General features: G+C 36.2%; 55 protein-coding genes, 4 pseudogenes and 1 riboswitch (2 of these 60 cut by a window edge). Of the genes and pseudogenes, 41 read left to right on the forward strand and 18 right to left on the reverse strand.

Features of this window, described 5'->3' with window-relative positions; all coding sequences use genetic code 11:
• From IGJ11_RS00575 to IGJ11_RS00605, 7 genes are all read left to right on the forward strand, one after another.
• A protein-coding gene (locus tag IGJ11_RS00575) for a Cof-type HAD-IIB family hydrolase (RefSeq protein WP_063626406.1) crosses the window boundary here: on the forward strand, nt 1-208 show its end. 602 nt of this gene lie to the left of the window's left edge; 208 of the gene's 810 nt are visible here — the last part of the coding sequence; its start codon lies off the left edge, out of view; its stop codon occupies nt 206-208.
• A 10-nt stretch (nt 209-218) separates the two neighbouring features.
• Entirely contained in the window at nt 219-1,220 is a 1,002-nt protein-coding gene (gene ftsY, locus IGJ11_RS00580) for a signal recognition particle-docking protein FtsY (protein ID WP_010720411.1), read from the forward strand.
• A gap of 261 nt (nt 1,221-1,481) precedes the next feature.
• Entirely contained in the window at nt 1,482-3,761 is a 2,280-nt protein-coding gene (gshAB, locus tag IGJ11_RS00585) for a bifunctional glutamate--cysteine ligase GshA/glutathione synthetase GshB (protein WP_251849580.1), read from the forward strand.
• A gap of 313 nt (nt 3,762-4,074) precedes the next feature.
• Nucleotides 4,075-4,788, forward strand: coding sequence for a hypothetical protein (locus tag IGJ11_RS00590; RefSeq protein WP_181914749.1), 714 nt, complete (start codon nt 4,075-4,077; stop codon nt 4,786-4,788).
• Nucleotides 4,789-4,897: 109 nt separating this feature from the next.
• Nucleotides 4,898-5,911: a DUF3324 domain-containing protein gene (locus tag IGJ11_RS00595; RefSeq protein ID WP_207431800.1), complete on the forward strand. Its 1,014-nt coding sequence runs from the start codon at nt 4,898-4,900 to the stop codon at nt 5,909-5,911.
• 148 nt (nt 5,912-6,059) lie between these two features.
• Nucleotides 6,060-6,269: a hypothetical protein gene (locus IGJ11_RS00600; RefSeq protein ID WP_232011861.1), complete on the forward strand. Its 210-nt coding sequence runs from the start codon at nt 6,060-6,062 to the stop codon at nt 6,267-6,269.
• Nucleotides 6,270-6,289: 20 nt separating this feature from the next.
• On the forward strand, nt 6,290-8,707 hold the full coding sequence (locus IGJ11_RS00605) for a BspA family leucine-rich repeat surface protein (RefSeq protein ID WP_063626409.1): 2,418 nt from the start codon (nt 6,290-6,292) through the stop codon (nt 8,705-8,707).
• 219 nt (nt 8,708-8,926) lie between these two features.
• On the opposite strand, the gene IGJ11_RS00610 is transcribed toward IGJ11_RS00605, so the two are convergent.
• Nucleotides 8,927-9,373 carry a YueI family protein gene (locus IGJ11_RS00610; protein ID WP_010720405.1) on the reverse strand — a complete coding sequence of 149 codons (447 nt, stop codon included), beginning with the start codon at nt 9,371-9,373 and terminating at the stop codon, nt 8,927-8,929.
• Nucleotides 9,374-9,518: 145 nt separating this feature from the next.
• On the opposite strand from IGJ11_RS00610, the gene IGJ11_RS00615 reads away from it, so the two are divergent.
• From IGJ11_RS00615 to IGJ11_RS00635, 5 genes are all read left to right on the forward strand, one after another.
• Complete coding sequence (locus tag IGJ11_RS00615) at nt 9,519-10,469, forward strand: ABC transporter permease (protein WP_010736816.1); 951 nt, start codon at nt 9,519-9,521, stop codon at nt 10,467-10,469.
• Nucleotides 10,462-11,418, forward strand: coding sequence for an iron chelate uptake ABC transporter family permease subunit (locus IGJ11_RS00620; RefSeq protein ID WP_178286973.1), 957 nt, complete (start codon nt 10,462-10,464; stop codon nt 11,416-11,418). Before IGJ11_RS00615 ends, IGJ11_RS00620 begins: the two co-directional genes overlap by 8 nt.
• Nucleotides 11,415-12,170, forward strand: coding sequence for an iron ABC transporter ATP-binding protein (locus tag IGJ11_RS00625; RefSeq protein ID WP_096709751.1), 756 nt, complete (start codon nt 11,415-11,417; stop codon nt 12,168-12,170). Before IGJ11_RS00620 ends, IGJ11_RS00625 begins: the two co-directional genes overlap by 4 nt.
• A 21-nt stretch (nt 12,171-12,191) precedes the next feature.
• Nucleotides 12,192-13,145 (forward strand): siderophore ABC transporter substrate-binding protein, encoded by a 954-nt coding sequence (locus IGJ11_RS00630; protein ID WP_178286969.1) that lies wholly within the window; start codon nt 12,192-12,194, stop codon nt 13,143-13,145.
• 276 nt (nt 13,146-13,421) lie between these two features.
• Complete coding sequence (locus tag IGJ11_RS00635; protein ID WP_207431802.1) at nt 13,422-14,627, forward strand: hypothetical protein; 1,206 nt, start codon at nt 13,422-13,424, stop codon at nt 14,625-14,627.
• 327 nt (nt 14,628-14,954) lie between these two features.
• Here the strand turns inward: IGJ11_RS00635 and IGJ11_RS00640 are convergent, their stop codons facing one another.
• A complete protein-coding gene (locus IGJ11_RS00640) occupies nt 14,955-15,251 on the reverse strand; it encodes a hypothetical protein (protein ID WP_010736821.1) in 297 nt (98 codons plus the stop codon).
• A 237-nt stretch (nt 15,252-15,488) separates the two neighbouring features.
• Between IGJ11_RS00640 and IGJ11_RS00645 the strand changes: the two genes are divergently transcribed.
• The 3 genes from IGJ11_RS00645 to IGJ11_RS00655 all read left to right on the forward strand — a co-directional run bounded on the left by IGJ11_RS00645 (nt 15,489) and on the right by IGJ11_RS00655 (nt 17,412).
• Nucleotides 15,489-16,058, forward strand: coding sequence for a GNAT family N-acetyltransferase (locus tag IGJ11_RS00645; RefSeq protein WP_010720398.1), 570 nt, complete (start codon nt 15,489-15,491; stop codon nt 16,056-16,058).
• 72 nt (nt 16,059-16,130) lie between these two features.
• On the forward strand, nt 16,131-16,487 hold the full coding sequence (locus IGJ11_RS00650; protein WP_010736822.1) for an iron-sulfur cluster biosynthesis family protein: 357 nt from the start codon (nt 16,131-16,133) through the stop codon (nt 16,485-16,487).
• A 25-nt stretch (nt 16,488-16,512) separates the two neighbouring features.
• Entirely contained in the window at nt 16,513-17,412 is a 900-nt protein-coding gene (locus IGJ11_RS00655; protein ID WP_207431803.1) for a metallophosphoesterase, read from the forward strand.
• Between the two features lie 334 nt (nt 17,413-17,746).
• Here the strand turns inward: IGJ11_RS00655 and IGJ11_RS00660 are convergent, their stop codons facing one another.
• The 3 genes from IGJ11_RS00660 to IGJ11_RS00670 form a co-directional block, all read right to left on the reverse strand.
• Nucleotides 17,747-18,892, reverse strand: coding sequence for a hypothetical protein (locus IGJ11_RS00660; protein ID WP_010720395.1), 1,146 nt, complete (start codon nt 18,890-18,892; stop codon nt 17,747-17,749).
• Nucleotides 18,893-19,034: 142 nt separating this feature from the next.
• On the reverse strand, nt 19,035-20,147 hold the full coding sequence (locus IGJ11_RS00665) for a hypothetical protein (protein WP_207431804.1): 1,113 nt from the start codon (nt 20,145-20,147) through the stop codon (nt 19,035-19,037).
• 134 nt (nt 20,148-20,281) lie between these two features.
• Complete coding sequence (locus tag IGJ11_RS00670; RefSeq protein WP_010720393.1) at nt 20,282-21,016, reverse strand: MIP/aquaporin family protein; 735 nt, start codon at nt 21,014-21,016, stop codon at nt 20,282-20,284.
• Nucleotides 21,017-21,330: 314 nt separating this feature from the next.
• Here IGJ11_RS00670 and IGJ11_RS00675 point away from each other — a divergent pair, with 314 nt between their 5' ends.
• The 6 genes from IGJ11_RS00675 to IGJ11_RS00700 all read left to right on the forward strand — a co-directional run bounded on the left by IGJ11_RS00675 (nt 21,331) and on the right by IGJ11_RS00700 (nt 25,711).
• Nucleotides 21,331-21,747, forward strand: coding sequence for a CidA/LrgA family protein (locus tag IGJ11_RS00675; RefSeq protein WP_010720392.1), 417 nt, complete (start codon nt 21,331-21,333; stop codon nt 21,745-21,747).
• Nucleotides 21,740-22,441, forward strand: coding sequence for an LrgB family protein (locus tag IGJ11_RS00680; RefSeq protein WP_010720391.1), 702 nt, complete (start codon nt 21,740-21,742; stop codon nt 22,439-22,441). Before IGJ11_RS00675 ends, IGJ11_RS00680 begins: the two co-directional genes overlap by 8 nt.
• A gap of 63 nt (nt 22,442-22,504) precedes the next feature.
• Complete coding sequence (locus tag IGJ11_RS00685) at nt 22,505-24,040, forward strand: helix-turn-helix domain-containing protein (RefSeq protein ID WP_207431805.1); 1,536 nt, start codon at nt 22,505-22,507, stop codon at nt 24,038-24,040.
• Nucleotides 24,030-24,251: a DUF2829 domain-containing protein gene (locus IGJ11_RS00690; protein WP_010720389.1), complete on the forward strand. Its 222-nt coding sequence runs from the start codon at nt 24,030-24,032 to the stop codon at nt 24,249-24,251. Before IGJ11_RS00685 ends, IGJ11_RS00690 begins: the two co-directional genes overlap by 11 nt.
• Nucleotides 24,248-25,009 carry a 3-oxoacyl-ACP reductase gene (locus tag IGJ11_RS00695; RefSeq protein ID WP_010736826.1) on the forward strand — a complete coding sequence of 254 codons (762 nt, stop codon included), beginning with the start codon at nt 24,248-24,250 and terminating at the stop codon, nt 25,007-25,009. Before IGJ11_RS00690 ends, IGJ11_RS00695 begins: the two co-directional genes overlap by 4 nt.
• Nucleotides 25,010-25,201: 192 nt before the next feature.
• Nucleotides 25,202-25,711: a QueT transporter family protein gene (locus IGJ11_RS00700; protein ID WP_126344832.1), complete on the forward strand. Its 510-nt coding sequence runs from the start codon at nt 25,202-25,204 to the stop codon at nt 25,709-25,711.
• A 237-nt stretch (nt 25,712-25,948) separates the two neighbouring features.
• Here the strand turns inward: IGJ11_RS00700 and IGJ11_RS00705 are convergent.
• The 3 genes and pseudogenes from IGJ11_RS00705 to rpsD all read right to left on the reverse strand — a co-directional run.
• Nucleotides 25,949-26,237: pseudogene (locus IGJ11_RS00705) on the reverse strand (transposase); the annotation flags it as partial.
• A gap of 201 nt (nt 26,238-26,438) precedes the next feature.
• On the reverse strand, nt 26,439-26,987 hold the full coding sequence (locus tag IGJ11_RS00710; protein WP_207431806.1) for a biotin transporter BioY: 549 nt from the start codon (nt 26,985-26,987) through the stop codon (nt 26,439-26,441).
• Nucleotides 26,988-27,311: 324 nt separating this feature from the next.
• On the reverse strand, nt 27,312-27,923 hold the full coding sequence (rpsD, locus tag IGJ11_RS00715) for a 30S ribosomal protein S4 (RefSeq protein WP_010720384.1): 612 nt from the start codon (nt 27,921-27,923) through the stop codon (nt 27,312-27,314).
• 447 nt (nt 27,924-28,370) lie between these two features.
• Between rpsD and IGJ11_RS00720 the strand changes: the two are divergent.
• The 7 genes and pseudogenes from IGJ11_RS00720 to IGJ11_RS00750 all read left to right on the forward strand — a co-directional run bounded on the left by IGJ11_RS00720 (nt 28,371) and on the right by IGJ11_RS00750 (nt 36,500).
• A pseudogene (locus IGJ11_RS00720) lies at nt 28,371-29,005 on the forward strand (DNA alkylation repair protein).
• 21 nt (nt 29,006-29,026) lie between these two features.
• Nucleotides 29,027-29,800, forward strand: a complete 774-nt coding sequence (locus IGJ11_RS00725) for a Cof-type HAD-IIB family hydrolase (RefSeq protein WP_010720382.1) — start codon at nt 29,027-29,029, stop codon at nt 29,798-29,800.
• Between the two features lie 167 nt (nt 29,801-29,967).
• Nucleotides 29,968-30,765, forward strand: coding sequence for a TIGR00282 family metallophosphoesterase (locus tag IGJ11_RS00730; protein ID WP_010720381.1), 798 nt, complete (start codon nt 29,968-29,970; stop codon nt 30,763-30,765).
• A 15-nt stretch (nt 30,766-30,780) separates the two neighbouring features.
• Nucleotides 30,781-31,155: a YlbF family regulator gene (locus IGJ11_RS00735; protein ID WP_010736830.1), complete on the forward strand. Its 375-nt coding sequence runs from the start codon at nt 30,781-30,783 to the stop codon at nt 31,153-31,155.
• A complete protein-coding gene (gene mutS, locus IGJ11_RS00740; RefSeq protein ID WP_063626423.1) occupies nt 31,139-33,751 on the forward strand; it encodes a DNA mismatch repair protein MutS in 2,613 nt (870 codons plus the stop codon). Before IGJ11_RS00735 ends, mutS begins: the two co-directional genes overlap by 17 nt.
• Before the next feature lie 63 nt (nt 33,752-33,814).
• Nucleotides 33,815-35,914 carry a DNA mismatch repair endonuclease MutL gene (mutL, locus tag IGJ11_RS00745; RefSeq protein ID WP_081128402.1) on the forward strand — a complete coding sequence of 700 codons (2,100 nt, stop codon included), beginning with the start codon at nt 33,815-33,817 and terminating at the stop codon, nt 35,912-35,914.
• A 28-nt stretch (nt 35,915-35,942) separates the two neighbouring features.
• Nucleotides 35,943-36,500, forward strand: a complete 558-nt coding sequence (locus IGJ11_RS00750) for a Maf family protein (RefSeq protein WP_010736833.1) — start codon at nt 35,943-35,945, stop codon at nt 36,498-36,500.
• Between the two features lie 224 nt (nt 36,501-36,724).
• Here the strand turns inward: IGJ11_RS00750 and IGJ11_RS00755 are convergent.
• The 5 genes and pseudogenes from IGJ11_RS00755 to treP form a co-directional block, all read right to left on the reverse strand.
• A pseudogene (locus IGJ11_RS00755) lies at nt 36,725-36,866 on the reverse strand (putative holin-like toxin).
• Between the two features lie 294 nt (nt 36,867-37,160).
• A complete protein-coding gene (locus tag IGJ11_RS00760; RefSeq protein ID WP_374220257.1) occupies nt 37,161-37,283 on the reverse strand; it encodes a putative holin-like toxin in 123 nt (40 codons plus the stop codon).
• Nucleotides 37,284-37,603: 320 nt separating this feature from the next.
• A pseudogene (gene pepG1 / locus IGJ11_RS00765) lies at nt 37,604-37,748 on the reverse strand (type I toxin-antitoxin system toxin PepG1).
• Nucleotides 37,749-38,039: 291 nt separating this feature from the next.
• On the reverse strand, nt 38,040-38,126 hold the full coding sequence (locus IGJ11_RS00770) for a putative holin-like toxin (RefSeq protein WP_081128401.1): 87 nt from the start codon (nt 38,124-38,126) through the stop codon (nt 38,040-38,042).
• A gap of 58 nt (nt 38,127-38,184) precedes the next feature.
• A complete protein-coding gene (gene treP, locus IGJ11_RS00775; protein WP_207431812.1) occupies nt 38,185-40,170 on the reverse strand; it encodes a PTS system trehalose-specific EIIBC component in 1,986 nt (661 codons plus the stop codon).
• 233 nt (nt 40,171-40,403) lie between these two features.
• Here treP and treR point away from each other — a divergent pair, with 233 nt between their 5' ends.
• From treR to IGJ11_RS00815, 8 genes are all read left to right on the forward strand, one after another.
• A complete protein-coding gene (gene treR / locus IGJ11_RS00780) occupies nt 40,404-41,117 on the forward strand; it encodes a trehalose operon repressor (RefSeq protein WP_010720375.1) in 714 nt (237 codons plus the stop codon).
• A 77-nt stretch (nt 41,118-41,194) separates the two neighbouring features.
• A complete protein-coding gene (gene msrB, locus IGJ11_RS00785) occupies nt 41,195-41,638 on the forward strand; it encodes a peptide-methionine (R)-S-oxide reductase MsrB (RefSeq protein ID WP_034698687.1) in 444 nt (147 codons plus the stop codon).
• A gap of 307 nt (nt 41,639-41,945) precedes the next feature.
• A complete protein-coding gene (gene ruvA, locus IGJ11_RS00790; RefSeq protein WP_010720373.1) occupies nt 41,946-42,548 on the forward strand; it encodes a Holliday junction branch migration protein RuvA in 603 nt (200 codons plus the stop codon).
• Between the two features lie 12 nt (nt 42,549-42,560).
• A complete protein-coding gene (gene ruvB, locus IGJ11_RS00795) occupies nt 42,561-43,562 on the forward strand; it encodes a Holliday junction branch migration DNA helicase RuvB (protein WP_010720372.1) in 1,002 nt (333 codons plus the stop codon).
• Between the two features lie 92 nt (nt 43,563-43,654).
• Nucleotides 43,655-44,236, forward strand: coding sequence for a TetR/AcrR family transcriptional regulator (locus IGJ11_RS00800; RefSeq protein WP_207431815.1), 582 nt, complete (start codon nt 43,655-43,657; stop codon nt 44,234-44,236).
• A 13-nt stretch (nt 44,237-44,249) separates the two neighbouring features.
• Nucleotides 44,250-44,714 (forward strand): low molecular weight protein-tyrosine-phosphatase, encoded by a 465-nt coding sequence (locus IGJ11_RS00805; RefSeq protein WP_207431816.1) that lies wholly within the window; start codon nt 44,250-44,252, stop codon nt 44,712-44,714.
• A gap of 136 nt (nt 44,715-44,850) precedes the next feature.
• Nucleotides 44,851-45,225 (forward strand): hypothetical protein, encoded by a 375-nt coding sequence (locus IGJ11_RS00810; protein ID WP_010720369.1) that lies wholly within the window; start codon nt 44,851-44,853, stop codon nt 45,223-45,225.
• A gap of 160 nt (nt 45,226-45,385) precedes the next feature.
• Nucleotides 45,386-45,721: a hypothetical protein gene (locus IGJ11_RS00815; protein WP_207431818.1), complete on the forward strand. Its 336-nt coding sequence runs from the start codon at nt 45,386-45,388 to the stop codon at nt 45,719-45,721.
• A 607-nt stretch (nt 45,722-46,328) separates the two neighbouring features.
• On the opposite strand, the gene brnQ is transcribed toward IGJ11_RS00815, so the two are convergent.
• From brnQ to IGJ11_RS00840, 5 genes are all read right to left on the reverse strand, one after another.
• A complete protein-coding gene (gene brnQ / locus IGJ11_RS00820) occupies nt 46,329-47,684 on the reverse strand; it encodes a branched-chain amino acid transport system II carrier protein (protein ID WP_010736841.1) in 1,356 nt (451 codons plus the stop codon).
• Between the two features lie 406 nt (nt 47,685-48,090).
• Nucleotides 48,091-49,446, reverse strand: a complete 1,356-nt coding sequence (locus IGJ11_RS00825; protein WP_034698690.1) for an amino acid permease — start codon at nt 49,444-49,446, stop codon at nt 48,091-48,093.
• A 271-nt stretch (nt 49,447-49,717) separates the two neighbouring features.
• Complete coding sequence (locus tag IGJ11_RS00830) at nt 49,718-50,458, reverse strand: amino acid ABC transporter ATP-binding protein (protein WP_010720365.1); 741 nt, start codon at nt 50,456-50,458, stop codon at nt 49,718-49,720.
• Nucleotides 50,459-50,470: 12 nt separating this feature from the next.
• Nucleotides 50,471-52,066 (reverse strand): ABC transporter permease subunit, encoded by a 1,596-nt coding sequence (locus IGJ11_RS00835; RefSeq protein WP_081128330.1) that lies wholly within the window; start codon nt 52,064-52,066, stop codon nt 50,471-50,473.
• A 249-nt stretch (nt 52,067-52,315) separates the two neighbouring features.
• A riboswitch (Lysine riboswitch) is annotated at nt 52,316-52,490 on the reverse strand.
• A 325-nt stretch (nt 52,491-52,815) separates the two neighbouring features.
• A complete protein-coding gene (locus IGJ11_RS00840; protein ID WP_010736843.1) occupies nt 52,816-53,118 on the reverse strand; it encodes a hypothetical protein in 303 nt (100 codons plus the stop codon).
• Nucleotides 53,119-53,339: 221 nt separating this feature from the next.
• On the opposite strand from IGJ11_RS00840, the gene IGJ11_RS00845 reads away from it, so the two are divergent.
• The 5 genes from IGJ11_RS00845 to IGJ11_RS00865 all read left to right on the forward strand — a co-directional run.
• Nucleotides 53,340-54,065, forward strand: coding sequence for an NAD-dependent protein deacylase (locus IGJ11_RS00845; protein ID WP_010736844.1), 726 nt, complete (start codon nt 53,340-53,342; stop codon nt 54,063-54,065).
• Nucleotides 54,055-54,906: a chorismate mutase gene (locus IGJ11_RS00850; protein WP_207431819.1), complete on the forward strand. Its 852-nt coding sequence runs from the start codon at nt 54,055-54,057 to the stop codon at nt 54,904-54,906. The genes IGJ11_RS00845 and IGJ11_RS00850 overlap by 11 nt, the downstream gene beginning before the upstream one ends.
• Nucleotides 54,899-55,420 (forward strand): transcription repressor NadR, encoded by a 522-nt coding sequence (locus IGJ11_RS00855; RefSeq protein ID WP_207430490.1) that lies wholly within the window; start codon nt 54,899-54,901, stop codon nt 55,418-55,420. The genes IGJ11_RS00850 and IGJ11_RS00855 overlap by 8 nt, the downstream gene beginning before the upstream one ends.
• A gap of 257 nt (nt 55,421-55,677) precedes the next feature.
• Nucleotides 55,678-56,886 carry a hypothetical protein gene (locus tag IGJ11_RS00860; RefSeq protein ID WP_207431820.1) on the forward strand — a complete coding sequence of 403 codons (1,209 nt, stop codon included), beginning with the start codon at nt 55,678-55,680 and terminating at the stop codon, nt 56,884-56,886.
• Nucleotides 56,887-56,966: 80 nt separating this feature from the next.
• Nucleotides 56,967-57,671, forward strand: the 5' portion of a protein-coding gene (locus IGJ11_RS00865) for a hypothetical protein (RefSeq protein WP_094940928.1). It continues 246 nt past the right edge of the window; only the first 705 of its 951 coding nucleotides appear in the window; its start codon is at nt 56,967-56,969; its stop codon lies beyond the right edge, outside the window.

A 57,671-nucleotide genomic window follows, 5' to 3' on the forward strand; every position in this document is an offset into this window, starting at 1 on the left:
TTTACTAGCAAAAGATTTAGGTTTAGAACCAGCTGAGATCATGGCAATTGGGGATGAAGAAAACGATTTGCCGATGATTGAATACGCTGGAATGGGTGTTGCCATGGCAAATGCCGTCCCATTTGTTAAAGAAGCAGCGAATTATGTTACGTCAAGTAACTTAGAACATGGTGTAGCCAAAGTTATCGAAAAATTTGTTTTAGATTAGGGGGGATCGTATGGGCTTTTTTGATAAAATCAAGCGTGCTTTTACTGGTGAACAACAAGAACCAGAAGAAGTCGAAGTACAAGAGAAATATGATAAAGGGTTAGAAAAAACCAGAAAAACATTTGGCGAACGAATGAATGAATTGTTTGCTAATTTTCGGACAGTAGACGAAGACTTTTTTGAAGAATTAGAAGAAACACTGATTGGTGCGGATGTTGGGTTTGATACGGCTATTCAGATTTCTGAAGCGTTGCGTCAAGAAGTAAAACTGAGAAACGCAAAGAAACCAGCTGAGATCCAAAATGCAATCATTGAAAAATTAGTGGATTTATATGAACAAGAAGGAATCAACGAAGTTAATGAATTAAATCTACAAGAAGAAGGATTAACAGTTATTTTGTTTGTCGGGGTAAACGGTGTTGGAAAGACAACCAGTATCGGAAAACTAGCCCACCAATACAAAAATGAAGGAAAAAAAGTGCTGCTGGCAGCAGCCGATACTTTCCGAGCAGGTGCGATTGACCAATTAGTGGTTTGGGGCGAACGTGCTGGTGTCGAAGTGGTTCGGGGAAATGCTGGTGGCGACCCAGCAGCAGTTGTGTATGATGCGATGGAACGTGCTAAAAGTGAACAGGCAGATGTGTTGTTAGTAGATACAGCTGGACGTTTACAAAACAAAGTCAACTTGATGAATGAGTTGGAAAAAATCAAACGTGTCATTCAACGAGAATTACCAGATGCACCTCACGAAACATTACTTGTACTAGATGCGACTACTGGTCAAAATGCAATGGTACAAGCAAAACAATTTAAAGAAACAACTGATGTCACTGGGCTCGTTTTAACCAAACTAGATGGTACAGCCAAAGGTGGGATCGTGTTAGCCATCCGTAATGAACTTCACTTACCAGTGAAATTGGTAGGGCTTGGCGAAGGAATCGATGATCTTGAACCATTTGAACCTAATGATTTTGTTATTGGTTTATTTAAAGGATTGTTGAAAGAAGAGTAAGCAATTATTCTTTTTATCAGCAAGAAGAGCATTTAGCTAAAAAATTGAATCTTTTTAGCTAGATGCTTTTTCTTATAGAAAGGTAACGGTAATTCTACATATAATGATGGTATTAGTAAGGTATGGGAGTGAACCAACCCAACCGACGAAGTAAGCGTACATAAAATTGGACAGGCTTTTTTTATATTTTGAAACAATTTCATTCTTTTTCTGGCTATTTTTTACTATAATTAGAGGCATACGAACTGGAGGATAATCAACATGAATTTTAAACAATTACTAAAACATCCTAGTTCACGTCCATTTATCGATCAAGCACGTTTTGGTGTGGAACGAGAAGGACAGCGAGTGAACCTTACAGGAGATCTAACACGTACTGATCATCCAAGTGTTTTTGGCGATCGTACGTTTCATCCATATATACAGACAGACTTTAGTGAAACACAAATTGAATTAATTACACCAGTCACCGATTCGATCCATGAGCTTTTCCAATATATGTCAGCCATTTATGATGTTGCTGCTCGCTCAATTCCTGAAAATGAAATGATCTGGCCTTTAAGTATGCCACCAGCATTGCCAACAAAAGATGAAGACATCATGATTGCAAAATTAGCAAATTTTGAAGATGTGTTATATCGCCGCTATTTAGCTAAAGAATATGGGAAAAGAAAGCAAATGGTTAGTGGTATCCATTTTAATTTTGAATTTGGAGATGATTTGCTTCGATCGTTGTTTGTGCAACAAACAGAGTTTTCGGAGTTTGCTGCTTTTAAAACAGAGCTATATTTGAAAACTGCGCGCAATTTTCTGCGCTATCGGTGGTTGATTACCTATTTTTATGGGGCATCACCATTAAGTGAAGCAAACTATTTCATTGATAAACCAGCTCCTAATGAGCCAGTTCGAAGTATTCGGAATAGTTCGTATGGTTATACGAATCATCCAAATGTCAAAGTTTCGTATGCTTCAATGGAGCAATATTTGTTCGACATTGAAAAGATGGTTGAAGAAGGAAAACTATCAGAAGAAAAAGAATTTTATACGCCACTTCGTTTTCGTGGTGGTAAACGGGTAGCAGATTTAGCTAAAACGGGTGTGCGTTATATCGAATTAAGAAATATCGATTTAAATCCCAATGCACGTTTAGGAATTGATCAAGAACAAGTTCGTTTCTTACAGTTATTTTTAACTTATATGTTATGGACGGAAGAAAAAGAAGCAGCTGATCAATGGGTAGAAGAAGGAACTAGAAAAAATGAAATCGTCTCTCTTGAACATCCTCTAAATCAAACCGAGTTTATCGAGGAAGGCCGTTATCTTTTAACTGATATGAAGAAAATGGCGCTCGAACTTGAGCAACTAGAGGCACTACCACTGATTGAAAAAATGTTAGAAGAACTGGAACGTCCAAGTGAAACACTAGCAGGAACAATCTATCAAGCAGCAAAAGAAAGTAGTCAACATCAGTTTGCTACCTCTTTGGGTCTTTCTTACTATCAAAAAGCGCATGAACATCCGTATCAACTCGCAGGATTTAGAGAGATGGAGTTGTCTACGCAAATCTTGTTATTTGATGCGATCCAAAAAGGTATTGAAGTGAAAGTGATTGACGAATCTGATCAATTTTTGCGGTTACAGCATCACGATCATATTGAGTACGTGAAAAATGCAAATATGACAAGTAAAGATAGCTATATCGTTCCCTTGATCATGGAAAATAAAACGGTCACTAAAAAAGTCTTGAGAGAAGCCGGCTATCGTGTGCCAAACGGAGCCGAGTTTACGACAATGGAGGAAGCAGTCAAAGCCTATCCAAGATTCGCAAACAAAGCATTTGTCATTAAACCTAAATCAACGAACTATGGACTAGGCATCACGATTTTTAAAGATGGTGCTGATTTAGAGGACTATCAAGCAGGACTTGCGATTGCCTTTAGCGAAGATCGTTCGATTTTAGTAGAAGAATTTATGCCAGGCACGGAATATCGCTTCTTTGTGATTGATGGTAGAGTCAAAGCAATCATGCTTCGTAAACCTGCTAATGTCGTTGGAGATGGACAACGTACAGTTGCTGAATTGGTCGCTGAAAAGAATCTTGATCCTTTAAGAGGCACAAATCATCGAGCACCTTTAGAGCTAATTCAATTAGGAGAATTAGAGCAACTGATGTTAAAAGAACAAGGGCTTACCGTTTCTTCTGTTCCCCAGAAAGATCAGGTTGTTTATCTACGAGAAAATTCTAATATTAGTACAGGTGGCGATTCGATTGATGTCACAGACGAATTTTCTGAAAGTTATAAGCAGATAGCTGTTTCTGCAGTTGAAGCTTTAGGCGCAAAAATTAGTGGAATCGATTTGATTATTCCGGACAAAGAGGTAGCACCGGAAAACAGCGCTACTGCTTATGGGATTATCGAAGCTAACTTTAATCCAGCGATGCATATGCACGTGTACCCATTTGCAGGTAAAGGGAGAAGATTGACTTTAGATGTATTGAATTTATTGTATCCTGAACTTAATATCCTGACTCAAAATTAATCACATTATGGCAAAACTCACTAGCTAAAAAATAACCTATAGAATCCAGAAAATAAGGGTGTTATTTTCGGATTTTATGGGTTTTTTTTTATGCATCGGGTTGCTAAGTACACGATTTATTTTTAAAAGTCATATGTAAAAAGTTAGTGTCATCTGTTTTTCTTAGTGATTTGTTTTTTAATTTTTTTAAGAATAAGTGTGAAATCAAAAAAAAACAAAAAAAACTGAATCTAGTTTAATGATACGCTTTTTTTGTTCAATCAGGACAGTATAAAAATACCCAATGTGTGAAAAAAGAAAGTGAGTGAAATAAATGAAAAAAAGTACTTTTTTAATCAGCACTGGCTTGTTGGCTTCTTTTTTATTAATTAATAATCCAAGGGTATACGCAGCAAGCACAACTACGACTCCGAGTCCAGCAACAGCTGAAACACCGATCAGTGCGCCACTTGAATTACCAACGAATGGTGGGAGTAATCCAACGCCACCAAGTAATACGAAAGATCCTGCCAGCTCATCTGATCCAGGGAATAAATCAAATAATCCTACGGTTGCTTTTGGGATTGCTTATGAACCAGGTACTTTTACAATCCCGTCAACAAAATTATTGGAAACTGGCTCTCAGACGATCCCTGTGACCATGCCACAAAATTCTGGCACATTTGATGTCGGGGTCAAAGACAAAACTCGGGAAACTATGGGATGGTCTTTAAAAGCACAAGTTGTTTGGGATAATGGAGAAAAAGGAATGTCGATTCAAACTGCCCATACTGGAACTAATGCGAAGGTCAATACTGGAAATGGTCAGTTAGTGGACGCTCCAGCTGGTTCAGTTACTGCTGTGCCAAATGTTGAGATTACATCAGATGCTCAAGTTTTATTGATGTCAGGAACACAGGGATTTGTGCATAATGACACCTATGATTATGGATTAGGACAAGTGTCTCTTAAAATAGCAAATACAAAAACTACGCCAGCAGGGACACATACAGGACATGTCGAATGGAATCTATCGGTTGCTCCATAATTACCTTAAGAAGGGAAAGGACTTACTCTTTTCCTTTTTTTGATTATTGGCAGACCAAGCTTTTGATCAAAGAGCTGCTGATAATCAAAAAAAGGAAGGAAGAACGGTATTGTTAAAAAAAGTGCAATCAATCATCTTATTTCTTATGTTTATGTTTATTGGTACGTTGGATGTTCAAGCAGAAGAAATAATGGGAGGCTATACGATCGAACGTATTCCCAATATACATCAAATTGATACTAATTTAGGCTATTTTTATCTATGTGAGCAACCAGGTACACAAGATCAATTGGGTGTTAAATTGATCAATAGTTCAAATCAGGAGAAACTATTAACGATTAAAGTTACAAACGCAAATACCAATGTGAATGGTTTGTTAGATTATACAGGTACGATAAAAGACAACAAAGATTTGAAATTACCATTGACTTCGATCGTCAAAGCGACACAGTCAGAAGTCAAAGTACCAGCAAAGAGTGAAGTAAAGACCTCTCTTACGGTTACATTACCCAAAGAAAAATTTCCCGGTGTGGTCGTCGGAGGAATCGTGGTTTCTGAGAAAGCTGAAAAAACACCAAAAGACCAGAAAAAAGAAGTATCAATCGAAAATACGTATAACTACACATTAGGAGTAGTTTTAACCAACAATGCAAAAACCAAAATGAATCAACCTATTTCTGTTACTTTAGAAAAAGTCGCTCCGATTTTATCAAATGGAAGAAAAATCATTCAAGCAGATATTTTAAATCCTAACCCTTATATATTTGATCAAGCAACTGTTGCAGGTAAAATTCTTGAAAAAAATACAGATAAAGTCATCAAAGAGCAACAAAAAACAAATATAAATATTGCACCTTATTCAGTCTATCCTTTTCAATTTGATTGGAAAAAGGATGAACTAAAAGCAGGGACATATGTTTTTACTGGTTCAGTTAAGGCAGGTGGCAAGGAATGGTTATTTAGCAAAGAATTTACGATCAATCCAACAACGGCTAATGATATCAATGAACAGTCGCTTTATCACGTTGTTGTTCCTCAATGGCTCCAAATTAGTTGGATCATTCTCTTTTTAGTCAATGTAGCTGGCATCAGTTATCTCATTATAAGATATAAGAAAAATTAATGAGTACTCATTCTATTTTTCGTTTATATCCATTTTTAGAAAAAATAGGAGTATGAATGATTTACTTTATGAACAGAAATAACATACTTTCAAAGGAGGAATCAAATAAGTATAAGTCTTATATTTATTTGATTGGAAGGAGTGAACAATGATGTATACGATACCGATTTTTATTATTTCAACGGGTATTCTCTTCATGGGCTTAGCCATTTACCTATTTTTAATGAATTATAAAAGAGTGATTATAGGAGAAGAAAATAAAACGATTCTTTATCTTAATACACTAATTCTTATTACTTCAATTTGTTTCATCTTATTAGGTATTGGTTACTTTTTCGTTGTGGCGAAACAATTATAAGTGAAGAGGAGCTGACTGATTTGAGAAAAATAAAATATGTTTCGATCATGATGATTTTGTTAGGAAATATGGTTTATTATGGACAATCAGGCTTTGCAGATAGCCAAACAGAGCAAACAGCGACTGCCGTTGAAAACAACGACTTGAAGCAAGTAGTAGAATCGCCTACGGGAGGAATTCATCAGGGAGTCTATCAACACATCAACTATCTATTGAATGATTCAGAACTAACGCTGTCAGGATTGTCAGACAATACCCAAGTCCCAGCCATCGTGATTAATTCTTCATTTTTAGATGCTATTCAACCAAATATAAAAAAACTAATCTTATCTCCACAATTTTTGAGAGATATCAACAAAAATGAAGTGCATTCTTTGACGGTATCTGCTGATCTTCCTTTCGCCCCTTGTATTGCTAGTGATCAGGGAAATAGTGTCAACTTGTCACAAGTATTTTTTAGAAATCAAACACTTAGAAATGTTGATTTTGGGCAGACTGATTTTAGTCAAGTGACTAATACAAGTGAAATGTTTAAAAACTGTGCGCAATTACAATCTGTAAAGATCAACAAACTTGATGCGACTAATCTATCAGGTATGTTTATGAATTGTCCGAATTTAACACAAGTGACAATCTTAGAAAATGAAATGCCAGAAGATTTGAGTGATATGTTTAATGATTGTCCACAGTTAACAAAAATTGAGGGAATCAACAATTGGAAGACAACCATGATTAAAAGTGTCAAAGGATTCGTCACTAATTGTCACGCATTAAAAAATTTAGATTTAAGTCATTGGCCAGTTTCATTGCAGAATCAATTGCAAGAACAACTAGCAAACAGTGTCATTTTAAAAGACCTAATGAATGAACATTCTATTGAGGGAAGTTATGTAGCGACATCGCCTGTAGATCAAATAACTTCCTCTGTTACAGCAGCAACCGGTACTGTATCGGAATGGCAATATCAGTTGACGCCACAAAAGGATCGTTATCTTTTAACGAAATACATTGGAAAGAGCCAAGAAATCGTTGTGCCTACAGTAATCAATGGAAAGCCGACTATTTTGAACAATATCAACACTGCAGTTTTCCCTAATTATAAATCGATTACCAGTTTTAAAATTGCTTCGGGGAATAAAGTACCAATTCAAACGACAGATTTAAGACATGCTTTTCAATTTTGGTCGAATTTAAAGGAAGTAGATTTGACGGGATTGGATGTTAGTACAGTGACAAACACAGGAGCGATGTTTGCTAATGATCCCCTTTTAACTAAAGCAAATCTGAGTGGTTGGGATACTTCCCATATTATAGATATGAATTATATGTTCAATGCAGATCGAAAATTACAAGAATTAGAACTAGCAAATTGGGATGTTCGTCAAGTAGTAAATATGGATCATATGTTTTCTTATTTATCTAGTGTAAAAAAATTAGATTTGAGCTCTTTTCAAACCGAAAAAGTAAAGATTATGAACAGCATGTTTCTTGGCATGAATGAGTTAAACTTATTAGATTTAAGACAATTTGATCTGACGAATGTCACTGATACTACTAATATCTTTACTACAGACAACAAGACTCCACTATTAGTTATTGCCAAAGATAATAAACTATTGAATTATAATTATCTTTCAAATAATCGGATAATCGCTGGTCCTACTTTTGATGCCAACGGGGGAACGTTTGAAGATAATAGTATAACAAAACACTATTTCCAATCTGTTGCGGTTTCTCCTACCGATCCTAAACTACAAATGGCAACACTTGATCAATTCAAAGCTACTCTAGTCGCTGAGAAACCAAATAGCATTTTTATCGGCTGGAACATAAAAGAAGGGGGCAGTGGAAATCAGGTGACAGACTTACTCAATACGACTTATCAAGCCATCTGGTCACCATTACCAGAAATGCCATCTCCTTCAGACAATATGAGACCGGGAACAACAAGTTCATTTGGACTTTCTTATATCCCTAAGAAATTTAGCTTTCTTGAAACACCATTAAAAGAATCAGGAGAGCAATATATTCCATTTATTAAACAAACTTCTTTTGATGTCGGTGTATGTGATGAGAGTCAAACTAATAATAGTTGGTCACTACAAGCGCAACTTGTTTGGGATAGCGCTCAGGAGATTCCAACAAGCTCGATCGTCCTAACTAACCAAGGTATCGTGAAGAAAAATATCAATGATGGAAATGCGCCATTTAATCCTAGTACGGACTTGGTTGATTGTGGTAGTGAAGTCCAAGGTACTATTTCACCAGAAATAAAAACGGATAGCCCAACCGTTATAATGAAAGCTACTCAAGCAATTCATACCTCTGTCTATAATTATGATTTAGGAAATGTCTCGCTCAAAATCACTGATGCAAAGGTAGCACAACCCGGAAATTATACGGGGCACGTTGAATGGAATTTAGTTAATGCCCCTTAAAATTGATTGAATAGTTATGAAGATCAAAAGAAATTAGCTATGGGATAACATAGGTGAAAGATTTTTTACTGAATGAGGTATGTTGTAGATTGAAAATAGTGTTCAACGCCAAAAAAAGAGAAGATACTTAAATTGCTTGTCAATTTTAGTATCTTCTCTTTTTTAGAGATTGTTTTGAGTATCATGCCTTTTATGGGGAATATGACAGTCAGCATAAGCTTAAAATAGTCGTTCCCAAAAGCTTTTTTTCTTCGGCTGTTCTTTTGGAGAAAGAGACTCTTGTTTGGGATATTTCTTTTCTACATCAATGACTGGCTCGTTGACCGCTTCTTTAGCAGCGACTAATAAACCAAAGCTATTGGGATCATCAGATACATAATCATTAACGATCGTAAAGCGTACATTTTGTTTGGTAGCAAGTTGGATATATTGATTCTGGATCGTTAAAGGTAGCGAGCCATTCAGAAGAACCGTAACATCGGGTTGTTTTTCGATTTCTTTGAGAAAGTTTTCTTTGTTTATAGGATCTTTCATCTCAGCTACAGTCATACTTAAATAGCAACGTTCACGGAATGTCCCCATATATTTATGTTGTTCCTCCGGATTAACTAATGGTGTACCATACATCCCCTTATCTAAGTGGCTTTGTACATCATCTTTTGACATCAAAATATCCTCCTTTTCATTGTATAGCTAATAAAAGTATAACATACAAACAATTGAAGTTTGAAAGGAAAAAAAGCGGTTGCTTTTGTTCATCTGTTCACTTAGAATAAGAATGAGAATCATTATCAATTACAGGAGGGGTTTGATGCGCTACGGTTGGCTCATAGGGTTGTTAGGTTTACTGACTATCAGCTCATTATTTATTGGTGTCTCAACGATTCAAGTAATTGATTTGCTTCAATTCAAAGGACAAAGCACGCAATTGTTTCTTGCCACTCGTCTGCCACGAACGGTTTGCCTGATCCTTGCAGGAGCAACTAGCAGTATTTGTGGCTTGATCATGCAACATTTGACGCAAAATAAATTTGTTTCGCCTACTACAGCTGGAACGATGGATAGTGCAAGATTGGGTATTTTAGTGGTGATGCTTTTTTTACCAAATGCACCGTTGCTTTTACGTTCATTTACCGCTTTTTTGTTTGCTTTTGGTGGGACACTTTTATTTCTTTTTTTGGCACAAACGTTACCTCAAAAGAATCAACTGATGTTACCATTGATCGGTGTCATGTTAGGTAATATCATCGGCTCCATTGCCACTTTTTTTGCCTATCAATTTCAATTGATCCAAAATATGTCTTCTTGGTTACAGGGGAATTTTGCCACGATTATACGTGGAAATTATGAATTGCTTTATGTAACCGTTCCATTATTAATCGTTATTTCTTTCTTTGCTTATCGATTTACGATTGTTGGATTGGGGGAGTCATTTGCGGTCAATTTAGGGATTGACTATAAAAAAATGCAGTTACTAGGGATCGGTCTCGTTTCTTTGGCTAGTGCGATTGTTTTGATCATGGTGGGAAGTATTCCATTTTTAGGGGTAATCATTCCAAATATCACAGCCCGTTTATATGGAGATCAAGTACATAAAACAATTGGTATTACTGCATTGTTGGGAAGTGTTTTCTTACTTTTTTGTGATATCGTTGCTCGCTTGGTGATCTATCCTTACGAAATCCCAGTAAGTGTGATCGTGGGAATCTTCGGGGCTATTATTTTTCTCTATTTGTTGGTTAGGAGGAAAAAATATGCTTAAAAAAAGGGGCGTATTCATTGGACTGTTGCTTCTTGTCCTCTTAGTGATTATGAGCTATTTAACGATCAACACTTATGGAAATTGGCAATTTGCTTGGGCCTTACGGAGTAAAAAAATCGTTGCTTTTTTACTGGTTGCGTTAGCCACCAGTAGTGCCACGATCAGTTTTCAGACAATTACCCAAAATCAGTTTTTGACACCCTCAGTATTAGGACTAGATTCTCTCTATGTCTTAGTTCAAACGGTCCTTTTCTTTATCGTTGGGGGTGTGACCATGCTTCAGCAAACAGGGACTGGCTTTTTTTTGACAAATATTGCGTTAATGGTAGGTCTGAGTCAATTACTCTTTTTCTTTTTACTGAAGAGAGGGCAAACGAACTTGTTTTTGCTTTTGATGACTGGTGTCATCTTAGGGACTTTGTTCAGTAGTGTGAGTACATTTCTACAAGTGGTGATGGACCCAAACGAATATGATTTATTACAAGGAAAATTATTTGCTAGTTTTGGGAACATCCCTAGTCATTATCTAGTACCAGCAACTATATTGATTAGTGGTACATGGCTCTTTTTGTTTTATAAAAGTCGTTATTTAGATGTTTTTCATCTAGGGCAAGAGCAGGCAATCAATTTAGGAATCGATACAGAGCGATTTCAATTTTTAATCCTGTGCGGTGTCAGTCTTTTAACAGGGACAGCAACGGCATTAGTAGGACCATTAACTTTTTTAGGTTTTATTGTAGCGAATGTTAGTTATCGATTATTTGCGACTTATCGGCATCGAGAGTTGTTTTTAGGTAGTTTTTTGGTTGCGTTACTGTTTTTGGTGGGGGGACAACTGCTGGTTGAACAAATTTTTAAATGGAATACCACTGTCAGTGTCATCGTAGAATTTTCAGGAGGACTGTACTTTATGATCAAACTGATTCGAGAAAGGAAGACAATTGGATGATCGATTTAAAAAAGGTCAATAAAAGTTACCATGACAAACGGGTAGTCAAAGACGTCGATGTATCAATCCATGAACAAAGATTAACGGCTTTTATTGGTCCCAATGGTGCTGGTAAATCAACGGTTTTATCCATGATTAGTCGTTTGATTGCGAAAGATACTGGGGAAATCTATCTTGATCATAACGAAGTGAAAGCCTGGCGATCAAAAGAATTAGCTCAAAAATTAGCCATTTTACGCCAATCAAATGGCATTAGTATGCAAATCACAGTGGAAGAACTGGTAGAATTTGGGCGCTTTCCTTATACGAAAGGCAAGTTGACTACAAAAGATCAACTAATCGTGGCGGAATCTTTGCAACACTTAGGTTTAACCTCCTTAAAAAACCAGATGATTCATACGCTTTCGGGAGGGCAATTACAACGAGCTTATATAGCGATGGTGTTAGCCCAAGATACTGATTATATCTTACTTGATGAACCGTTAAATAATTTGGATATGAATTTTGCTGTTCAGATCATGCAAATTTTACAACACTTAGTTCGAGATTTAGGGAAAACGATCATTATTGTGCTTCATGATATCAATTTTGCAGCAAGCTATGCGGATGAGATCATTGCCATGAAAAATGGGGAACTGTTTATTCAAGGAGCCACCAATGAAATTATCCAAAAGAACATCTTAGATGAATTATATGAAATGGACATTCGAGTTTGCGAGATTGAAGGACGCAGATTCTGTCTTTATTTTTAAAATAGCAGAAGGAGAATCGGAATGAAAAAATTAGTTGTCAGTTTTTTATTAGTAGCAACAGTAGCGTTAGCAGCATGTGGTAGCAATGCGGGAAGTACTACGACAAATACGAAAACCAGTGGCGGAGAAGTTCAATCTTCTTTGACCGTAAAAGACAGTAATGGTGAGAAAATTGAAGTTAAACAAAAACCTCAAAAAGTCGTCGTCTTTGATAATGGTTCTTTAGATACTTTGGATGCATTAGGAGTGGGGGATAAAGTCGTTGGTGCGGCCTCTAAGAATTTACCAGACTATTTGGCAAAATATAAAGAAGTGGATTCCGCAGGCGGACTTAAAGAACCTGATTTAGAAAAAATCAACCAAATGCAACCTGATTTGATCATTATCTCAGGGAGACAAAGCGATTATCAAGAGGAATTAAACAAAATTGCGCCTACTTTATATTTAGCTGTTGATTCAAGCAAGCCATGGGAATCGATACAACAAAATGTTCAAACCTTAGGAAAGATTTTTGATCGAGAAGATCAAGCCGAGGCAGGACTTACCGATTTAACTAAAAAAATCAATGAGATAAAAGAAAAAACAAGTAATCTTGATCAAACTGCGTTAGTGACGTTAGTCAATGAAGGACAATTATCCGCCTATGGTTCAGGATCACGCTTCGGACTTGTTCATGATGTCTTTGGTTTTAAACAAGCAGATGAACATATTGAAGCTTCTACTCATGGACAAAGCGTCTCTTATGAATATGTATTAGACAAAAATCCTGGTATTCTTTTTGTGGTAGATCGTACGAAAGCGATCGGTGGCGATGACAGTAAGGATAATGTCGCTGCGAATGAGTTGATTGCACAAACGGATGCAGGTAAACATCATAAAGTGATTTCGCTACAGCCAGACGTTTGGTATCTAAGTGGTGGAGGCTTAGAATCCATGAAATTAATGATTGAAGATGTTGCTCAAGCCTTGAAATAAAGTAAAAACGAGATGGGACGATTGTTATCGGTCTCATTTTCTTTATATATAAAAAAATATTAGATTCTATAGATGGTGGAGTAATCTTTTTTATAGTCATAACGGGATGTGCTCACATTTATGTAAGCTTAGAACAACTATTTCTTTCTTGAGGAAAAAATTAATGAATATTATATCTTCAACTATGCTATATTTGTTAGCAACTCCCACTAATGAATCGAATAAAGTTTTTTAAATTATTCATCTTAATCTCTACATAGAAAGGAATTGAATTATATGGATGATTATCAACGTCGTTATGAGCTTTTAGCCCTGACCTTAGGGTTAAAACCTAATACCAACTTATACTATAGAATGGAAGATGCTGTCACAGAGCACAAGAGAGACGGTGATACTGGCACAGAGGACGAAGTGATGCTACTTTCTACCTACAAAAAAATGATTGAACAGGATACTGATGGGTTCTTTATTGATGAAAATAGGAAAGAACACATTCTTTCGTCATTAACAAAAACACTAGATTTTTGTAATGCACCAAGTACTGCTGCATCGTTACAAATACTAGAAAGTCTTAAAACAAATGATCCTACGTCATTTTTGATTGTACCACTTGCCTATCCTCTTTATGCTGGTAAAGGACATTGTTCTGGATTAATAATATATAAACAGGGAAATTGTTATGACGTAGTAATGGTTGATAAAGCGAAACAGTTTAATCATCAATTTCCTGTTGGACTTGTAACCATCTCTGATGAAAGAATAGACCAGCTTAATCATGTACTTTATTTAAGTAATAAGTTTTCTCTACCAACGATACAACCTTTCGAAGAATTAAAGAAATTAGTTCACATATCAACAAAAAAGTGTGTTTCTAGGCTTAACGTTGATATGTCACCTCAAAATGTTGGAAACTGCATTGTTAGCGAGGTAGAATCTACACTTAAAGTAGCTCTTTTTAACTGTCAAAAAAGTATTCTGTCATATTCTAATTCTAAACCAACATTGAGACCGAAATGGAACACTTGCCCTAATTCAACTTTAGAGATGAGAAAACGATTTCTTAAGGCTTTGAAAAGTAATCAACATGAACAAAATAAGTCTTTTGACTATATTTTTAACAATTATTATCTGAAGCGAAAAAATCATCCAAAAAATGTAAAATTACAACAGAAGATGATGAAATTAGAAAAAATACGAAGTCAAAGAAAAAATAATATATATAAAAAAATAAAATACATAGTTTTAAAAAGAAGATATAACAATATTTATAAAAGAAATTGGAGGCTTTATAAACGGAATAAAATTGTTGAAGAATTTAAAAAAGATTCTCGTATTGTAGGAATCAACAATGAACAAATGCCACCTTCTATACCTCAATTAAAAAAAATGGGAGATATTCTTACCTTACCTAGACAACAAAGAACTAAGCCTTCGTTACAATCATATGTTGTAAAGCAAGAGAAATACCTTTCTAGAACATAAGCTTGTTTAATAAAAGTACATTTTTTTTTTAAGGAAGATTAATGGTTATGGATTTGTATATAGATATATATATTTAGAAGATTTAAATAGGAGAAAAAATGAGACTGTCAGAAAATAATCTGTCAGTCTCTCTTTTGGTTATAAAGCAAGCTATTAGTAGCATTTAGGGAAGTCTGTCTTCAACATAAATTCATTTTCGACTTCATAAGGATTAATTCTAGGTTGATGCTGGGTAAATAATCGTGTGAAAAATTTTTTTATCATCTCGTTCGCCTCCTATGGTGTTGATAAGGATACTAAACGAATCATAAATAAAACTTAACTTTTTCACATTTTCGTTTCAGCTAATGTTTGGTAATTCAGAATCTTCATTGTACGATAAAATTCAGCTGGTAAATGTGCCCACCGTTTTAACAATTGGGAAAAATAACTTTTTCCGGCTTTGATTTTATACTCACCTAGTACCAAGCCAAAAGAAGGCATTAGTTTTTTTGATAATTGTTTAAATGTCGTGAGGGCTTGTTCTTTATCCTCGTTGACAAATAAGGTTTTTACTTCAATATAAGATCCTTCAATATTTTGGGTTTCTTCAATAAAATAGATTTTTTTCGTATATTCTCTCATAGGAACTCCTCCGATATCCATTGTATTTATTGGTTATTTCAACGATAACGAAAAGATGTTAATAAAACGTGAACAAAAAATTATTCTTTTTCAAGCAATGATTAAGGATTTTTTATTTTGAACTTTCCAGTCCTTTATTTTAGGCAGGTTTAAGAATTCTTTCGACGGAAGTAGTTGAAAGTTATAACAAATTTCGCTACAGTTAAGAAAACGAAAAAGCAAAAGGTGAGGATAGCGATGGAACAATTGATCAATCGAAATTTGGTTTTTGCGCAACATCAACGTATTGAAACAGAGCGCTTGATTTTACGCCCCGTTACATTAAATGATGCAAAAGACATGTATGACTATGCTCATGATGAAGAAACGACACGGTTTGTATTTCCAACACATCAATCCGTTGAAGATACGAAAAACAGCATCGCTAATTATTTTATGTCAGCACCTTTAGGGAAGTACGGTATTGAATTAAAAGAAAATCAACAATTCATCGGGACAATTGATTTAAGAGTACAAGAAAATGAAGATAACGCAGAGATCGGATATGCACTGAATAAGAACTATTGGGGAAGAGGATTTGTTCCAGAAGCGAGTCAAGCATTGATAAAATTAGGATTTGAAGAGTTAAACTTGGTTCGGATCTTTGCTTATCACGATGCAGAAAACCCTAAGTCGGGGCGTGTAATGGAAAAACTTGGGATGAAAAAAGAAGGAATCATCCCTGATGCAAGGCGTTTCAAAGGAAAAATCGTTTCAGTTGTCTTGCGAGGATTGACACGACAAGAATGGCAAGCAGGTAGAAGTTGATAAAGGTGTAGCATAAACAAGTTAGTTGCATCTGAGTTGTAAAATCATTAAGCTAAGTTTGAGGTGATAAGAATGGAATTATTACTAACAGATGAAGCAAAAGAAAAATTATTAGCACAACAAAATGAAGATGAACAGTTATTACTTGATATTGAAGACGGAGATGGTCCTTTTGCCGACAGTCGAGTAACTTGTCAGATTGATACATCCTTTCGTTTGATTCTCGTAAAGAAAGAGACAACAAAAGATTTGAGTTTATACTCTGTCAAAGTAGAAACAGCTGTTGGACCAATCTACATCAAAAAAAGTGCATTGATGTATCTAGATGATCCGACGACAATTGCAGTTGAACCGACTTATAAGAGTTTACAGTTAAAAGGCCCCAGTGGATTACTAAAAGGTAATCTTCAAATCATACATCACGAGTAGAAAATAGGAGACAGAAGGTAAGCGTATGGGAAACTTGGCAATTATCAGCGATTTACATGTAGATATCAATCAGTTTAATGAACAAGAATGGCTGATTTTGTGGAAGGTTCTCACAGACAAAGGGATCACACGGCTTCACTTAGCAGGAGATGTGGCGAATAAAGTCGATCTTTGCCAAGCAGTTGTTGAATTTTTTGCCAAAAAAGGAATTCCTACAACGTTCAACTTTGGGAACCATGAATTGGCAGATGTTGAGGGAGAAGAAATGATGAATCATTTCCCGGATTCTCACTTTTTAAATGAACGATATCTGGCGTTGAATAAGCAGACAGTCCTACTTGGGATGAATGGTTGGTATGATTATCAATTCTCAGAGTTAAAAGAAAATAAACAAATTCTGCGTATGAAGAACCTTTACTGGTATGATCGTTTTATTAAACGAGAGGGAAGTGACATTGAAGTCAACGCTCGAGTTCTGATAGCAATGAAAAAGTTACTAGACCAGTTAGAAGCCAAAAAACTGGACGTCATTTTAGCGACGCATTTCGTTCCTAAAAAAGACTTTATTGTTTATCAGAACGCTCCATACGAACGCTGGAACAACTTAAATGCTTTTTTAGGTTCCGCTTCTTTTGGACAACTATTAGATCAATACGATAATATCAAACAGGTTGTTTTTGGACATACCCATCGTCGTTTTGAAGATAAAATCATTCATGGTACCCGCTATAGTTGCCGTCCTTTTGGCTATTATTATGAATGGCAATTGACGAGGGAGTTTGTACGAAAAAATCACTTGATCGATAGTTATCATCCCATGAAGTTACGCACGCTATTACGAAAACACGACCCCGGGTTTAATCGCTACCGCAATGAACATTTGTATGAAGAGTTTGCAAAAGCCATGACGATCATTTCTTATTAGAAGGGTCGTCGTGGCTTTTTACAGGCGTACGGAGCAGGTGAAAGAATCGCAACAACAATCAAGGCCTTTTTTTGCACGATCTCGTGAGCAACTTTCCGAATGATTAAATTTTGTCTACTAATCTGATCATTTTTTTGATAGAACCATTCACACAGCAGTTATCTAGGTTATGGTTATTTAATCACATTAGAGAAGATATGTTTTTTAATCGCTAAAATGAAAATGGGACTGAAGAATGTACCGAACTTCAGAAGTTAGACTTTTGGTCTAACTTTTGGGGAGACTACAGAATCAATTCTGTTTCATTAATTCCATAAATTATAGAACTTTTATTTTAACGGTCACGTGTCCAATAGTTATTTTGCAAAGAAGCTTCATTAGACATAGTTTTAGCTGGCTGGGTTGCCTTTATAGATTCTATCTTTTTTTTATTTAAATTAAGATAAGGGTCCTGCATGATTTCTTTCGTGATATGGGCATAAATTATCTCTTGTTTTTGTTGAATTTGCCATTTTCTAATATGATATTTTATTCTAAGAAAAGGATTTTTTGAAGTTTTCCATTTTTTATTTATTTTGGGAAGAGACATTTTAGCGTGTTTTCTTTCTTCATAATATGAGTAAATGATGTCTAAAACTTTATTTTCATTGATATCATTACCTTTTAGTACATTCAAGAAACGTTGATTAGTCTCATAGCTAGCTTCTATCTTTTCCATAGGTTTTATACTTATATTATTTTTACGATGATCAATATCTTTATAAACATCCGTATGGCAACAAAATAAGGCTGTTTTAAAGGCTAGATTAACACCAGCAAAGATACAATTACCAACCATTTGCTTTTTTACTTTAATTTTTAAATCAGATGCTTTTGGTGAGACATATGAAATATCATCATTATTTGAAAGTTCTACGATCGCGTTTAAAATGCCATAGTTTTGCATTTTATTATAACTACCTACGGTTTTATTGGTGCTTTTGTTATCCAAGAGTACCTGGCTAAGTAATTGTAGTTTTGATTTAGGAATCTTTACATAGCTTCCCTGTCGCTCATTATAGTAACCGCCTTTATCTAATATGGCTACTGTATAATAGTCTTTCTTTTTATGTATGAGTAATCCGACACTATGTTTAGTGCCCTCACCTTCAGTAAGAAAGTTAGCAGAGGTAATGATAAAAGAAGTGTAATTATCGGATTTTAATCTTTCTAACAAGTGAACAATTTCAGTTACCATTTGAGTTTCATAAAAATCAATAGTATGTTGTAAGGATTCAATTACAGAGGCTTTGTGTTCTTTAGCAACGAAGAAATTATCTGAATCTTTTAAGATCATCTTCTGATAATTAGAGAATAGTAATTGATAAAATTCTTTAGCATCGGGTCCACTAGAATGGAAGACATTGCTATCTTTTAGACCTAAGAATAAGGCCAGTAATTCTGCTTTTTTTTCAGTACTACTTAGATTTTTTTCAGACATTTTTAATACACCTCGTGCTTATAGTTTTAATTATGTAACAATGAAATTGATGCTTGCAGTTGTAAAAAGTCTACCTCCTTAGATAAGTGTAAGCTTTGAGACTGTTTGCGCACAAGCAGATTATTGATTTACAATGTTTCCTTTAGCGAATGAATACGTCTTTTGGCGCCATTTTTTCGGTTCTTGTTTCGTTAGCTCTCCTATTTTTTTCGCTAGTTATTTTTTCAAAATTATCGATCATATTTTTGGTATTACCATCTTTTGGATATGCTCCTGTCTCCTGATCTTCTATAATTGCTTTGTTTAGGTATGTCGGTCCCTCTATTTTTAAGATTTTTTGAATTTCGTTATGATCGGTAAACATTTTTTTGATTGCTTCATGTATTCTGTTTTTTTCTGCTGCTAAAGGTTCCTTGATCGCATTCGCTAGTTTTCTCAGTTTGTACAGTTCAAATAAATAATCAAGATGAGGAGATTCCCCATATTCTGCTTTGATCGCAGTTAAAAGACGTTGATGCATCTCAAAAGTATCACTCCATTTTATTTTTTTTCTACTTTGAGAAGCGAGAAGGTCATGGCGGCAATGTAAGAGCGCAGTTTTTGCAGTAGCTTCTATTTCTTTGACCACACAATTTCCTTCTTTTTGTTCATGCATCGTATAGTCTAGTGACGAAAAGCTGTTGGAAGAGGAATGGTCAATAATTCTGTACAGAATATCATAACAAGTTTCGAGTTTAGGATGATCTCTCTGTGCAAACAATTCTTTACAAAGGGGAGCCATTTTCTCCGAAGAAATTTTAACCATATTTACAGATGAATTTGACAGGTGCTTCCTTTTATCCACTAGAATAATTCTATAGTTTTTCGTTTCTTTGTAGATGAGTGCTCCGGAAACATGACCACTTTTTTTATTTTTCTTTATACTATAAGATAAGGGCAAAAGAATAAAATCTCGAGGATCATTTGAAACCATCCGCTTTAAAGTATGAAAAAGTTGTGTGTGACGAGTAAAAGAATAGAAATCCTTGCTTCGGTTGAGTGACTGAATCATTTTTAATTTGTCTTGCTTACGTACAAAAAATTCTTGTTCATCTTGTTGGATCATTTTAATATAAATAGAAAATAAAAGTGGGTAATTCACTTTATCATCTTCCGGAGACCATCTATTATTTTTCTTTAATGATAAAGAAAGAGCAAATATATCAAGATGTCGTTGAAGCTCTGTTTCGTAAGGCATAGGAGTTCCTCCATTCATAAAATAAATAGTAAAGTCTGCGATTTATTTTGCGTGCTTACTTAGTATGACATAGGTTAAAAGAGGACAGAAATCAATTTTTTCTCCAAATAAAAAAACTTGGAATCGAAGTGATTCCAAGTTTTTTTGATAAATTAAGCCATAAATAAGAATTTGTATAAGAAAACAGCAACGATACCAGCACAAATCGGTGCAACAACAGGTACCCATGCATAACCCCATTGTGATGAACCTTTATGTTTTAATGGTAACAATGCGTGGACTAAACGTGGTGCGAAGTCACGTGCTGGGTTCAAACCAGGTCCAGTAGGTCCGCCGAGAGAAGCAACTAACGTCCATACTAAGAAACCAAGAGCTAAGTGTGCTGTACCAAGATTGTCTTGGAAGAAAGGTGCTTTAGTAATTCCTAGTGCACCAAAGAATAAAACAAATGATCCAAAGAATTCATTAACAAAACCATTGAATTTAGAACCAACACTGTTGATTGTTGAGAAAGTACCTAATACATGGTTTACATCGTCTGTTTGATCATAATAAGGTTTGTAGCAAGCTACAACGATCAATTGCCCAATTGCGGCACCAATCAATTGAGCAGCAATATAAGGTAATACTTCAGCCCATGGGAATAAACCATTTGAGGCAAGAGCAATTGTGAACGCTGGGTTAATATGATTTCCACTGATACCACCAAAAATCATTGCTGGCATCATTACACCACAGCCATAACCTACAGCGATCAACATCCAGTCACTTCCATAACCTTTTGTTCCTTTTAAATCTACGTTTGCTACAGCACCATTCCCAAGAATGATTAATAAAGCTGTACCGATCATTTCCGCCACAAGACGGGTCATAAGTGAATAATCCATATATACCTCCAAAATTTATAAAAATGCAAAAAAAAAGAAACAACAACACAATAGGTGTAGTGCTTCGCATCCGACGTTTTTATTGGTCATAAATAAGTGCAGATAAAAAAATGATTTCTATGTATAAAAGAAATCTGACCAACTTCCAAAACAACGTACGGAACTTTCCCACAAAACACCAACCTTAATTATAAATATACCAAAAAAAAACGACTATATTTTTCAAATATTGTACTTTAGAAACAGCACAATTTGAAAATTTCAGAAAAATATTGTTAGTAAAATGAAAGCTAACAATAAGGAGTGTTTCATAGATGAAATTTTTTCAAGAATTTTTTATTATCCTCTTTTTCTCAGTTTTAGGTGAAGGAACTCGTGTATTGTTCCATTTACCAATTCCTGGAAGTATCCTAGGTATCTTATTTTTGTTCCTAGCTTTTGAGATGCGACTAGTAAAGCCTGAGCATTTAGGAGGAACAGGTGATTTTTTATTAAATAATTTAACGATTTTATTCGTCCCGGCAGGGGTAGGTTTACTTGACTATTTTGGTGATATTGCGACAATTTGGCCTATTTTATTAGGTGCGGTAGTGATCTGTTCGATCGTAACGATGGTCGTAGCAGGCAAAACGGCAGAAGTAGTAGAAAAAATGTTACAATCTGTTCAATTGAAACAAACAAGTAGCCAAAAGTTGCAGAAAATCAAAAGGAAGGAGCAACAAATTGACTGAATTTATTCGTAACCCATTATTTGGATTAAGCTTAACGTTAGGTGTCTACGTATTATCAGATAAATTTTTACGCAAGTATAAATTGCCAATTATCAATCCGTTGGTATTGTCTATTTTAGTGATCATTCTTTTTCTTCATTTTTCTGGAATCAGTTACCAGGATTATAATGTGGGTGGGAATTTTTTGACCATGATGATTACGCCAGCAACAGTTGCATTAGCTATTCCCTTATATAAAAATTTTCATTTGCTAAAAGAAAATTTTTTCCCAGTCATTGCGGCAATCTTAGCGGGGATCGTAGCTAATTGCTTAGTCAGTGTGGGTATTGGCTATTTATTTACATTAAAAAAAGCGATGGTCATTTCTCTGCTACCTAAATCAGTGACAACAGCGATATCTGTTGATCTTTCTCATACGATGGGAGGAATCAATGCGGTCACGCTTGCAATTGTTGTTTCTACTGGTATCTTTGGGTCGTTGATCGCTACTCATATCTTTCGTCTTTTTAAGATCAGCAGTCCGATTGCTAAGGGGGTTGCGTTAGGAAGTACCTCTCATGCGATTGGTACAGCAAAGGCAATCGAATTGGGTGAGATCGAAGGGATTATTTCAGGCTTAGCCATTGGCGTCAATGGCATGCTGACCGTCTTTTTATTACCATTATTATTTCAGTTTTTTACTAACCTGTTTTGATGTTGTTTCCCAGGATTTATGCTACAATGAAAAAAACGTTCTAGCATAAAGGAGTGGTAAAAGTTGTATTTGTCATCTGAATATTTAAAACGATTTGATAAAGACCTTTATTATAAAATTCTCCTGCTGGAAAGTTTCGAGGATCATCAGTGGCACACGATTGCTGAACTGGCACAAACAGTCCAATTAGATGCAAGAAGTGTCGCTAAGTACTTAAACGAATTAACAAAAAATTACCATCAGTTCAACGAGAGCTCTCAAACATTGTTTATGAAAACCCCTCGTTCTGGCTATTCCTTTTATGATACGCTTGATTCTATCGAACATGAGCGTTTTTTGATTTTTCTCGTGCAAAGTACGCTGAAATACCAGCTATTGCACGATATTTTTTTTGAAGAGTTTCATACGATCTATCAATTTGCTCAAAAACAATATATCAGCGAATCAACTGCGCGTCGAAAGATCAACGAGTGGAGAGAACAATTAAAAAATTACGGGATTTATTTACAACGTGGGACTTATGTGGTGCAAGGAGAAGAAGAAATCATCCGGCTTTACCTTCACATGACGTTTTGGCAGTTGTTTCGTGGGAAAATTTGGCCTTTTGTAACGATTTCACAATTAGATGTGAAAAAAATTGCTGAACAAATCATGGCTTTTTTCAATGTTCGCCTTAATGAGATCAAAAAAAGAAGACTAGAGTATATGTTAGGAGCTTTCTTCTTGCGTAAATCTCAGAAGCATTACGTATCGTTAAACGAACGAAAGCGACAACTGATTACTGATAATCCTATGTTTCAAAAATTTTGTCATTGGATGCAACCAGTGTTTCCTAACTATTTTCAAAATGAAGAAGAATTAGGTGCGTTATTTTTAGTTTTGATGACACGAGAAGAGTATTATACGGATGAAGACATCCGAGAAGAAATGTTTGCTTTCCATCGAAGGAGACAAACACCGCCCTACCATGCACTTTATGAAGCAAAAGAAGCATTAGCTCTCTATCAAGTGGAACAAGGATTGTCAGAAGAACCCTTAACAAAAGAAGCTGAAACCTATCTTTTTAGTAGTCATTTATTTGCCTATCTTTTTCCAGAAGCTAAGGAAACTATTGATGGGAACGACAGTGACTTTATAAATCATTTGATGATCGAAAATAGTGAAATTATCCAGTGGCTCGATTTGTTTTTTGAGGCCGAGCAAAAAGTGGATCAGCTAGCATTTCAAAATACGTCTTTTTTGATGGGGCGGTATTTAACGGTTTTAAAGACAATGGGTGCATTTACACCAAAGTTACCGCAGATCACGATTCTTTTGATGACAGATTTCCCTCTGTTTGAAGAGCAGTTGTTAATAGAAGACTTACATCGCTTTTTTCGAAATGTTTATTGTTTGAAATTTTTACCAACAGATTATCGGGGTCGAGAAGTTGATTTATTACTTTCAACGAGCAAAGTGCATCGTAAGCCATGGTCTGATTTAGAATACTTTATCGTGACTGGAGAGTTACAGTTAAACGATTATATCCAATTGTACCAAAAATTTGTGTTGATCCAAGACCGAAAAGACAAAGAAAGGAACGAAATAAATGACATTTGAAGAAATTTTACCAGCATTAAAAAAAGGGAATAAAGTGATTCGAAAAGGTTGGAGTGGTTTTGAATTGTATGTCGTTCTTGTTTCAGGAGAAGAATTTGACGGTTGTCCCGTTACCCCTTACTTTTTAATCAAAACAAGTGACGAAGGATTTTCCAGTTTTGCGCCTACAGTCTGTGACATTTTAGCTGAAGATTGGATCATTGTGGAATGAAAAATAGATACAGTGATCTAACAGAGAAAGTTGTTTTTGTCACTGGAGCAGCTTCAGGTATCGGACAGGCACAAGCTAAAGCCTTTTTAGAACAAGGTTCGCGGGTGTTTGGTTTTGATCAGCAATTAGGCCGAATGGACGATCTATCCCAGCAATTTTCTGAAACCTTTGCTTATTTTTTAGGTGATATCACGAATCATTCTTTGTTAAAAAAGGCGGTTGAACAGTGTCACGAAACGTTTGGAAAAGTTGCGATCTTGCTGAATACAGCAGGAATTTTAGATGAGTACCAGCCATTGTTGGAAACAGATGAAGCTTTATGGGATCGAGTGTTTGCTGTTAATGTCAAGAGTATGTTTCAGCTAACGCACTTGATCCTTCCAGACATGCTTGAGGAAGAAACAGGGACAATCATCAATATGGCATCAATTGCTGGCTTTGTCGGTGGTGGTGGCGGGATTGCCTATACCAGCGCAAAGCATGCGATCGTTGGTTTTACGAAACAATTAGCATTAGATTATGCTTCTCAAGGTATTCGTATCAAAGGGATTGCGCCAGGAGCAATTCAAACACCTATGAATGCAGCTGATTTTGCAGGAAATGGTGAGATGGCGGAATGGGTAGCGAATGAAACGCCTGTTAAACGGTGGGCACAACCAGAGGAAGTTGCTGAATTAACGTTGTTCTTGGCGACCCCTCAAGCAAGCTATATCCAAGGGACGATCATTCCAATCGACGGTGGTTGGTTATTAAAATGATTTTGTCTTTTTTATTGTTTTCAGATAAGCTATGATTAGCGAATTTATTCGCACTACGGCACTTCAGTTGGAAGTCAATTCCCATCCTTTGGTCGTAGTTATTACCAAGAGTTGAGAGAGACGAGATCTTTTGTGGCATTTTTGACCACAAGGATGATCGATTGTATCCCGACCTTGTAAAGGAGAAAGAATATGGATCAAAAGAAAATTCGTTCTACTAATCGTTTTACCACAGCAGAAATTGCTCGAATGGCACTTGTAACAGGCTTATATGTGGCAGTTACATTCGTGTTGTCAGTTATCAGTTTTGGTGCCATTCAAATACGTCTTTCCGAAATGTTCAATTATTTGTCGCTCTATAATAAAAAGTATATTTTGGCTATCACGCTAGGCGTTGCTTTAGCCAATCTTTCCTCACCATTGGGATTGATTGATGTAGTAGTTGGTAGTATCAGCACCTTACTTGTCTTATTGATTAACTATGAGATAACGAAACGAGTAAGAAACATGAAAATAAAAATGGTGATTACAGCTTTGGTCTTTGCATTTTCTATGTTTACAGTTGCTGGACAATTGAAGCTATTCTATCAATTACCCTTTTTCTTCACTTGGGGAACTGTTGCTTTGGGTGAGCTAGCTTCCATGCTAGTGGGAGGAGTCATCATTTATTGGGTCGGACAAAAAGTAGATCTAAAAAAATAAACGACGATTTAGCTAAGTCTAAAAATAGAAGATAAAAAAGCTTACGATTGAAAGCTTTTAGATTGAAGGGACTGGGACAAAAGTTGTCTCAGTCTCTTCTAGTATCTCTAAAAAACGAATAAACGGTGAGACAAAAGTAGCATCTTCGGAAATAAGCCGAAATTTACCAAAAATTTGAGAAGCAATTTTCGGAAATTCCTTCTTATTTCTTGATGCTGAACACTTTTGTCTCAACCTCTTTTTTATATGTCTATTTTCAAAAACAAAAGAAAAATTTGTCTTCTTTTCTTTAGAAAAATACTCTTTTTTCGCTTGATATTTTTTGATTTAGCTTTTTCATATTTAGACAAGCAAAAGTAAGCCCGATTTTCATGTGTATTTTTACAATTCCTATTTGATTGGTATAACGTAATCCATGAAATTCTTTTGTGGTGCTGAATATTCGCTCAATCGTTTCTTCTCTTTTTTTATAGAGAACTTTAAACCTACTTTGTTTTGAAAGCATCGGGTACAGCTCCAATTGATCGTTCTGTTTTAACGTATAAAAAAAGACAAAGCACTATAAATAAGCACTTTGTCTATAGTCTGAAAGCTTACGATTGTAAGCTTTTTTTGCTTATCAACAATTCAAGAAAATTAGGGTGTGTCATAATCAGTTTGAATCATTGACGATTCTATTTAAAAAAATTGTCGTAAAGGAATACAATTGAGTAGATGTTTTGTCTAGTTATTTATCCATACTAAACAAATGAAGTCGAGACAACCGTTTTTTTAGAAACAGACCTACCGAAGCGGCAGCAACTGATTTGATTGCTTCAGGGATTATAAAAGGGAGAAATCCACTTAAAAATGCTGTGTGAAGAGAAAGACTGCTACTGATCATTAACCAAAGCATGCCACAGCATAATGCGGCTGCTGAACCAACTAAGTTTGCGGATATTGTCAGAGGATAGCGAGAACCGACTTTCTCCATGATAAATCCAATTAGCCAAGACTGGAGGATAAAACCAACTAGATAGCCACCGGTAGGACCGAATAATACACCAATCCCTCCAGACATCCCCGAGAAAACAGGTAACCCAATAAGACCTAATAAAAGATAGATCAAGACGGAGACAGTTCCTGTTCTCTTACCAAGGAAAGTAGCAGTTAAACCAATGGCAAAAGTCTGTCCAGTCAAAGGAATTAGACCTAGAGGGAAAGTGAATTGTGAAAGAACGGCAATGATCGCTGCAAATTCTGCAGCAAGAATGAGTTCTTTGAGTGATTTTGTCATAAGTTCTCCTTTGTTAACCATTTTTATTTTCTGAGTTAACGAAATTGTATAAGAAAAATTATTTTTTGTAAAGTATATTTTTTAAATAAACGAAGTATTCCTTCAAAATATTAGTCTATCTTCCTTTGAGGATAGGTTATATGTTCAGTTAAACATTGTTTCATTTTGAACTTTTTGGCAAGTCTCAACATATGATTCTAGGAGAGTTACACGGGCGAATCAAATTCAAATAAAGAAGAGAGCTAGAAAAGAGAGAGGGAAATCTACATAAAAAAAGCCCAACTATCGAATAGATAGTGGGCTTGTAAGCCAAAGCTTTGAAAATTATAGGCTTTGGTTGTAGTATTCAACGACAAGAGCTTCGTCGATTTCTGGATATAGTTCGTCACGTTCTGGTAAACGAGTTAATGAACCTTCCAATTTTTCAGCATCGAAGCTTACGAATGCTGGACGACCAACAGTTGCTTCAACAGCTTCTTTGATTGTTGTCATGTTTTGTGATTTTTCACGAACTGAGATCACTTGACCAACTTCAACGTGGTATGAAGGGATATCAACGCGTTTGCCATCAACCATCACATGACCATGGTTAACTAATTGGCGAGCTTGACGACGAGTAGTTGCAAGACCTAGACGATAAACAACATTGTCTAAACGTTGTTCTAGTAAGATCATGAAGTTAACCCCGTGTTTACCTTCTTTGATTTTGCTAGCTTTAACGAACAAGTTACGGAATTGACGTTCGTTCATTCCGTACATATGACGTAGTTTTTGTTTTTCAGTTAATTGCATACCGTATTCTGATTGTTTGCCACGGCTGTTTGGTCCATGTTGACCTGGAGCGTAAGGGCGACGTGCTAATTCTTTTCCTGTGCCTGATAATGAAATACCTAGACGACGAGAAATTTTCCATGATGGTCCTGTATAACGAGACATTAAAATTTCCTCCAATAAAATAAATTTAGTTTTTGGAGTAAAATAATCCGATAAAAAATTCATAATCGTGTAGTCCATTCTTCAATCTTCACCTTTGCAGCCGCGGTTACGCAATTGAACCCGAATCGGGGCAATGAACTAGGGACGAAATTATTATTTTTCCGCTGCATTATTTTACACAAAGTCCAGTATAAGGGAAACAAGGTGAAACTGTCAAGTACGTTTCTCTTTAAAAACGCTTTACAAACCTTGTTTCACTCTATAAAATAAGAGGGTATCTTTTAAAAGCATGAAAAATAAACGTACCAATCTTAAAAAGAAATAAATGAAGGATCATGCTTGTGTAAGCACAGCCTATTTTCAACCTACAGAGCAACTAAAAGGTAGTGACAATGATTTTTCAGCTGTCACCTAAGATACGGGCTTGATTTTTCAAGGAGGACTGTCTTGGAACTTTTAGTTTTTCAAAAAAATGAAGAAAAAGCACATCCAATGGAAATGTATATGAGAAATCAGTTCTCATTTGCAGGTGTGCCCAAACCAGAACGTTGGAAATTGCAACAAACACTTTTGCGTGAAAGCAAAGTGCTTGATGTTCCAGACCTTTTTTCCTTGTTTTCTATTATTATGAAAAAAAAGAACGGGAGTATCAGTACCTGGCGATTGATTTGATTCAACAAAACATCAAACGTTTATCATTGGATGAGTTGGTCGAATTGTCTGTATTGGTACCGGAAAAAGCATGGTGGGATACGATTGATGCTTGGCGGAAAGTTTATGCTACATGGTGTAAACTTCATATGGAACAATTAGAGACGGTTTCTCTTTTGTTTGAAAAAAAAGAAGATTTTTGGCTTCGGCGAATAGCAATTACGTTACAGTTAGGATTTAAAGAAGCTACCAATCAGCTGTTGTTGGATCGAGTGATTACTGAAGATCGCTTCTCAAAGGAATTTTTTATTCAAAAGGCGATTGGGTGGGCATTGCGCGATTACAGCAAGACAAATGTTTCTTGGGTAAAAGAACAATTGACAAAAGAATGGTCTGCTTTGACAAGAAGAGAAGCAAGCAAGTATTTATAAGAAAGTGAGTCGACTAAAAAAATGAAACGTAAATTATTTGCTTTTGATATTGATGGGACGCTACTGGACACAAATAAACAAGCATTAGACAGCACAAGAGAAGCCTTGGATAAGTTACGTAAAGCAGGACATTTGGTAACGATTGCTACTGGGCGTAGTCGTTTCCATGCGCAAGAGGTTATCCGAGATCTAGCATTTACAAATTATATCTTATGTAATGGCGCTGCTGGATTTTTAGATCATGAACAAGTTTATAAAAATTTGCTTGACCGTGAACAATTAGACAATTTTGTCAAAGAAGCACAAGATAAAAATATCGATACTGCTTTTGTGAGTCTAGATAATATCAAACGTTATTCTTCCAATCATGTGGGAATGATGGAAGAGGCAATGCATTCTTTTGGTGCTGTTTTACCTGAACTTGATCAGTACTTTGTGGAAGAACAAGATATCTATCAAGCTTTAGCATTTTTTGATCAGAATTACGATCATCATTTTTCTAGTTACGATAAGATTCGATTTGTTCGTTGGCATGAAAAAAGTGTGGATGTTGTTCCACATGACGGTTCAAAAGCAGCCACGATTTTACACCTAGCAGAACAAGTCGGAATTGCGCAAGAAGATATCATTAGTTTCGGTGATGGCCAAAATGACCGGGAGATGCTGCGTATGTCAGGCATTGGTGTTGCAATGGGAAATGCAGTTCCAGAGGTACAAGCAGAAGCGAAGTTGGTTACTGATACAAATGATGAAGATGGAATTTGGAAAGCATTGAAGCAACTTTCCATGATTTAAATAAACAAGTATAATCTAGGATAGTAAAAAGAACTAGTTGGAGACTGACTTCAGCTAGTTTTTTAGTAGTTTCAGATGAGGGTTACGCAGAGGATTTTTCTGCCCTTTTCTTTCTACAAAAAAACAACTATAATATAGAATGATGTTAAAAGAGAAGAGGAAAACGTGTGCGGGTTTTATTTATTGGTGATGTAGTAGGTTCAATGGGAAGAGATATGATTACAACCTATCTTCCTCGTTTAAAAAAGAAATATCAACCACAGGTCACAATCGTAAATGGAGAAAATGCAGCTTCTGGAAGAGGAATAACTGAAAAAATTTATAAAAAGTTTTTACAAGACGGTGTAGATGTTGTCACGATGGGCAATCATACTTGGGACAACCGAGATATTTTTGAATTTATCGATCAAGCAAAAAAAATCGTTCGTCCAGCAAACTTTCCTGAAGGAACGCCAGGTCAAGGAATGGTATTCGTGAAAGTCAATCAAGTAGAACTAGCTGTAATCAACATGCAAGCACGTTCTTTTATGGTCGACTTAGATGATCCGTTCCGCAAGATGGATCGCTTGATCGCCGAAGCAAAAAAAAGAACGCCAATCATTTTCGTTGATTTTCATGGAGAAACGACAAGTGAGAAACAAGCCATGGGATGGTTCTTAGATGGAAAAGTCTCAGCGGTCATTGGGACCCATACGCATGTACAAACCAATGATGCTCGGATTCTACCGCAGGGAACTGCCTATTTAACTGATGTAGGTATGACAGGTCCTTATGACGGAATTTTAGGTATGCGCCGAGAACCAGTTATCGAAAAATTTTTAACAGCTTTGCCGAAACGTTTTGAAGTCGTTGAACGAGGACGAGGTATTTTGAGTGGCTGTTTACTGGAATTTGACGATGCAACTGGTAAAGCGAAAACCATCCAATTAATCCAGATCAACGAGGACCGTCCATTTTTAGAATAGAAAGTGAGACATCTTTTGCATAAAGAGCCGAATATTCAACGAGAAGCGGATAAATTAGCTCAACTTTTAAGTGAACATGAAACGATCATCCGCTACCACGAACTAGAGCGAAAAGTACAAACTAGTTCCTATTTAGAAAAGTTAACGGAAGATATCAAATCTGCACAAAAAGAAGCAGCAAACTATGCTTATTATGGGAAAAGAATAGCAGAAAAAGAAGCGAATGGTCGGGTTGAACAATTGACGAAACAATTTGATCAACATCCGATCGTAGTAGCTTATCGGAAACAATTGCTTGAAGCAAATGATTTATTGCATCATTTGACGAAAATGCTGCAAGATGAAATCAATAATTGGATAGAGGAGGAAGACAATGCCTCAAAAAACTAAGAATACTCCAATGATGGAACAATATTTAAGCATCAAGGCCCAATACCAAGATGCTTTTTTGTTCTATCGTTTAGGTGATTTTTATGAATTATTTTATGAAGATGCCATCAATGCGTCTCAAATTTTAGAGTTAACATTAACCAGCAGGAATCGTAATGCAGACGAACCAATCCCAATGTGTGGAGTACCCCATCATGCAGCACAAGGCTATATTGATATTTTAATTGAAAAAGGCTATAAAGTGGCTATTTGTGAACAAGTAGAAGATCCTAAGACCACCAAAGGGATGGTTAAACGTGAAGTGATTCAATTAGTGACACCTGGAACAGTCATGGATAGTAAGGGACTATCTGCTAAAGACAATAATTTTTTGACAGCAATTGTTAGCCAAGGCAACGAATTTGGATTTGCCTACGCTGATTTAAGCACAGGGGAGTTAAAAACTGCTCATTTGTTTGATGAAGAAGCTGTACTGAACGAAACGACGGCTTTGCAAACAAAAGAACTTGTTTTAGGAAATGAAATTAGTGAAAAACTTGCTGAGCAATTAAAGAATCGATTAGGATTAGTTTTCTCAAAACAAGAAACAAGTGAAGAAAATGCAGAGTTTAATTTCTTAACCAGTGAGCTATCCGATCCACTTGAAAAAGAAGTGACCGGAAAATTACTTACTTATTTAGCAGTGACACAAAAAAGAAGTCTTGCGCATATCCAAAAAGCGATCGAGTATCAACCGGATCACTATTTGAAAATGGATTACTATTCTAAGTTTAACCTCGAACTAAGCCAGTCCATACGTACAGGAAAAAAACACGGCACGCTTTTATGGTTGCTAGATGAAACGAAAACAGCTATGGGCGGGCGTTTACTGAAACAATGGCTTGACCGTCCGCTGATTCAACTCAATCAAATCAAGGCACGACAAGAAATGGTAGCTTCTCTTTTGAATAGCTATTTTGAACGACTTGATCTACAAAGTGCATTGACGAAGGTTTATGATTTAGAACGCCTAGCAGGAAGAGTGGCTTTTGGAAATGTCAACGGGCGTGACTTGATTCAATTAAAGACTTCTTTAGAACAAGTACCGTTGATTCGTCAACTGATCGAAGGGATCGATCAAGGTCAGTGGACTGACTTATTGAAGGAAATGCAACCGATGGATGATCTGGTTCATTTGATTGATCAAGCAATTCAAGAAGACCCGCCCCTACAAATTACTGAGGGGAATATCATTAAAGATGGATTTAATGATCAGTTAGATACGTACCGTTCTGCGATGACTAATGGGAAGCAGTGGCTAGCAGAGTTAGAAGCAAGAGAACGTCAGCAGACTGGGATCAAAAATTTAAAAGTTGGCTTTAATCGTGTATTTGGTTATTATATCGAAATCACTAAAGCGAATCTGGCAAATGTTGAACTGGAAAAATACGAACGTAAACAAACATTGGCCAATGCAGAGCGTTTTATCACACCAGAATTAAAAGAGTTAGAGACGCAAATTTTAGAAGCAGAAGAAAAGTCTGTTGATTTGGAATATCAGCTGTTTTTAGCAGTGAGAGAAGAAGTCAAAAAAGCGATCAAACCATTACAAATTTTAGCAAAATCAATCAGTACAGCCGATGTTCTGCAAAGTTTTGCTACGATCAGTGAGCGATACCAATATGTTCGTCCTGAGATGGTCTCGGATCGACACCAATTACTGATTCAAGAAGGTCGGCACCCAGTCGTTGAAAAAGTATTAGGACATCAAGAATATATTCCCAATAGTGTGGATATGGCTGAAGACGAAATGATTTTATTGATAACTGGACCGAATATGTCAGGGAAAAGTACGTATATGCGTCAGTTAGCATTAACTGTTTTAATGGCTCAAATGGGGTGCTTCGTCCCTGCGCAAAAAGCGATTTTACCAATTTTTGATCGGATTTTTACTCGGATTGGTGCAAGTGATGACTTGATTGCTGGACAAAGTACGTTCATGGTGGAAATGATGGAAGCCAATCAAGCGTTGCGGCATGCAACACCAAACAGCTTAATTCTTTTTGATGAATTAGGTAGAGGAACTGCGACTTATGATGGAATGGCATTAGCTCAAGCGATCATTGAATATATCCATCAACATGTACAAGCAAAAACGCTCTTTTCTACACATTACCATGAGTTAACAGTTCTAGAGCAAGAATTACCTCAATTAAAAAATGTACACGTAGGGGCTGTTGAAAAAGACGGCGAAGTAGTATTTTTGCATAAGATGATGGATGGCCCAGCTGATAAAAGCTATGGGATCCATGTAGCGAAAATTGCAGGGCTACCTTCTAATTTATTAGCAAGAGCTGCCGATATTTTGCATACATTAGAATCAGGAGAAGTGAGCCATCATTCCGTGGCTGTTCCAAGTGAACCGCTTGAAGCAATAGCACAACCAGTAACTGATACTGTATCGATAGAACAAGAAGAAACGCAACAACTGTCCTTGTTCAGTGAATTAAGCGATGCCGAGACAGCAGTTATTTCTACATTGAAACAAATGAATCTGTTAGAAATGACACCAATGGATGCATTGAATCAACTCTATGAATTGAAAAAACAGCTGTAAATCAACGATAAATAAGAAGAGTAAGCTAACTATAAATACTATATAGGAAGAAGGCGTAGAATGATGGCGAAAATCCAAGAATTATCAGAACGCTTAGCCAATCAAATCGCAGCCGGTGAAGTTGTCGAACGTCCAGCCTCGGTAGTCAAAGAACTTGTGGAAAATGCCATAGATGCAGGAAGTAGTCAAATCGATATTTTAGTTGAAGAAGCAGGATTAAAAACGATCCAAGTGATTGATAATGGAGAAGGTATTTTGACAGAAGATGTTGAGAACGCCTTTAAACGTCATGCAACAAGTAAAATCCACAATCGTGACGACCTTTTCCGAATTCGTACGCTTGGGTTTCGAGGAGAAGCATTGCCTAGTATTGCTTCTGTTTCAGAGATGACGGTAGAAACAGCCAATCAAGAAGAAACGCAAGGAACCTATTTAGAGCTTAAGGGAGGTGCGGTAATGGAACACCGCCCAGCTCCTTTAAGGCAAGGAACGAAAATCACAGTCAGCAATCTTTTCTTTAATACACCAGCACGCTTAAAATATGTTAAAACGTTGCATACTGAATTAGCGAATATCGGTGATATTGTGAATCGCTTAGCCTTAAGTCACCCGGCAATTGCTTTTCGATTAGTCCATGATGGGAATAAGATGTTAGCAACTTCAGGAAATGGCGAATTGAAACAAACGATTGCCGGAATCTATGGGTTGAATACAGCAAAGAAAATGTTGAAGATTGAAGCGAAAGATTTAGATTTTGAAATCTTCGGTTATATTTCTTTACCTGAAGTGACTCGTGCTAGTCGTAATTATCTTTCAACAATCATTAATGGACGTTTTATTAAAAATTTTTCCTTGAATAAAGCAATTGTAGCCGGCTATGGTTCAAAACTAATGGTAGGGCGATTCCCAATCGCTGTACTGGAAATCAAAATGGATCCATTGTTAGTGGATGTGAACGTCCATCCAACAAAGCAAGAAGTTCGTTTATCGAAGGAACAGGAATTAACTGAGCTAATTACTCAAGCGATTCAAAAAGCATTGGTACAGGAGAACTTAATTCCCAGTGCAGCTGACAATTTGCGATTCAAGAAAAAGGTTGCTGATCAACCAAAAGCGGAACAAATCGAAATTGATTTATCTTACGCTTTTGAAGAAGCGAAACCTAAGAAACCGCAAAGCTTGAATTTTGATCAAACAACCGGAACATTTTTTGTAGCGGAAGAAAAAAGCGAGTTTGTGCATGAATCTGTTGATAAGTCTGTGGATAATGTTGAAAACTCTCCTGTATTTTCTGAAGAAACTACTAGTTATCCAGAAAGCAAAAGAAAAACAGTGGATAACTCTGGTGATATTGTTGATAACTATGTAGAAAAACCAGTGGATAAGAGTGAAAATGAGTTATCCACTGTTGAAAACTTTTCCAACGAGCATGAAACAACAGCTGAAGAAGAAACTTCTTCAGAAACAGTTTATCGTGAGGATTTAGCGTTACATCCAGAGTTTGATTTAAGTCAAAATGGGCGCTCATTAGATCAAGCAATTCAGAAATTAGAAAATGAGCAGGTAACACAACGCTTTCCACAATTAGAATATTTTGGACAAATGCATGGAACGTACTTGTTTGCTCAAAGTCAGGATGGCTTATACATTATTGATCAACATGCAGCGCAAGAACGAATCAAGTATGAATATTTTCGAGAAAAAATTGGCGAAGTTTCTAACGATCTACAAGAACTACTTGTGCCGTTTGTATTAGATTATCCCAATAGTGATGCTTTGAAACTGAAAGAGAAAAAACAATTGCTTGAAGAAGCAGGTATTTATCTAGAAGAATTCGGTCAAAATAGTTTTATCGTCAGAGCACATCCTACTTGGTATCCAGCTGGAGAGGAAGAAGCGATTATTCGAGAAATGATCGATATGTTGTTAACAACGGGTAGTGTCAGCGTGAAGAAATTTAGAGAAGCCACAGCAATCATGATGAGCTGTAAACGTTCAATCAAGGCAAATCATTATTTGAATGAAGCTCAGGCGAGGGTTTTATTGAAGGACTTAGCCCAATGTGAAAATCCTTTTAATTGTCCTCATGGACGCCCTGTGTTGATCCATTTTACTAATTCAGATATGGAAAGAATGTTTAAACGCATCCAAGATCCACATTAATGAGTCTCATGAAAAGGAGAAGAAACAGATGAAAATTGTGTTAGCTTCGCAGTCCCCTAGAAGAAAAGAATTATTAGGGCGACTGGTTAGTGCATTTGATGTTCATCCGGCTGATATCGATGAAACACCTTTTGTTCAAGAAAAACCTAAAAATTATGTTGAGCGAATGGCAACTGAAAAGGCAAAAGTAGTCAAACATCAATACGATAATGATGTATTGGTGATTGCAAGTGACACGACAGTTGTTTTTAATGATGAGATCATCGGTAAACCAGCGGATGAACAAGAGGCAAAAGCTATCCTTCAAAAACTTAGTGGGAAAACGCATGAAGTATATACAGCCGTGGTGTTGACGAAAGGTGATCAAGAAGAAAAAATCTTAGCACAAGCTAAGGTGACCTTTTATCCTTTGACAACTAAGGATATCGAAGCCTATTTAGCAACCGGTGATTATATGGATAAAGCAGGTGCGTATGGTATTCAAAGTTTTGCAGGTGCATTTGTTAAAGAGATCCAAGGCGACTATTATAGTATTGTTGGGTTTCCAATCGGTGCAGTTTACCAAGGTTTGAAAAAATTTATGTAGCTACAGTTGACGAAAATCAGAAATTGAGATAGGATCGTTCAAGTTTGTGTCCGCTACTTTCAGTCATATTTAGAATTGCAAAGTGTATGAGTGATTGGTATAATCAAAACGAAAGAGGAGTTGCGATCAACAACTCCTCTAGACAGCACCGCGAAAGACGGTGGCGGTTGAATTTAAATATTCGACAAAGAATAAGAATAGCCAGTCTCCCGCTAAAGTGACGGCTATTCTTTGTCGTTTTTAAGCATAGTGACGATCAAACTGACTAAAGCGATGGTGAACGTACCAAAGCCAAGTATGGTTTGAACGATCTCATATGCGGACAAAAAGCGAACTCCTTTCATAGATTTTAGTACTTATTCCCATAAGCACCACCACCTTTGTGAGAAGTTGCCACCGTCGATCCACTTTACTGTCGAGTTTATTGTAGCACATTATCGCGACGAGAAACGTGTTTTATAAAACATAAAAACGTTATTTTTATTTAGGTTTTTTTAGAGGAATTCTATCTTTACGAAAGTTGTAAATACCTGAAGGAATTGGTATAATGAAAACGAAAGAGGAGTTGCGCTAACAACTCCTCTAGACAGCACCGCGAAAGACGGTGGCGAATTAGTTTAATAGTTCAAAAAGAAATAGCTATACTCGCTAAAGTGACGGCTATTTCTTTTTGTCGTTTTTAAGCATAGTAACGATCAAACTGACTAAAGCGATGGTGAACGTACCAAAGCCAAGCATGGTTTGAACGATCTCATATGCGGACAAAAAGCGAACTCCTTTCATAGATTTTAGTACTTATTCCCATAAGCACCACCACCTTTGTGAGAAGTTGTCACCGTCGATCCACTTTACTGTCGAGTTTATTGTAGCATATTATCGCCACGAGAAATGTGTTTTTTAAAACATAAAAATGTTATTTTTATTTAGGGTTTTTTAAGAGGAATTCTATCTTTAAGAACGTTGTAAATACCTAAAGTAACTGGTATAATAAAAACGAAAGAGGAGTTGCGACCAACAACTCCCCTGGACAGCACCGCGAAAGACGGTGACCGTTTAATCAGATATTTCAAAGAGAAATAGCCAGACTTCGGTTAAAGTGACGGCTATTTCTTTTTGTCGTTTTTAAGCATAGTGACGATCAAACTGACTAAAGCAATGGTGAAAGTACCAAAGCCAAGTATGGTTTGAACGATCTCATATGCGGACAAAAAGCGAACTCCTTTCATAGATTTTAGTACTTATTCCCATAAGCACCACCACCTTTGTGAGAAGTTGCCACCGTCGATCCACTTTACTGTCGAATTTATTGTAGCATATTATCGCCACGAGAAATGTGTTTTTTAAAACATAAAAATGTTATTTTTAGTTAAGGCTTTTAAGAGGAATTCTATCTTTGCGAAAGTTGTAAATACCTGAAGTAATTGGTATAATGAAAATGAAAGAGGAGTTGCGCTAACAACTCCTCTAGACAGCACCGCGAAAGACGGTGGCAAAGTTTTATTTTGGTTTAGAAATAGCCATACTCTGCTAAAGTGACGGCTATTTCTTTTTGTCGTTTTTAAGCATAGTGACGATCAAACTGACTAAAGCGATGGTGAACGTACCAACGCTTAAAGAGTGAAAAATAACCTGAAAAAATTCACTAAAAGAATTTTTTCAGGTTATTTTTATACAGTAGTATTTTTTATTTTAGTTGCGCTTTTCCAATTTGTTCGCTATGACGAACGAGACCTGTTTGATCTAATGTTAAGGCAGCAACTTTTTCATTATTTGTTAATACAACTAAGATGTCCGTTTTCTTCCCAGCCTGCTCAATTGCTGTGAGGTCCATGTCGGCTAGTTGTGTTTTTGGCGTGACTGAATCGCCTTCTTTTACATGGATCGTAAAAGGTAGCCCATTCAATTCGACAGTATCTAGACCCATATGAACGAGAACTTCCAGACCTTCATTAGTTAAAAGACCAATCGCATGTTGTGTATCAAAAATATTTGTTACTTTACCAGCGACTGGAGCATAAACTTTTTCGTTGGAAGGTAGTACAGCATAACCTTCACCCATCATTTTTTGAGCAAAAACAGGATCTGCTACTTCGGTGATTTCCTTGATTTGTCCATCTGCTACAGCGAATAACTCTTCTGTCGGAGCAGAAACTGCTGTTGCATTGGCAGCTTCAAATTTTTGTGGTGAAACGTTGTTTCCATCAGCTGTTTGTAGTTGTAAGCCAGTTGTGTCTTCTACGGGTACAGCAGGATCGATTTTATTTAAGATCCCTTGACGTCTGAAGATTACGGTTAAACCAAATGGAACAATAACTGCAATGATCATAGAAATGATGAACGGAACCCAAGTTTCTGCTTGGATAGCTAGAATACCAGGTAGTCCACCAACACCAATTGCATTAGCACGTACATTCATCAAGTTGGCAAACATTCCAGCTAAACCTGAACCAACCATTGCGGCAACAAATGGGTAAACATATTTTAGATTGATCCCAAACATTGCAGGTTCAGTTACCCCTAGATAACAAGAAATCATTGCTGGAATCGAGATTTGTTCTTCTTTTTTATTTCCGCGATGTAAGAAGATGATCGCAAGAACTGCCGAACCTTGTGCGATATTTGATAAAGCAATCATTGGCCAAAGATTCGTAGAGCCGAAATCGGCAATCAATTGCATATCAATTGCATTCGTCATATGGTGTAAGCCGGTGATTACTAAAGGTGCATATAAGAAACCAAAGACGGCACTAAATAACCAACTGATTGAAGAAGTCAAGCCAGTATTAACAATATTTGAGATCCAACTACCGATTGTCCAACCCACAGGCCCTAAGATGACATGGGCAGCTAAGACTGTTGGGAGTAGAGAGAACAATGGAACAAATATCATAGAAATCGACTGTGGAATATATTTACGGAAGAAAATTTCAAGATAAGCTAACATAAATCCAGCAAGCATCGCTGGAATGACTTGTGCCTGATAACCAATCATATCAACTTGAGCAAAACCAAAATCCCAAAATGGAATATCAGCCGCAGCTGTTGATGCGACACTATAGGCATTTAATAATTGCGGTGAAACTAACGTAATCCCTAAAACAATTCCTAATATTTGTGTAGTGCCCATTTTTTTCGCGATACTCCAAGTGATACCAACTGGTAAGAAATGGAAAATTGCTTCGCCAGGTAACCATAAAAAGCCGTTTACGCCGTTCCAAAATTGAGAGTGTTCAACAATTGTTCCACCAAGACTTTCAAATTGGATTCCTTCTAATACGTTCCGAAAACCTAAAATCAGTCCCCCTACGATAATGGCTGGAATCAATGGTGTAAAAATTTCTGCCAAAACAGCGATTGCTCGTTGGACAGGGTGGAGATTTTGTTTAGCAGCAACTTTACTTTGCTCCTTGGATACGCCTTCAACACCTGATACAGCAACGAAGTCGTTGTAAAAGGTTGAAACATCGTTACCAATAATGACTTGGAATTGCCCAGCATTGGTAAACATCCCTTTCACACTAGGAATATCTTCGATTGCTTTTTCATTGGCTTTTTTTGGATCATTTAAGACAAAGCGCATCCGAGTGGCACAATGACTAACTGCAGCAATATTTTCCTTTCCACCAATTTCCTTTAACAGTTTCTCAGCATCTGCTTGGTACTTTGCCATAGGAATAAACCCCTTTCTTTTTAAACTTGTATACACAAGTTATCTTATCCATACTATACTTGTTTCTTCCTACTATTGCAAGCGTTTTACAAGCGAAAAATGAAAAAATGTAATCGTTACACTTGGCTTAGTGTAGGGATATGTGAAAAGAGGGGGCGATTGAAATAACAAAAAAGCTGTAGTATAGTTTATATGCGAATAAAAGAAATTGAATATTAAGTGGAGGAAATGTAATGAATAAATTTAATGAAATTTTTTTAGATTTAGAGCAAAAAATTTTGGATCAACAATACCCTCCGCATACTTTGCTCCCTAGTGAAAATCAGCTGATTCAAATTTATGGTGTTTCACGAGAAACAATTCGAAAAGCGCTTAACCTGTTAACGACTGAAGGTTATATCCAAAAGAAACAAGGAAAGGGTTCGATTGTTTTAGACCGCAATCGATTTGATTTTCCAATTGCAGGATTAACAAGCTACAAAGAATTACAGGAAACACAACGAATCCCAAGTGAAACCATCGTTCAATTAATCGAAGAAACAGAAGTGGACCAATCATTGAGTGAAATAACAGGCTGGAAGAAAAAAACGCCGGTTTGGCATTTGATTCGTCAAAGGAAAATCAATGGAGAAGTGGTCATATTAGATCGTGATTATTTATTAAAAAATGTGGTACCAACTTTAACAGCAACACAAGCTGCTGGCTCGATCTACGAATACTTTGAAAATGAATTGCAACTAACGATTGCTTACGCCCAGAAAGAAATTACCGTTGAAGAAGTAACTCCTGAAATCGAAGAGATGATGGATCTACATGGAGATCGCTATGTCGTGGTAGTAAGAGGACTGGTTCACCTCGAAGATACAAGGTGTTTCGAGTATACAGAATCAATTCACCGTTTAGATAAATTTCGTTTCGTCGAGTTTGCTAGACGTCGTAAAGTCTAAGCAATTATTACTATGAGCAGAATGTTTGCTTCTGATACTTTTGTCGTTATGATTAAAAGAAAAAGGAGGCGTTTTTAGTGGGCGATTTCAAGAAAAATGAGCGTGATTTAAAAGAGGAATTATCTCCAATTTCATATGCTGTGACGCAAGAAAACGCAACAGAAAGACCATTTAGTGGGAAATATGATGATTTCTATGAAAAAGGGATCTATGTCGATATTGTCAGTGGGGAGCCATTGTTTAGCTCAGCCGAAAAATACGATGCGGGATGTGGCTGGCCGGCGTTCAGTAAACCAATCACTAGAAAAGATATTAAAGAAAAGGCCGACTTTTCTCATGGTATGCACCGAGTGGAAGTGCGAAGCAGTCAAGCAGATTCTCATTTAGGGCATGTATTCAATGATGGTCCTGCTGAAAAAGGCGGACTACGTTATTGCATCAATTCTGCGGCTTTAAAGTTTATTCCATATGAAGAAATGGAAGAACAAGGATATGGAGAATATCTATCACAAGTTGAATAAGGAAGAGCTTTATTTTTGGGTAAAAAATCTTGAGACAGTTTTTGATTGTTTCAAGGTTTTTTCTTATTTATCTTTATTGAAGCGTTGTTTCCTGAATATTGATCCTTTGTTTTGAGGAAAGTGCTGAAACTCTGATCTTTCAAATTAAAATCTCTTGCAAAAAATGTTTATCCTAAAAACCTTGATAAACTTACGTTAAAAAGGAGAAGCGTAGCTCGATCTTCTGTTCTCTTTTTTCAAAAGAAAAAGTATGCTACAATGGAAGAAAATATGCGAACATATGTGTGTGAAAGAAAGAGGATAACAGATGTATGAATATCTTACAGGTGTAGTAACCTTTATCAATCCTTATTATTTAGTAATCGAAACAAATGGGATCGGTTATCAAATTGCATTAGGCAATCCCTATCGTTATAGTAGTAAGCTAAACAAAGAAATCAAACTTTACGTCCATCAGGTCATTCGAGAAGATGCACATCTTCTGTACGGATTTGATTCTTTAGAAGAAAAACAATTATTTTTAAGGTTAGTTAGTGTTTCAGGAATTGGACCAAAAAGTGCCTTAGCGATTATGGCTAGTGATGATCATTCAGGATTGATTCAAGCGGTTGAAACAGGGGATGTGACTTATCTGACCAAATTCCCTGGTGTGGGTAAAAAAACAGCTCAACAAATGATTTTAGATTTAAAAGGAAAATTTGGCGAATTAAGTATCGATACGCCCTTCAATTTATTTGATGAAAGTACAGCACAAGATGCGACGGCATTATCAGAAGCAATGGAAGCTTTATCAGCACTTGGATATAGTGATAAAGAGGTCAAGCGGGTCGAGAAACAACTAAAAGAAGTAGAAAATCTCACAACAGATGAATACTTACGCCAAGCTTTAAAATTAATGATGAAAAAATAAGGAGGGAAAATGATGACCGATGAACAGTTATTATCCCCTGAAACGGGCGAGAATGAATTAAGTTTAGAGAAGACCCTCCGCCCACGGTTACTTTCCCAATATATTGGTCAAAAGAAAGTGAAACAGGAACTCAAAATATATATTGAAGCTGCCCGTCACAGGGAAGAGCCGTTGGATCACGTTTTGTTATATGGTCCGCCGGGATTAGGGAAAACGACAATGGCAATGGTGATTGCGAATGAAATGGCAGTCAATATACGAACAACTAGTGGTCCCGCAATCGAGCGACCAGGAGATCTGGTTGCTATTTTAAATGAGTTAGAAGCTGGCGATGTTTTATTTATTGACGAAATTCATCGATTACCTCGTGTAGCAGAAGAGATGCTTTATTCTGCCATGGAAGATTTTTACGTTGATATAATGGTTGGACAAGGACCAACTGCTCATCCTGTTCATTTTCCTTTACCACCTTTTACATTAATTGGCGCAACAACTCGTGCAGGTATGCTTTCAGCGCCACTTCGTGATCGATTTGGGATCATTTCTCATATGGAATATTATGAAGAAGCTGATTTAAGAGAAATCGTGATTCGTTCTGCTGATATTTTTCAAACAGAGATCATTGAAGAAGGTGCACTGGAAATTGCTAGACGTTCAAGAGGAACACCACGGATCGCTAACCGCTTATTAAAAAGGGTACGTGATTTTGCACAAGTACAGGGAGATGGCAAGATCAATCAAACCATTGCCGATCAAGCATTAACGTTGTTACAAGTCGATCAGGCAGGTTTGGATTATGTCGATCAGAAACTATTACGTACGATGATTGAATTATATGGTGGCGGACCGGTTGGATTGAGTACGTTATCTGTCAATATTGGTGAAGAAAGAGAAACTGTTGAAGATATGTATGAACCTTTTTTGATCCAAAAAGGTTTCTTGAAACGGACACCTCGTGGAAGGATCGCCACACCATATGCCTATGAACATTTTGGATATGATTATCAAGTATAAAAAAGGATACTTGAATCGACTGTCCATATAAATACTTTTTCAAGAAAATCGTAGAACTAGAAGTCTTTGTAAAGAAGATAGGAGATGATGAGATGGGCGATACACCACATACTAAGCAATTGATTAAAAACGTATTGATTAATCTATGTCAAAAGCAGTCTTTTCAAAAGATCAGTGTACAGAAAATCGCCCATGAGGCAGGCATCAATCGCCAAACATTTTACTACCATTTTACAGATAAATACGATTTGTTGCGATGGGTGTATTACGAAGATTGTTTATGCTATTTAGATCCTCATTCGCTTTCTTTAGACAACTGGGAAGAGCAAGCATTAAAAATGTTGAAGGCAATTGCTGCACAAAAAGAATTTTATGCGAACACTGTTACCTCTGACCAAGAAATACTACAAAAAGAGTTTACTGCTGTTATCCAGCAATCATTTATTAAGATTTTTGATCAAATGGATGAAGAAAAGCAGTTATCAAAAGCGGACAAATTGTTTTATGCTCGTTTTTTTTCTTATGGATGTAGTGGGGTTCTAATCAATTGGATTACACATGATTACGAAGAGACGCCTCTAGAAATCGCCGTCCAATTGTTCCGCTTAGCCAAAGATACAGAATTATATTCCTATCGGTTGTATGCAAAAGAAGAGCTGGAAACAAATGATTAGAAGGAGAGCAAACATGACGAAAGTTTTATTTGTATGTCTAGGAAATATTTGCCGTTCACCAATGGCAGAAGGTTTGTTGAAGAAAATGGTAGCTGAAGACGGACAATCTGATCGATTTTTGATTGATTCTGCAGCGACAAGTACTTATGAAGTGGGGCGTTCACCTCATAAAGGAACAAAGAAAATTTTAGAAAATGAGAACGTGGATACGAGTCAAATGATTGCACGCCAAATCACAGAAGAAGATTTTCAACGATTTGATTGGATCATTGGCATGGATCAATCTAACGTAGAGGATTTACAACGGATGGCACCGACCGACGCACAACATAAGATCCATTTATTTTTAAGTCGGGTTCCTGGAAAAGAAACACAAAATGTTCCTGATCCATACTATACCGATAACTTTGATGAAACTTACCAATTATTGACTGAAGGGCTCAAGTATTGGATGCAAGAATGGAAAATAGATAAATAAAATAACGATATATCTATATAGGTAACGCTTTCTTTTTGTTGCTCAGTATAGATAATATTCTTGTTATTTCGTTAAATCTTAGGTAGAATATAGTTAATTAAGTAACACTTTCTTAGCTAAAGGAGGAGTGCATTCAATGAACGAAGAAACAGTATCACCAATGAAGAAATTGACCAAGTTAGTCACGCATACGTCGTATCAGCTTTTTGATTCTTTTGTAAATGACACTGAAAAAATAGCAGAGAATGTACGTTTGCAAGGAAAGTTTGTTTTAGAGCTGCAAAAAGCAGCTACTCAACATAGTTTAGTGATTTTACAAGTAAGAGCCAATCGAAAAAGTAATAAGTACGAAACGATTTCAGGCTGGGTAGCTACAAAAAATGTTGAAAAAGAAGTAGTCATGATTCGCCTACAAAACAAGGAACAACAAATACGAATGGTTCCAATTGATCAAATCGAAAAAATCACCAGTCTTTCTCCAGCAGGAGATCAAGAGCGGTTATCTAAATAGAAGCAAAAAAAGCGATGGAATAGATTCTTCATTTTCCGTCGCTTTTTGCTTTTTTTCATATGATGTTGGCGAAGAGAAAACTGAAAATCAATACTAGAGCAGTACATAATTAAGTCATGAGGATAGATGGATTTTATCAATCAATAGAGAGGTGTTATGGGTGCCAAAGAATCGTTTGATTAATTATATGACCAAAAATTGGAAGATAGCCGGATGGAATATATTTGATTCTTTATTCCTTTCTGCAGCTGCAATCGTTGTTTCTTTAAATATAGTGTTCGTCCTATTTCCAGATTTGGATAACTATTATACAAACGCATTAAATTTATTTTTGATTGGTCTGATGATGGTGTTTGTTGGCTTGGGAGAATCAGTAAAATCTAAAGTTGGAAAACGAATCGATGTCTTAATTGGTAGTATTTGGGTAATTTATTTCTGCCTCTATTACTTTACAGGTTTTCATAATCCTACTTGGATGAATTGGCATTTTTTTTGATACGATAAAACGAAAACCAAGAATGATACTTTGAAAAATTGGCAAGACTACCAGGGATGACAAAAGCTGGCTGGTCGGGGATAGATAAACTAAAACACAAAAATGGCTGAGACAAAACTATTTTTCAGGTTTGTCTCAGCCATTTCTAGTTCAATAAAAAAGTCCTGCTAGCCGGGGAGCTAGCAGGATAAGGAGTTAAAAATGAAAAAGTGTTGTTAGGGTTGTTTGTTGGTATGCTTATATATTACTCAGGAGTTGTGAATTTTTTGTGACGAAAGTTTTTGGAAGTTGGTAATTTTTTTAGGAAAATATATTTCTGCTAGCCATTTGACTAAATAGTTAAATACATCCAATGGATTCATTCAAAAAGTAATTTTGTCAGTTATCTGTTGATTCTAATGACTTAGTAAAAAATTCAGAGCCGAAAATAGAAGTAAAATACACAGGTCCCTTCTTGTATATATAAATAGAGCATATTTGAAGCACTTTTCCACTGTTAGATGCAATCTAATAATGGAAAGTTACTTCAAATATGCTCTGTTCATTTCACAGAAGTGATGATCGCACACCGTTCCTTCTTTTAGAAGAATGATCGTCCTAGATGCCGTTACTCTACAACGGGTGTTTCTTTTTTAACCATACTCCAAATCAAGCCAATTACTAAACCAATCAATGCTGGGACGATCCACCCCATTCCTAATTTAAAGAATGGCAGATAATTCGTTGCGAAGTCTAACAACGTTTTGACAAAGCTGGTTTGCTTGATTCCGTCTGGGCAAGCATTTAAACCGTCTAAAATTGAAGCAATTAGTGTAAAATAAGTGGTCATGCGGTAAACAGCAGGACGTTGTTTAAACAATGGACCCACAAGAACGAGTAAGATCAAGGTCATTGCTAAAGGATAAATAAACATCAAGACAGGTAGTGAAATTTGGATGATATTTGTCAATCCCACAGTAGCGACCAAACAAGCAAGTGCACTAGCTAGTGTCACAAATACAATGTAATTTCTTTTAGGAAACAGATCGGTAAAGGTTTCTGCGAAAGCAGTGATTAGTCCAATCCCTGTTTTTAAGCAAGCAAGGATCACAATAAGAGCGAGCAAGATACTGCCATAAGTTCCTAAATAATGATCTGCGATTTGCGCTAGTGCGATCCCACCATTTGAACTTAAAGCAAATCCACCGAGACTCATTGTTCCCACATAAGCAAGTAATGTGTAGATGATTCCCATCAAAACGATACTGATTGCACCAGATTTGATCGTATCCTTAGCAATCTCAGAAGGCTTTGTTACGCCCATATTGCGAATCGTAGTAACGATAAGGATACCAAATGCTAAGGCAGCAAGTGCATCTAACGTATTATATCCTTGAGTAAAACCAGTAAAGAAAGCATGTTCTTGATAACTAGGTTGGACAGTAGCTTGATCGATTGCACCCAATGGATGAATAAAAGCAAGTACCAACAAGATTCCTAGTAAAATCAAAAAGGCAGGATTAAGGAATTTTCCTACATAATCAAGGATTTTAGTAGGCCGTCTGGATAACCACCAAGCAGTGAAGAAAAATAAAATACTAAAAATAACTAAAAATACATGTTGTTGCTTGGCTTGGATAAATGGAGCTAAACCAATTTCAAAAGAGGTAGTTGCTAATCTTGGTAAGGCGAAAAACGGTCCGATGACGAGGTAAAGCAAAACAGTAAAAACCAAAGCATATTTTTTGCCGATCCGTTCTGCTAATTCATAAACCCCTGATGTTTTTGAAACACCGATGGCAATTACACCTAAAAAAGGTAGTCCGATCCCAGTTACTAAGAAGCCAAGATTGGCCCAGAAAACGGCAGAGCCAGATTCTTGTCCCATGTGAACGGGAAAAATCAAATTACCAGCACCAAAAAATAAACCGAATAACATTGAACCGATAAACATACTTTCTTTGAACGTCAATTTTTTTGTCATAGATTTCTCCTTTACTTATTTATACTTTTTTTAAAGTAACAAAAATAACGTAGTTTAGCAATGTTTTTCTAATCAAATAATGAGTATAAAGTATTGATCTTGAGTTGAAATAATCATTATATCCTGAGTGGTTCTGTGAGAGAGTAATTGAAGGGGAGATGTTCTATAAGTAATTGACCAAAAAATCTGGAGGCTGAGCCAAAACTTGCCTCAGTCGCTTCTAGAAGCTCTAAAACTGAATAAATGGTGAGACAAAAGTGGCATCTTCGGAAATTCCTTCTTATTCTTGATGCGAAACACTTTTGTCTCAATCTCATATTCTAAAGATTTTTTGCGGCTTATAAAAAAGAGAGTCCTAACATACTTTTATCAATCTATTTTTTTAGTATGGATTGTTGTCAGTATTTCAAAGTGATTGTTTCTCGTATTTCATTCGATAAATGATCAATAACCCAATAAACCAAACAGGAGTTAAGAGTAAGGCAATACGTGTGTCTTTGCCAAGAAATAAAACTAGACAAATGAAAATCATGTAGGCAAAAACAAGAAAATTACTATAAGGATAAAAAGGCATTTTGAACGTATGCTCTTTTTTACCTAACATACTTTTACGATATTTTAAGTGAGTGTAAACGAGTATTCCCCAGATAAATAAAAAGCAAGTAGTCGCAATACTGCTGACGAGTGTAAATACTTCACTAGGCATCACATAATTTAGGATAACGGAAATAAAAATCACAATAGTTGAAAAAACTAACGCATTTCCTGGTACACGGTGAGAAGTCAACTGACGGAATTTTTTAGGCGCGCTACCTTCTTGTGAAAGAGAGCGTAACATACGTCCTGTACTGTAGATCGCGCTGTTACAAGCAGAAGCCGCAGCACTCAATACGACTAAATTAATCAAAGATGCGGCTATGGTGATCCCAATTTCTGAAAACACTTCGACAAATGGGCTGTTGTTCGCATCTAAGCTATTCCAAGGATAGATAGACATGATAACGAACAAAGAACCAAGGTAAAAAAGAATGATTCGAATAGGAATATTATTGATAGCTTCGGGTAAGACTTTTTCAGGGTTTTTGGTCTCACCAGCAACCAAACCGACTAATTCGATTCCTGTAAAGGCAAATGTGACCATCTGAAAGGAAAGAATGAATCCTTTCGTACCAGTTGGGAAAAAGCCGCCATGTGACCAGAGATTGGTGATACTAGCAGGTCCAGCACTTGTTTTGTAATGGGTAAGAATCATGTAAATACCAACGATAATAAATGCAATAATGGAAACGACTTTGATCAAAGCAAACCAAAATTCTAATTCACCAAATAGTGAAACAGCCACCATGTTTAAACCAAGCAGTAAAATCAGAGCGATCAATTCAGGAAGCCATTGTGGGACTCCTGGAACCCAGTAACGGACATACATCCCGATCGCTGTCAAATCCGCCATAGCGATCGCAACCCAACAAAACCAATAAGTCCAACCTGTTACGAAAGCAACTTTTTTTCCAAGATATTCTGCAACAAAATCAAGAAATGAATGATTATTTGTATTAGATAATAAAAGTTCACCTAAGGCACGCATAATAAAGAAGCAAACGCACCCGGTAATAAGATAAGCCAGTAAAATAGAGGGACCAGCTAATTGAATCGTTTTTCCTGCTCCTAAGAAAAGACCTGTTCCGATCGCACCACCAATCGAAATCAATTGAACGTGTCTATTCTTAAGTCCACGCTGTAGTTCTTGTTGCTCTTCAACCATTGTTTAATCATCCTAACTAAAAAATTTGATAATTTCTATATTAATAGAATTTTCTAAAAATTACAACTTAATTCAGAAAATATTCAAAAATTCATTTTCAAACAAATACAATCAGACCAATCAATCTAAGAAGAGAGGACTGATCGACTGATGAATTAATGAATGGTGTTCAAATAGATTGCAGATAAACATGAGAAAATAGTGAATCATTTCCCAAAAAAGGAAAAGCCTTTATCAAAACGAACCTGTCGTTTCGGATAAAGGCTTTCTTCTATTTTTTTAAGATACGTGATAAAAACTCTTTGGTACGTTCTTCTTTTGGATGAACAAAAATATCATCAGAGGTTCCTTCTTCAGCAACAACACCTTTATCCATGAAGATGACACGATCAGAAACATCTTTTGCAAATTCCATTTCATGTGTCACGATAATCATGGTTAAACCAGTGTGAGCTAGGTCTTGAATGGTATTCAATACTTCTCCGACCATCTCAGGATCAAGTGCTGATGTTGGTTCATCAAATAACATTACATCTGGGTCCATTGAGAGGGCTCTAGCGATTGCCACACGTTGTTTTTGACCTCCTGATAATTGAGAAGGTTTGGCTTCAATATAACGTTCCATTCCAACTTTTTCTAGATTTTCAAGAGCGACTTTACGAGCTTCATCTTTGTTTCTTTTTAAGACAGTCGTCTGACCAGACATACAGTTTTCTAAGACATTCATGTTATTGAAAAGATTGAACGATTGGAATACCATTCCGACATTTGTTCGATATTTAGGCAAGTTATATTTTGGCGCAAGAATATTTTCGCCATTATACATGATTTCGCCACCAGTAGGTTTTTCTAAAAGGTTGATGCAGCGTAAGAAAGTTGATTTACCAGAGCCAGAAGAACCAATGATGGTTACAACTTCACCTTTATGGATATCCATGCTGATGTCTTTTAATACTTCATTTTCACCGAAGCTTTTTCTTAAATGATTGATTTTAATGATTTCTTCACTCATGATTCTTCCTCCTTATTCCTGCAAGTTGGCGTTGTCAACTTCTTCAATTTTTGTATAGGCTGAAGGACCATCGATTTTTTTCTCCACTACACGCAAGATTCTGGTAATCGTAAAGGTCATAACCAAGTAAATGATACCTACGATTGTAAATGTTTGGAAGAATTGGAAGTTTGCTCCTGCAGCAGAGTTCCCTTGGAAGAATAGATCAGCTACACCAATAACACTTAAGACTGCTGTATCTTTGATATTGATAACAAATTCATTCCCGGTCGCAGGTAAGATGTTACGTAAGACCTGAGGAACAACTACTTTTCGCATTGTTTGTCCATGTGTCATACCAATTGCTTGCGCTGCTTCAAATTGTCCTTCATCGACAGCGAAAATACCACCACGGACGATTTCAGTCATATAAGCACCAGTATTGATCGATACAATGAATAAGGCAGCAATCGTACGATCAAGGGAGATTCCAAAGGCTAATGCTAATCCGTAAAAGACGACCATAGCTTGAACCATCATTGGTGTTCCACGGAATATTTCAATATAAATCGATAGTAGTAAATTTGCTAACTTTTGGAAGAAACGTGTCACGGCATTGTCAGACTCAGGAATAGAACGGAAAACACCGATCAACAAGCCTAAGGTAGTTCCAATAACTGTCCCAATCAATGCAATAAATAACGTAAGTCCTGCACCACGAAGGAACATATTCCCATATTGATCCCAAATCGTTTTGAAATCAGTGAACAAACCAGCTTTTTCTCCCTCTGTATTTGTTGAAGCGGGTTGATCTTTGATTGCTTGATCCATAATTTCTGTACGTTCTTTTTGAGAGATACCGCTAAGAATTTGGTTAACTTTTTGGATATCTGGGTCACCTTTACGCATTCCAATAGCGATTTGGACATCTTCAGGATTTGTTTGAAAACCATTCTGACCAGTAAATTCTAACATTTTTAAATCTTTATTGACGCTAGTTGCTGTTACCCCTTCAGGTCGTTCGCTGACATAACCATCAATCATACCTGAAGCAAGAGCGGTACGCATCGCAGAGAAGTTATCCATTGCTTGTTGCTTTTGCACATCAGGAATTTGATCGATGACATTATAATGGAAAGTATTCAATTGAGCAGTAATCTTAGCATTTGATAGATCCGCCAAACTTTTTGCATTGGCATATTTACTATCTTTTTTGACGACTACAACAAGTTGTGATTCATAATAAGGATCGGTAAAATCAATTTCTTTTTTACGTTCTGCTGTGGGGCTCATCCCAGCAATGATCGCATCGATTTTGCCAGATTGTAACGCAGGGGCTAATCCATCCCATTTGGTTTGCATGATGACTAATTTTTTCCCTAATCCATCCGCAACTTTTTTGGCAATTTGGACATCATAACCACCAGCATAGCTTTTTTGACCTTGGATCGGTACAGCGTTGTTGGCATCTGTTTGCTGTGACCAGTTGAAAGGGGCATACCCCGCTTCCATACCTACACGGAACTCATCTGTTGGTGTTTTCTCATCGGCATTCACGAAACTTCCTACAGGGAAGAATGAAAAAATAAATGCCATCAATAGGGTAAGTGTAACTGAACTTTTTTTCATAATCTTTCTCCTTTTCTTTTTACACATACGGCTCGACGATTTCATCAGGAATGAAACGGGCGAAGTTCCGCTTCAGCTAACTTAATTTTACTGTCAGATAGACGTACTTATCAAATTAACTGTTTACGCATAATTTTTTTACGAGCGGTTAAACAAATGCGTTGCAGTAGCTTATCAGGAGAAATAAAAAACGACCGCTTCAAGAATATAAAAGGGTCGCTAACATTTCACAAAAGTGATAAACCTCTCACAAAACATAGCGCAACTTAGCATCACTGCTAAGACAGTCCACAAGCTCTTAACTTGTGTCCCAACGTAAACTTCAAGCAAAGAAGAGTACATTTCGGCGATCTTCCCTAGTCCTGCTTCACGGTGTTTGCTTCACTCCACAGGGTTAATGATTCTCGCGACCTCTACCTCATTGATTGAGGTATCTCGTATTCAGTTATTTATACAAAAAATAGTTTACGATAGACAAAGCACTTTGTCAATCTATAACAGAAGTTTTCTTGTGAAGTATTGATAGCTATAGAAAATTTCTATAATTATACAAAAAATAAGAAAAATGATATTCAAAAAGAGCGAGAGTTGTAAAAGAATAATTATTCATTAAATAAATAAAAATTAGGACACGAATCTATTTAAGTGTCCTAATTCCTACTTATTATATAAAATAAAGCAGTCGAAAAGATGAGCTTCTTAGCAATAGCTGACCCAATCAATCATTTTCGATCCTGACTTTCTGTATATTATGCTGTTTTACTAACTACTTTTTTTTCACGACCTAAGATTGCTTGAAGAATAATCGTTACGCCATAAATAGCCAATATTAGATAAATCAGACTTGAATATTGAGTGATTCCCCAACCCCATGTTCGGAAAATAACTAAGGTAATCGCTAAAACGATCGCAGCAAGTACATTGAAAAATGCAAATGCCCAAAGATTTCCATTTTCTTTACGAGCAAGGTAAAAAATTGAAAAATAAATACTTAATGCTAACCAGGCGATACAAGCTAAAATCACGCCCCAGTAAATAATGGATGGTACCATACCAACTCACCTCACTTTTGTTCTATATGCTTGGTTTATCGTACTATTAGATAGCAATAGTGATGATCATACCGAAGAATCTAGCAGTATTGTAGCACGTTTTCATTGGTTTGTCAGTCTATATTGTGAGATGTTTCTCAAAAAATGAAATCGTTTGAATAAAAAGTACGATCAATCAATAAACGAAAGATAGATGTATAATAAAAGAGAGGTGAAAGGAAATGAAAAAAGTAACCGTTGAAGAAGCGGTAGCAACAATAGCCACTAGTTCAAAAATCACTTTCCTAACTGGCGCTGGGGTATCAACGCCTTCTGGTATTCCCGACTATCGATCGTTAAAAGGAATCTATCATGGATTGGAACAACCCGAATACCTTCTAAGTCATGAAGCAATGAACAATGAGCCACAAAAATTTTATTCATTTGTGAAAAAAATCTATCATCCAACAGCAAGACCAAATATTATTCACTTAGAAATGGCAAAGTTAGCCTCAAAAAAGCAAGTTTGGGTAGTTTCCCAAAATATCGATGGATTACATGAAAAAGCGGGAAGTCCAAAACTTGTGAATTTTCACGGAAATCTTTATCATTGCTATTGTAGGAAATGTGGGAACACCGTTTCTTGGGAAACCTATTTACAAACAGATCAACATGCAACATGTGGGGGACAAATTCGACCAGATATCGTGTTGTATGGGGAGGGATTTAATGATGAAGTCATAGAGCGAGCAACATCGGCTGTTCAACAAGCAGAGTTGATCGTCATCGTCGGAACGAGTTTTCAAGTACACCCGTTTTGTGACTTAATCCAATTTCGTAATACGAAGTCTCAAATCTTAGTAATCAACCAAGAGCCAATCCAGTTAGACCAAGAATATGATTTTCTGCAAACGGACGGTGCTATAGTATTTGAAAAATTATCAAAAGGAGCAAATTATGACCATTAGAACAGAAAAAGAAAAAATGATTGCTGGCGAATTATATTTTGCTAATGATCCGGAATTAGTAGCGGATCGTCAATACGCAAGAAGCCAAAGTACGATCATCAACCAAGCAGAAACAGCAGAGCTACGTTCTCAATTACTAAAAGAAACCTTTGGAAAAACGGGAGAAAAAATCTACATGGAGCCAACGATCAATTTTGATTATGGTTACAATATTCGTGTAGGTGAAAACTTCTATGCGAACTACAACTGTACATTTTTAGATGTAAGTACGATCGAAATCGGCGACAATTGCATGTTTGCTCCAAATGTTCAACTTTATACAGCCACTCATCCACTTCATCCAGTGAAAAGGAATAGTGGCTTAGAATATGCGAAACCAATCAAAATTGGTCATAATGTCTGGCTTGGTGGTGGTGTGATCATTACGCCAGGGGTTACGTTAGGAAACAATGTCGTAGTTGGAGCGGGTTCTGTTGTAACTAAATCTTTTCCTGATAATGTAGTGATTGCAGGTAATCCTGCTCGAGTAATCAAAAAAATATTAGAAGATCAACAACCAGAAAAACTTGAAGACTTACGTCAAACAATCGATCAGATTGATCAACAAATCGTCAAATTACTAGAAAAACGTATGGACACGGTAACGAAAATTGGCGAAACCAAACAAGCAACGAAAAAAGCAGTCTATGACGAAAAAAGGGAGCAAGAAGTATTAGAAAAAATCGCTAGTCGGTTAGAAAATACGAAATATAAAGAAACGATCACAGCGACATATATCGATCTTATGAAACATTCTCGTGACTATCAAAATGAATTAAATGGGGAGAAAGTGGATGATTGATGGAGAAGCACGGCGCAAAGAGATTCTGCATACCCTGGCAAATGTAGAAAAACCGGTCAGTGCCAGCAAATTCGCTTCACGTTTTCAAGTGAGCCGTCAAATCATTGTCGGAGATATTGCGTTGTTGAGAGCATCAGGTGCGACTATTATTGCAACGGCAAGAGGTTACGTTCTTGAAACCAATGAAACACAGAACGGCTTAGTGAGCAAGATTGCTGTCCAACATGGTCGTGAGCAAACAGAAGAAGAGTTACGCTTGATCGTTGAAGCTGGTGGCGAAGTTTTAGATGTCATTGTAGAACATCCCTTATATGGTGAGTTGACAGGCATGCTTCATATCCAAACAACTCAAGAAATTGAATTGTTTATGAAACGCTATAAAAAAAGTAATGCTACGTTGTTATCTGAGCTGACCGATGGGATTCATCTGCATACCATCCGTTATCCAGATACTAATGTGTTGAGAACGATTAAGCAACAGTTGATAAAAGCAGGAATTCTCTACGAAGGCTAATGAAGAGCAGAGTGGTCTGAGATGAATATTTAAGAACGTTAAATAATAAATAACTGGTATGATTTGTCTATTTACGAATCGTACCAGTTATTTTATTTTCTTGAAAAAATAAGCGTTCGACTATTTTATTTATAAATTACAATAATATGGAATATGAATAATTCAAGCACTATTCTTCTACATAATAAAAAAATAGTGGGAACCAAGTTTAGCAATAGATGTTTTTAATACATACTAAAGTAAAGGAGTTAAAACAAATGGATAAATTCACTAGCAAAACAGTACAAGGAAATGGTGAAAAGGCTAAAGTCACAGCAAACATCCAAGAAAACGCAGAAGTGAAAGACCAAAAAGAAGTAAATTCCAATATGCCTTTTATCCAGCAAAATATAGAAGAAATTTTCACTTTACAATGGGGAATTCAAGAAGTAGAACAAAAATTAGAACAAAGATTAGAACAAGAATTAGAACAAAGATTAGAACAAGAATTAGCAGCAAAACAAAGCTTCATTAGCCTCTGTAAAAAAAATCAGAATCAGAATATTGAGGAAATTAGTAACAAATTCAACGAGTTAAACAAAACAAGTGGAATAGTCAATCCAATTCCGACTTTCATCAATCAAAAGTTAGAAGAAACTTTCCTATTGAACAAGCGTATTCTGGAAATACATGACACAACAGAAATAGATAGTAAGTCAAAGAAATCAATGATTGAGAACTTAGAAAATTCGAAGGATAAGCTTATGGATCAATTAATTAAGAAAGTTAGTGAAGAATTCAACGAACTAAGAATGGATAAATCAATTAGCGAAACAGTTCAAGGCAATGATGAAAAGGCTGAAGTCACAGCAAACATCCAAGAAAACGCAGAAGTGAAAGACCAAAAAGAAGTAAATTCACCAAATAATCTACTGAAAACAAGTGGAACAGTAAATACAAATATGCCTTTTATCCAGCAAAAAATAGAAGAAATTTTCAATTCACAATGGGGAATTCAAGCAATAGGACAAAAAGGAGAACAAGTATTAAATAAATCAAGATTTTACCGCTTTACATACTTTAAAAACCAGAAGAATCAGAATATTGAGGAAATTAGTAACAAATTCAACGAGTTAAACAAAACAAGTGGAATAGTCAATCCAATTCCGACTTTCATCAATCAAAAGTTAGAAGAAACTTTCCTATTGAACAAGCGTATTCTGGAAATACATGACACAACAGAAATAGATAGTAAGTCAAAGAAATCAATGATTGAGAACTTAGAAAATTCGAAGGATAAGCTTATGGATCAATTAATTAAGGAAGTTAGCGAAGAATTCAACAAATTAACAAAAGAACAATCAAAACAGACATTAAGAAGCATGAAAGAAATACAAAAGGTAAAAAACACAAGACAAAATCCTTTATCTAAAAGGGCAAACTCTTCACCACAAAAAGCAGAACCAGATCAAAAGAAGTCAAGATAGTAATATAAGTTGCAATAACATTGAATATGAATTATTCAGGTACTATTTTTCTACATACTAAAGTAAAGGAGCTAAAACAAATGGATAAATCAACTAGCAAAACAGTACAAGGAAATGGTGAAAAGGCTAAAGTCACAGCAAACATCCAAGAAAACATAGAAGGAATTTTTATATTTGACGAAGTGATTCGAGAAACTCAAGAAATGGTAAGAACAAAGGAACTGATAAGATCAGGAGAATCACTGATTGCGATCTTAATAAATCGAAAGGAACAGTATATTAAGGAAAATAGCAGAAACCTCAACGAATCAAAAAAAGAACAAACACAACAGGCATCAAGTAACATGAAAGAAATGAAAAAGGTAAGAAATACAAATAAAAAGCCTTCATTGCTAAAGGTAATGTTCAATAAACTAATGAGAAGGTCAAAAAATAAGGACAAAAAAGAAGTAAATTCACCAAATAATCCAATAGAACCAAGTGGAATTGAAAATACGTCTTTACTCAAACAAAAGATAGGAGAAATTTTCATATTTGACGAAGTGATTCGAGAAACTCAAGGAAAGGAACTGACAGAATCAGGAAAAAAAGTGAGTGAGTACGTAAAAAATCAGAAGAATCAGCTTATTGAGGAAATGAGCAAAGAATTCAATGAATCAGACAAGGCAAGTGGAATCGAAAACCCCGTTTCGTCTTTAATCAATCAAAAATTAGAAGAAAATTTTGAGGCGAATCAATTCGTTCAAAAATACGAAAAAGATGTAAGCACACATACTTCCGCAATG

This window comes from Enterococcus sp. DIV0691, assembly GCF_051711145.1.
Taxonomy (GTDB): Bacteria; Bacillota; Bacilli; order Lactobacillales; family Enterococcaceae; genus Enterococcus_B; species Enterococcus_B hirae.

What these genes read in the sequence shown, in the direction of transcription:
- ftsY (WP_010720411.1), top strand. Translation starts at nt 219, where the DNA reads ATGGGCTTTTTTGATAAAATCAAGCGTGCTTTTACTGGTGAACAACAA.
- gshAB (WP_251849580.1), top strand. Translation starts at nt 1,482, where the DNA reads ATGAATTTTAAACAATTACTAAAACATCCTAGTTCACGTCCATTTATC.
- IGJ11_RS00590 (WP_181914749.1), top strand. Translation starts at nt 4,075, where the DNA reads ATGAAAAAAAGTACTTTTTTAATCAGCACTGGCTTGTTGGCTTCTTTT.
- IGJ11_RS00600 (WP_232011861.1), top strand. Translation starts at nt 6,060, where the DNA reads ATGATGTATACGATACCGATTTTTATTATTTCAACGGGTATTCTCTTC.
- IGJ11_RS00610 (WP_010720405.1), bottom strand. Translation starts at nt 9,373, where the DNA reads ATGTCAAAAGATGATGTACAAAGCCACTTAGATAAGGGGATGTATGGT.
- IGJ11_RS00615 (WP_010736816.1), top strand. Translation starts at nt 9,519, where the DNA reads ATGCGCTACGGTTGGCTCATAGGGTTGTTAGGTTTACTGACTATCAGC.
- IGJ11_RS00620 (WP_178286973.1), top strand. Translation starts at nt 10,462, where the DNA reads ATGCTTAAAAAAAGGGGCGTATTCATTGGACTGTTGCTTCTTGTCCTC.
- IGJ11_RS00625 (WP_096709751.1), top strand. Translation starts at nt 11,415, where the DNA reads ATGATCGATTTAAAAAAGGTCAATAAAAGTTACCATGACAAACGGGTA.
- IGJ11_RS00630 (WP_178286969.1), top strand. Translation starts at nt 12,192, where the DNA reads ATGAAAAAATTAGTTGTCAGTTTTTTATTAGTAGCAACAGTAGCGTTA.
- IGJ11_RS00635 (WP_207431802.1), top strand. Translation starts at nt 13,422, where the DNA reads ATGGATGATTATCAACGTCGTTATGAGCTTTTAGCCCTGACCTTAGGG.
- IGJ11_RS00640 (WP_010736821.1), bottom strand. Translation starts at nt 15,251, where the DNA reads ATGAGAGAATATACGAAAAAAATCTATTTTATTGAAGAAACCCAAAAT.
- IGJ11_RS00645 (WP_010720398.1), top strand. Translation starts at nt 15,489, where the DNA reads ATGGAACAATTGATCAATCGAAATTTGGTTTTTGCGCAACATCAACGT.
- IGJ11_RS00650 (WP_010736822.1), top strand. Translation starts at nt 16,131, where the DNA reads ATGGAATTATTACTAACAGATGAAGCAAAAGAAAAATTATTAGCACAA.
- IGJ11_RS00655 (WP_207431803.1), top strand. Translation starts at nt 16,513, where the DNA reads ATGGGAAACTTGGCAATTATCAGCGATTTACATGTAGATATCAATCAG.
- IGJ11_RS00660 (WP_010720395.1), bottom strand. Translation starts at nt 18,892, where the DNA reads ATGTCTGAAAAAAATCTAAGTAGTACTGAAAAAAAAGCAGAATTACTG.
- IGJ11_RS00665 (WP_207431804.1), bottom strand. Translation starts at nt 20,147, where the DNA reads ATGAATGGAGGAACTCCTATGCCTTACGAAACAGAGCTTCAACGACAT.
- IGJ11_RS00670 (WP_010720393.1), bottom strand. Translation starts at nt 21,016, where the DNA reads ATGGATTATTCACTTATGACCCGTCTTGTGGCGGAAATGATCGGTACA.
- IGJ11_RS00675 (WP_010720392.1), top strand. Translation starts at nt 21,331, where the DNA reads ATGAAATTTTTTCAAGAATTTTTTATTATCCTCTTTTTCTCAGTTTTA.
- IGJ11_RS00690 (WP_010720389.1), top strand. Translation starts at nt 24,030, where the DNA reads ATGACATTTGAAGAAATTTTACCAGCATTAAAAAAAGGGAATAAAGTG.
- IGJ11_RS00695 (WP_010736826.1), top strand. Translation starts at nt 24,248, where the DNA reads ATGAAAAATAGATACAGTGATCTAACAGAGAAAGTTGTTTTTGTCACT.
- IGJ11_RS00700 (WP_126344832.1), top strand. Translation starts at nt 25,202, where the DNA reads ATGGATCAAAAGAAAATTCGTTCTACTAATCGTTTTACCACAGCAGAA.
- IGJ11_RS00710 (WP_207431806.1), bottom strand. Translation starts at nt 26,987, where the DNA reads ATGACAAAATCACTCAAAGAACTCATTCTTGCTGCAGAATTTGCAGCG.
- rpsD (WP_010720384.1), bottom strand. Translation starts at nt 27,923, where the DNA reads ATGTCTCGTTATACAGGACCATCATGGAAAATTTCTCGTCGTCTAGGT.
- IGJ11_RS00725 (WP_010720382.1), top strand. Translation starts at nt 29,027, where the DNA reads ATGAAACGTAAATTATTTGCTTTTGATATTGATGGGACGCTACTGGAC.
- mutS (WP_063626423.1), top strand. Translation starts at nt 31,139, where the DNA reads ATGCCTCAAAAAACTAAGAATACTCCAATGATGGAACAATATTTAAGC.
- mutL (WP_081128402.1), top strand. Translation starts at nt 33,815, where the DNA reads ATGGCGAAAATCCAAGAATTATCAGAACGCTTAGCCAATCAAATCGCA.
- IGJ11_RS00750 (WP_010736833.1), top strand. Translation starts at nt 35,943, where the DNA reads ATGAAAATTGTGTTAGCTTCGCAGTCCCCTAGAAGAAAAGAATTATTA.
- IGJ11_RS00760 (WP_374220257.1), bottom strand. Translation starts at nt 37,283, where the DNA reads ATGAAAGGAGTTCGCTTTTTGTCCGCATATGAGATCGTTCAAACCATG.
- treP (WP_207431812.1), bottom strand. Translation starts at nt 40,170, where the DNA reads ATGGCAAAGTACCAAGCAGATGCTGAGAAACTGTTAAAGGAAATTGGT.
- treR (WP_010720375.1), top strand. Translation starts at nt 40,404, where the DNA reads ATGAATAAATTTAATGAAATTTTTTTAGATTTAGAGCAAAAAATTTTG.
- ruvA (WP_010720373.1), top strand. Translation starts at nt 41,946, where the DNA reads ATGTATGAATATCTTACAGGTGTAGTAACCTTTATCAATCCTTATTAT.
- ruvB (WP_010720372.1), top strand. Translation starts at nt 42,561, where the DNA reads ATGACCGATGAACAGTTATTATCCCCTGAAACGGGCGAGAATGAATTA.
- IGJ11_RS00800 (WP_207431815.1), top strand. Translation starts at nt 43,655, where the DNA reads ATGGGCGATACACCACATACTAAGCAATTGATTAAAAACGTATTGATT.
- IGJ11_RS00805 (WP_207431816.1), top strand. Translation starts at nt 44,250, where the DNA reads ATGACGAAAGTTTTATTTGTATGTCTAGGAAATATTTGCCGTTCACCA.
- IGJ11_RS00810 (WP_010720369.1), top strand. Translation starts at nt 44,851, where the DNA reads ATGAACGAAGAAACAGTATCACCAATGAAGAAATTGACCAAGTTAGTC.
- brnQ (WP_010736841.1), bottom strand. Translation starts at nt 47,684, where the DNA reads ATGACAAAAAAATTGACGTTCAAAGAAAGTATGTTTATCGGTTCAATG.
- IGJ11_RS00825 (WP_034698690.1), bottom strand. Translation starts at nt 49,446, where the DNA reads ATGGTTGAAGAGCAACAAGAACTACAGCGTGGACTTAAGAATAGACAC.
- IGJ11_RS00830 (WP_010720365.1), bottom strand. Translation starts at nt 50,458, where the DNA reads ATGAGTGAAGAAATCATTAAAATCAATCATTTAAGAAAAAGCTTCGGT.
- IGJ11_RS00835 (WP_081128330.1), bottom strand. Translation starts at nt 52,066, where the DNA reads ATGAAAAAAAGTTCAGTTACACTTACCCTATTGATGGCATTTATTTTT.
- IGJ11_RS00840 (WP_010736843.1), bottom strand. Translation starts at nt 53,118, where the DNA reads ATGGTACCATCCATTATTTACTGGGGCGTGATTTTAGCTTGTATCGCC.
- IGJ11_RS00845 (WP_010736844.1), top strand. Translation starts at nt 53,340, where the DNA reads ATGAAAAAAGTAACCGTTGAAGAAGCGGTAGCAACAATAGCCACTAGT.
- IGJ11_RS00850 (WP_207431819.1), top strand. Translation starts at nt 54,055, where the DNA reads ATGACCATTAGAACAGAAAAAGAAAAAATGATTGCTGGCGAATTATAT.
- IGJ11_RS00855 (WP_207430490.1), top strand. Translation starts at nt 54,899, where the DNA reads ATGATTGATGGAGAAGCACGGCGCAAAGAGATTCTGCATACCCTGGCA.
- IGJ11_RS00860 (WP_207431820.1), top strand. Translation starts at nt 55,678, where the DNA reads ATGGATAAATTCACTAGCAAAACAGTACAAGGAAATGGTGAAAAGGCT.